At 71.5% G+C, this 57671-nt stretch carries 44 protein-coding genes and 1 pseudogene (2 of these 45 running past the window's edge); 33 read left to right on the top strand and 12 right to left on the bottom strand.

The window, feature by feature from the left end; genetic code table 11:
• Both QMK24_RS08750 and QMK24_RS08745 read right to left on the bottom strand, forming a co-directional pair.
• On the bottom strand, positions 1-779 hold the 5' portion of the coding sequence (locus QMK24_RS08750; protein WP_283464732.1) for a glutamate ABC transporter substrate-binding protein. Its footprint begins 145 nt before the window's first position; the window shows 779 of its 924 coding nt (coding positions 1-779); its start codon is at positions 777-779; its stop codon lies beyond the left edge, outside the window.
• A gap of 140 nt (positions 780-919) precedes the next feature.
• Positions 920-1696 carry an amino acid ABC transporter ATP-binding protein gene (locus tag QMK24_RS08745; RefSeq protein ID WP_283464731.1) on the bottom strand — a complete coding sequence of 259 codons (777 nt, stop codon included), beginning with the start codon at positions 1694-1696 and terminating at the stop codon, positions 920-922.
• 349 nt (positions 1697-2045) lie between these two features.
• On the opposite strand from QMK24_RS08745, the gene QMK24_RS08740 reads away from it, so the two are divergent.
• Entirely contained in the window at positions 2046-2780 is a 735-nt protein-coding gene (locus QMK24_RS08740) for a response regulator transcription factor (RefSeq protein ID WP_283464730.1), read from the top strand.
• Between the two features lie 13 nt (positions 2781-2793).
• On the top strand, positions 2794-4218 hold the full coding sequence (locus QMK24_RS08735) for a sensor histidine kinase (protein WP_283464729.1): 1425 nt from the start codon (positions 2794-2796) through the stop codon (positions 4216-4218).
• 22 nt (positions 4219-4240) lie between these two features.
• On the opposite strand, the gene QMK24_RS08730 is transcribed toward QMK24_RS08735, so the two are convergent.
• Positions 4241-6298 (bottom strand): bifunctional serine/threonine-protein kinase/glutamate ABC transporter substrate-binding protein, encoded by a 2058-nt coding sequence (locus QMK24_RS08730; protein WP_283464728.1) that lies wholly within the window; start codon positions 6296-6298, stop codon positions 4241-4243.
• 93 nt (positions 6299-6391) lie between these two features.
• On the bottom strand, positions 6392-7375 hold the full coding sequence (locus tag QMK24_RS08725; protein WP_283464727.1) for a TAXI family TRAP transporter solute-binding subunit: 984 nt from the start codon (positions 7373-7375) through the stop codon (positions 6392-6394).
• Between the two features lie 207 nt (positions 7376-7582).
• On the opposite strand from QMK24_RS08725, the gene miaB reads away from it, so the two are divergent.
• On the top strand, positions 7583-9070 hold the full coding sequence (miaB, locus tag QMK24_RS08720; protein ID WP_283464775.1) for a tRNA (N6-isopentenyl adenosine(37)-C2)-methylthiotransferase MiaB: 1488 nt from the start codon (positions 7583-7585) through the stop codon (positions 9068-9070).
• Positions 9071-9203: 133 nt separating this feature from the next.
• Complete coding sequence (locus QMK24_RS08715) at positions 9204-9929, top strand: class III extradiol ring-cleavage dioxygenase family protein (RefSeq protein WP_283464726.1); 726 nt, start codon at positions 9204-9206, stop codon at positions 9927-9929.
• 93 nt (positions 9930-10022) lie between these two features.
• Here the strand turns inward: QMK24_RS08715 and QMK24_RS08710 are convergent, their stop codons facing one another.
• Together QMK24_RS08710 and QMK24_RS08705 are read right to left on the bottom strand one after the other, a co-directional pair.
• Positions 10023-10280 (bottom strand): antitoxin, encoded by a 258-nt coding sequence (locus tag QMK24_RS08710; protein WP_283464725.1) that lies wholly within the window; start codon positions 10278-10280, stop codon positions 10023-10025.
• Between the two features lie 22 nt (positions 10281-10302).
• Positions 10303-10566: a hypothetical protein gene (locus tag QMK24_RS08705; RefSeq protein WP_283464724.1), complete on the bottom strand. Its 264-nt coding sequence runs from the start codon at positions 10564-10566 to the stop codon at positions 10303-10305.
• Positions 10567-10794: 228 nt separating this feature from the next.
• On the opposite strand from QMK24_RS08705, the gene miaA reads away from it, so the two are divergent.
• From miaA to hflX, 6 genes are all read left to right on the top strand, one after another.
• Positions 10795-11712 (top strand): tRNA (adenosine(37)-N6)-dimethylallyltransferase MiaA, encoded by a 918-nt coding sequence (gene miaA / locus QMK24_RS08700; RefSeq protein WP_283464774.1) that lies wholly within the window; start codon positions 10795-10797, stop codon positions 11710-11712.
• A 105-nt stretch (positions 11713-11817) separates the two neighbouring features.
• Positions 11818-12240, top strand: coding sequence for a hypothetical protein (locus QMK24_RS08695; protein WP_283464772.1), 423 nt, complete (start codon positions 11818-11820; stop codon positions 12238-12240).
• Between the two features lie 34 nt (positions 12241-12274).
• Complete coding sequence (dapF, locus tag QMK24_RS08690) at positions 12275-13180, top strand: diaminopimelate epimerase (protein WP_283464723.1); 906 nt, start codon at positions 12275-12277, stop codon at positions 13178-13180.
• 207 nt (positions 13181-13387) lie between these two features.
• Complete coding sequence (locus tag QMK24_RS08685) at positions 13388-15565, top strand: RelA/SpoT family protein (RefSeq protein WP_283464722.1); 2178 nt, start codon at positions 13388-13390, stop codon at positions 15563-15565.
• Between the two features lie 168 nt (positions 15566-15733).
• The gene (locus QMK24_RS08680) at positions 15734-17263 is read left to right on the top strand and encodes a M1 family metallopeptidase (RefSeq protein WP_283464720.1); all 1530 of its coding nucleotides are present in this window, start codon (positions 15734-15736) and stop codon (positions 17261-17263) included.
• 81 nt (positions 17264-17344) lie between these two features.
• Positions 17345-18850 (top strand): GTPase HflX, encoded by a 1506-nt coding sequence (hflX, locus tag QMK24_RS08675; RefSeq protein WP_283464719.1) that lies wholly within the window; start codon positions 17345-17347, stop codon positions 18848-18850.
• 97 nt (positions 18851-18947) lie between these two features.
• Here the strand turns inward: hflX and QMK24_RS08670 are convergent, their stop codons facing one another.
• Positions 18948-20105 (bottom strand): trypsin-like serine peptidase, encoded by a 1158-nt coding sequence (locus QMK24_RS08670; RefSeq protein WP_283464718.1) that lies wholly within the window; start codon positions 20103-20105, stop codon positions 18948-18950.
• Between the two features lie 202 nt (positions 20106-20307).
• On the opposite strand from QMK24_RS08670, the gene QMK24_RS08665 reads away from it, so the two are divergent.
• The 5 genes from QMK24_RS08665 (at position 20308) to QMK24_RS08645 (ending at position 28809) form a co-directional block, all read left to right on the top strand.
• Positions 20308-21804 (top strand): diaminobutyrate--2-oxoglutarate transaminase, encoded by a 1497-nt coding sequence (locus tag QMK24_RS08665; protein WP_283464770.1) that lies wholly within the window; start codon positions 20308-20310, stop codon positions 21802-21804.
• Complete coding sequence (locus tag QMK24_RS08660; RefSeq protein WP_283464717.1) at positions 21801-23705, top strand: IucA/IucC family protein; 1905 nt, start codon at positions 21801-21803, stop codon at positions 23703-23705. Before QMK24_RS08665 ends, QMK24_RS08660 begins: the two co-directional genes overlap by 4 nt.
• On the top strand, positions 23702-24421 hold the full coding sequence (locus tag QMK24_RS08655; RefSeq protein ID WP_283464769.1) for a GNAT family N-acetyltransferase: 720 nt from the start codon (positions 23702-23704) through the stop codon (positions 24419-24421). The genes QMK24_RS08660 and QMK24_RS08655 overlap by 4 nt, the downstream gene beginning before the upstream one ends.
• Positions 24422-24579: 158 nt before the next feature.
• The gene (locus QMK24_RS08650) at positions 24580-26400 is read left to right on the top strand and encodes an IucA/IucC family protein (protein WP_283464716.1); all 1821 of its coding nucleotides are present in this window, start codon (positions 24580-24582) and stop codon (positions 26398-26400) included.
• A gap of 294 nt (positions 26401-26694) precedes the next feature.
• Positions 26695-28809, top strand: a complete 2115-nt coding sequence (locus QMK24_RS08645) for an ATP-dependent DNA helicase (protein WP_283464715.1) — start codon at positions 26695-26697, stop codon at positions 28807-28809.
• 61 nt (positions 28810-28870) lie between these two features.
• Here QMK24_RS08645 and lexA read toward each other — a convergent pair whose 3' ends face one another.
• On the bottom strand, positions 28871-29641 hold the full coding sequence (gene lexA / locus QMK24_RS08640; protein ID WP_283464714.1) for a transcriptional repressor LexA: 771 nt from the start codon (positions 29639-29641) through the stop codon (positions 28871-28873).
• 564 nt (positions 29642-30205) lie between these two features.
• On the opposite strand from lexA, the gene nrdR reads away from it, so the two are divergent.
• The 5 genes from nrdR (at position 30206) to QMK24_RS08615 (ending at position 37797) form a co-directional block, all read left to right on the top strand.
• Positions 30206-30718 (top strand): transcriptional regulator NrdR, encoded by a 513-nt coding sequence (nrdR, locus tag QMK24_RS08635; protein WP_138357303.1) that lies wholly within the window; start codon positions 30206-30208, stop codon positions 30716-30718.
• Positions 30719-30869: 151 nt separating this feature from the next.
• Positions 30870-33797 (top strand): vitamin B12-dependent ribonucleotide reductase, encoded by a 2928-nt coding sequence (locus QMK24_RS08630; RefSeq protein WP_283464713.1) that lies wholly within the window; start codon positions 30870-30872, stop codon positions 33795-33797.
• Between the two features lie 1531 nt (positions 33798-35328).
• Positions 35329-36111 carry an MBL fold metallo-hydrolase gene (locus tag QMK24_RS08625; RefSeq protein WP_283464711.1) on the top strand — a complete coding sequence of 261 codons (783 nt, stop codon included), beginning with the start codon at positions 35329-35331 and terminating at the stop codon, positions 36109-36111.
• Positions 36108-36986 carry an arylamine N-acetyltransferase family protein gene (locus tag QMK24_RS08620; RefSeq protein ID WP_283464709.1) on the top strand — a complete coding sequence of 293 codons (879 nt, stop codon included), beginning with the start codon at positions 36108-36110 and terminating at the stop codon, positions 36984-36986. The genes QMK24_RS08625 and QMK24_RS08620 overlap by 4 nt, the downstream gene beginning before the upstream one ends.
• Before the next feature lie 205 nt (positions 36987-37191).
• On the top strand, positions 37192-37797 hold the full coding sequence (locus QMK24_RS08615; RefSeq protein ID WP_283464708.1) for a YdbC family protein: 606 nt from the start codon (positions 37192-37194) through the stop codon (positions 37795-37797).
• Positions 37798-37981: 184 nt separating this feature from the next.
• Here QMK24_RS08615 and QMK24_RS08610 read toward each other — a convergent pair whose 3' ends face one another.
• The gene (locus QMK24_RS08610) at positions 37982-38578 is read right to left on the bottom strand and encodes a TetR/AcrR family transcriptional regulator (protein ID WP_283464707.1); all 597 of its coding nucleotides are present in this window, start codon (positions 38576-38578) and stop codon (positions 37982-37984) included.
• Between the two features lie 72 nt (positions 38579-38650).
• Between QMK24_RS08610 and QMK24_RS08605 the strand changes: the two genes are divergently transcribed.
• The 7 genes and pseudogenes from QMK24_RS08605 to QMK24_RS08575 all read left to right on the top strand — a co-directional run bounded on the left by QMK24_RS08605 (position 38651) and on the right by QMK24_RS08575 (position 45179).
• Positions 38651-39373 carry an SDR family oxidoreductase gene (locus QMK24_RS08605; RefSeq protein ID WP_283464705.1) on the top strand — a complete coding sequence of 241 codons (723 nt, stop codon included), beginning with the start codon at positions 38651-38653 and terminating at the stop codon, positions 39371-39373.
• A 57-nt stretch (positions 39374-39430) separates the two neighbouring features.
• Complete coding sequence (locus QMK24_RS08600) at positions 39431-40099, top strand: histidine phosphatase family protein (RefSeq protein ID WP_283464704.1); 669 nt, start codon at positions 39431-39433, stop codon at positions 40097-40099.
• Between the two features lie 56 nt (positions 40100-40155).
• Positions 40156-41079, top strand: coding sequence for an ADP-ribosylglycohydrolase family protein (locus QMK24_RS08595; protein ID WP_283464703.1), 924 nt, complete (start codon positions 40156-40158; stop codon positions 41077-41079).
• Positions 41080-41267: 188 nt separating this feature from the next.
• Complete coding sequence (locus QMK24_RS08590; protein ID WP_349307858.1) at positions 41268-42947, top strand: DUF4153 domain-containing protein; 1680 nt, start codon at positions 41268-41270, stop codon at positions 42945-42947.
• Positions 42948-43154: 207 nt separating this feature from the next.
• Positions 43155-43761, top strand: a pseudogene (locus QMK24_RS08585) (TetR/AcrR family transcriptional regulator).
• Positions 43762-43785: 24 nt separating this feature from the next.
• A complete protein-coding gene (rnhB, locus tag QMK24_RS08580) occupies positions 43786-44472 on the top strand; it encodes a ribonuclease HII (RefSeq protein ID WP_283464702.1) in 687 nt (228 codons plus the stop codon).
• Between the two features lie 47 nt (positions 44473-44519).
• The gene (locus tag QMK24_RS08575) at positions 44520-45179 is read left to right on the top strand and encodes a hypothetical protein (protein ID WP_283464701.1); all 660 of its coding nucleotides are present in this window, start codon (positions 44520-44522) and stop codon (positions 45177-45179) included.
• On the opposite strand, the gene QMK24_RS08570 is transcribed toward QMK24_RS08575, so the two are convergent.
• Both QMK24_RS08570 and QMK24_RS08565 read right to left on the bottom strand, forming a co-directional pair.
• The gene (locus QMK24_RS08570) at positions 45180-45770 is read right to left on the bottom strand and encodes a hypothetical protein (protein WP_283464700.1); all 591 of its coding nucleotides are present in this window, start codon (positions 45768-45770) and stop codon (positions 45180-45182) included.
• A 194-nt stretch (positions 45771-45964) separates the two neighbouring features.
• Positions 45965-48145 (bottom strand): RecQ family ATP-dependent DNA helicase, encoded by a 2181-nt coding sequence (locus QMK24_RS08565; protein WP_283464698.1) that lies wholly within the window; start codon positions 48143-48145, stop codon positions 45965-45967.
• Positions 48146-48278: 133 nt separating this feature from the next.
• Between QMK24_RS08565 and QMK24_RS08560 the strand changes: the two genes are divergently transcribed.
• Positions 48279-49508, top strand: a complete 1230-nt coding sequence (locus tag QMK24_RS08560) for a DUF4192 domain-containing protein (protein ID WP_283464697.1) — start codon at positions 48279-48281, stop codon at positions 49506-49508.
• Here QMK24_RS08560 and QMK24_RS08555 read toward each other — a convergent pair.
• Entirely contained in the window at positions 49420-50730 is a 1311-nt protein-coding gene (locus tag QMK24_RS08555; RefSeq protein ID WP_283464695.1) for an alpha/beta fold hydrolase, read from the bottom strand. The two genes, QMK24_RS08560 and QMK24_RS08555, sit on opposite strands and share 89 nt — an antisense overlap.
• Before the next feature lie 249 nt (positions 50731-50979).
• Here QMK24_RS08555 and QMK24_RS08550 point away from each other — a divergent pair, with 249 nt between their 5' ends.
• The 5 genes from QMK24_RS08550 to QMK24_RS08530 form a co-directional block, all read left to right on the top strand.
• Positions 50980-52854, top strand: a complete 1875-nt coding sequence (locus QMK24_RS08550) for a glycogen debranching N-terminal domain-containing protein (RefSeq protein ID WP_283464767.1) — start codon at positions 50980-50982, stop codon at positions 52852-52854.
• A 118-nt stretch (positions 52855-52972) separates the two neighbouring features.
• Positions 52973-53707 carry an NUDIX hydrolase gene (locus QMK24_RS08545; RefSeq protein ID WP_283464694.1) on the top strand — a complete coding sequence of 245 codons (735 nt, stop codon included), beginning with the start codon at positions 52973-52975 and terminating at the stop codon, positions 53705-53707.
• Between the two features lie 22 nt (positions 53708-53729).
• On the top strand, positions 53730-55475 hold the full coding sequence (locus QMK24_RS08540; RefSeq protein WP_283464693.1) for an ABC transporter ATP-binding protein: 1746 nt from the start codon (positions 53730-53732) through the stop codon (positions 55473-55475).
• 111 nt (positions 55476-55586) lie between these two features.
• Positions 55587-56537 (top strand): FadR/GntR family transcriptional regulator, encoded by a 951-nt coding sequence (locus tag QMK24_RS08535; RefSeq protein ID WP_283464692.1) that lies wholly within the window; start codon positions 55587-55589, stop codon positions 56535-56537.
• A gap of 274 nt (positions 56538-56811) precedes the next feature.
• Positions 56812-57671 carry the 5' portion of an RNA polymerase sigma factor gene (locus QMK24_RS08530; RefSeq protein ID WP_283464691.1) on the top strand. Its footprint extends 694 nt past the window's final position, so 860 of the gene's 1554 nt are visible here — the first part of the coding sequence; its start codon is at positions 56812-56814; the stop codon falls past the right edge of the window.

Here is a 57671-nt window from a genome sequence, read left to right as displayed (position 1 = left end):
TTGAGGCCGACGCCGTAGGGCTCCGAGGAGAAGGTCTTGCCGACGACCTTGAACTTGCCCGGTGCCTGGGCCGCGTAGCCCTTGAGGATCGCGTCGTCGGTGGTGACCGCGTCCACCTGGCCGGTCTGCAGCTGCTGCACGCAGTCGGAGTACTTGCCGAGCGCGTTGACGATGGCTCCGTACTTCGGGTCCTTGATCCGCTCCAGCGGCGTGGAACCCGTGATGCTGCAGACCTTCTTGCCCTTGAGGCTGTCCGGGCCGGTGATGTCGGTGTTGTCCTTGGCCACCAGCAGGTCCTGGCCGGCGATGTAGTACGGGCCGGCGAAGGAGATGTCCTTCTTGCGGGCGTCGTTGATCGTGAAGGTGCCGACGTAGTAGTCCGCGTCGCCCTTCTTGATCGCCGGGACGCGCAGGCTGGAGTCGAAGGTCTTCCACTCGATCTTGTCCGGGCCGAAGCCGAGATCGGCGGCGACCATCTTGGCGATCTCGATGTCGAAGCCGTTGCGGTCGTTGGTGCCGGGCGGCTGGAAGCCCAGGAACGGCTGGTCGGCCTTGACGCCGATGATCAGCTTGCCGCGCTGCTGCGCGCGCTTCAGGACGGCGGAGTCGATCGTGACGCCGGTCTTCGTCGTGTACGTCGGCAGCTTGGGGGCGTTGGTGCCGCTGGTGGGCGTGGCGCCGGGTGCGGACGGCGTGCCCGACTTGCCGCCGCAGGCGGTCGCGGTGAGGGTCAGCGCCAGTACGACGAGCCCGGCCGCGGCGGAGTTACGGAACTTCATGGGGACATCCCTTGGGTCGTCTGTCGTCAGTCGTCGGTGGTGCGAAGTCGTGGTGAAAAGTCATGGTGAGTCGTAGTGCGAAGCGGGCCGGCCGTCGTCAGGCGTCGGCCATTCGTCGGGCGTTGGGCGCCCGGACGCCGTCAGTGGTGAAGGATCTTCGACAGGAAGTCCTTGGCCCGGTCGCTCCGGGGATTGCTGAAGAACTGCTCCGGCGTCGCCTCTTCCACGATCCGTCCGTCGGCCATGAAGACCACCCGGTTGGCGGCTGAGCGGGCGAAGCCCATCTCGTGGGTGACGACGATCATCGTCATGCCGTCCCGGGCGAGCTGCTGCATGACCTCCAGCACCTCGTTGATCATCTCCGGGTCGAGCGCGGAGGTGGGCTCGTCGAAGAGCATGACCTTCGGATCCATGGCGAGGGCGCGGGCGATGGCCACGCGCTGCTGCTGGCCGCCGGAGAGCTGTGCCGGGTACTTGTCCGCCTGCTCGCCCACGCCCACCCGGTCGAGCAGCTGGCGGGCCCGTGCCTCGGCGTCCTTCTTGTCGGTCTTGCGGACCTTGACCTGTCCGAGCATGACGTTCTGGAGAACGGTCTTGTGCGCGAAGAGGTTGAACGACTGGAAGACCATGCCGACATCGGCGCGCAGCCGTGCCAGTTCCCGGCCCTCCTGGGGCAGCGGCTTGCCGTCCAGCGTGATGGAGCCCGAGTCGATCGTCTCCAGCCGGTTGATGGCACGGCACAGCGTGGACTTTCCGGACCCCGAGGGACCGATGACGACCACCACCTCGCCGCGGGTGATCGTCAGGTTGATGTCCTGGAGCACGTGCAGGGCGCCGAAGTGCTTGTTCACGCCTCCCAGCACGACCAGGTCGTCGGTCGCCGGCACGGCGTCCTTGGTCACTGAGACTTCGGTCATCGGCCTGTGCTCCATCTCGTCGGTTCGCCAGACCTTAGTGATGCATGATGGCGAGCGCCATTACATCTGAGCTGAACTTGAGGATCACGATTCGGATACTGTCCGCCACGGATGATAAGCCCTGTGTGGTCGTGCGTACCGGCTGCATAACAGTCCGCGGCAGGTACCGGTGCTCCCTTGACGCGCCCCTCGTCGATCAGCCTGTATTCCGGGTAAGCAACCGATTGCACACGGATGGTCGACGGGCAGACGACCGACAGACGAAAGACGGACGATAGACGCACGGACGACAGCCGGCCGATGCAGACCGATGCGGACCGATCGCCGACGCGGGAAGGAGGGTGAACCGATGCGGTTGCTACTGGTGGAGGACGACGACCGGGTCGCCGCCGCGCTGTCCGCGGTGCTCGCGAAGCACGGCTTCGACGTCACCCACGCCCGCAGCGGCGAGGAGGCGCTGCGCGCGCTGCTGCCCGCCCAGGGCCCGTCCTACGGGTGTGTGCTGCTCGACCTCGGCCTGCCCGACCAGGACGGCTTCGAGGTGTGCAGCCGGATACGCCGCCGCACCTCCACCCCCGTCATCATGGTCACCGCCCGTTCCGATGTGCGGTCCCGGATCCACGGCCTCAACCTCGGCGCCGACGACTATGTCGTCAAGCCGTACGACACCGGTGAGCTGCTCGCCCGGATCCATGCGGTCGGCCGCCGGCCCCCGCTGCGGCCCGCCACGGACCCCGCCGCCGCGCCCGCGTCCGCCGTGGCCGGCGCTCCTGAGCGGCCGCCGTCCGGCCGGCTGCGGCTCGGTCCCGTCGAGATCGAACTGCCCACCCGGCGGGTCATGGTGAGCGGCGAGCCGATCGCGCTCACCCGCAAGGAGTTCGACCTGCTGGCCCTGCTTGCCCAGCGGCCCGGCGTGGTCTTCCGACGTGAGCAGATCATCAGCGAGGTCTGGCGCACCAGCTGGGAGGGGACGGGGCGCACCCTGGAGGTGCACGTCGCCTCGCTGCGGTCCAAGCTGCGGCTGCCGTCCGTGATCGAGACGGTGCGCGGAGTCGGTTACCGGCTCGTCGTTCCCGCCGTCTGAGAGCCGGCACCCGTTGAGTTCACGCCTTCTCCCCCTGCTCCTCGCGCTGATGGCGGGCGTCCTGCTGGCCCTGGGCTTTCCGCTGGCCGCGAGCATGGCCGCCGCCCAGCAGCAGCGCGTCGTCGTCGACCGCATCGACGACGCCGCGCGCTTCGCGTCGCTCGCCCAGTTCGTCACCGCGCGCACCCCGCAGTCCGCGAGCGTCGTCGGCGACGCCGAGCGGCTGCACGCGCTGCGTTCGGAGCTGAGCCGGTACGAGGAGCTCTACGGCATCCGCGTCGGCGTCTTCTACCGCGATCTCACCGCGATGGGCGTGGCGCCCGAGGACTGGGCGGTCCCCGCCCAGGGTGAGGCGTACGACGCCTTCAGCGCGGCGCTGGCCGGCCGCCGCAGCCACGACCCGGCGCAGGTGTGGCCCTGGCAGCGCCGTACCCTGGCCGTCGCCTCGCCCATCATCCGCGACGGTGACGTCGTCGCCGTCGTCCTCACCGAATCGCCCACCGGGGCACTGCGTTCGCGCATCCTGCACGGCTGGCTACTGCTCGGCGCGGGCGAGCTGGCGGCGATGGCCATCGCCGTGCTGTTCGCCTTCCGGCTCACCGGCTGGGTGCTGCGTCCGGTCGCGATTCTCGACCGGGTCACCCACGACATCGCCACCGGGCGCATGAAATCCCGGGTCGCGGCGGCCGGCGGGCCGCCGGAACTGCGCCGGCTGTCCCGCTCGTTCAACGAGATGGCCGACAACGTGGAGCAGGTGCTCGACCAGCAGCGTGCCTTCGTCGCCGACGCCTCCCACCAGCTGCGCAATCCGCTGGCCGCGCTCATGCTGCGGATCGAGCTGCTCGGCTTCGAACTTCCCGAGGGCAACAGGGAAGTGGCCTCCGTCCAGGAGGAGGGCAAACGGCTCGCCCAGGTCCTCGACGACCTGCTCGGCCTGGCGCTGGCGGAGCACGCGGACGCGGACCTGGCCGCCATCGACATCGCCGCGCTCGTCGCCGGGCGCATCGGCGCGTGGCGGCCGGTCGGCGAGCGGGAGGGCGTCGCCCTGGAGTACACGGGCAAGGCCGCCGTCACCGGCTGGTCCGATCCGGTGGCGCTGTCCAGCGCCCTGGACGCGGTCATCGACAACGCGCTGAAGTTCACTCCGCGCGGCGGAAGCGTCCGGGTGCTGGTCGCGGGGGGGAGCGACGAGGTCACCGTCACCGTCGCGGACGGCGGCCCCGGGCTGACCGAGGAGGAGCTCGACCGGGTCGGCGACCGCTTCTGGCGCAGCCCCCGCCACCAGAACATCGACGGCTCCGGGCTCGGCCTCTCCATCGCCCGGATCCTCCTGACCCAGGGCGGCGGCCGCCTCTCCTTCGCGGCGAACGAGCCCACCGGCCTCGCGGTGACCCTCACCATCCCGCGCACGGCTCAGCAGGACCGGCCCAGGGCCTGAACGGCCCGCCCGGACAGGCGCTCTAGCCGCACTCCGTCTGGTCCGGGGGCAGCTGGTCCGCCAGCTCCTTCGGGGCGAGCGGCTTGAGGTAGGTGTCGTACGAGTCCTTCCAGCGGCCCGAGGAGATCTCGTCGCGGATGGCATCGCACACCGCGCCGCGCAGGGCGGGCTCGCCCCTGTGCAGTCCCACGCCGTACTGCTCGCTGCCGAACGGGGCGCCGAGCAGCCGCAGTTCCGCGGGGTGCTGGGCCCGGTAGCCGGCCAGGATGACGTCGTCGGTGGACACCGCGTCCACCGTGCCGGCGAGCAGGTCGGTGACGCACATCCCGTACGAGGCGCGCGGTTCGAGCAGTATGCGCGGGTATCCGGTGCGCAACCGCGCCTCCGGCGTGGAGCCCTGCACGGTGCAGACCTTGCGGCCGTCCAGGTCGGCGACCCCGCTCACGCCGGTCGCGCGGGCCGGCACCAGGAAGTCCTGCCCGGCCACGTAGTACGGGCCGGCGAAGTCCACCGACTGCTTGCGCTCCTGGGTGATGGAGTAGCTGGCCACTATCAGGTCGACCTGCCCGGTGCTGAGCCGGTACTCGCGGCTCTGGGTGTTCACCACCTCGAAACGCACCGTGTCGAAGCCCAGATGCGCGGCCACCGATCGCGCGATGTCGATGTCGAACCCCCGGAAGCCGCCCTCGGACCCCGGCGACCGCTCGCTGAGCCCCGGCTGGTCGCCCTTCACCCCGACCAGCAGGAAGCCGCGCTCCCTGGCCGCCCGGATGGTGGCGGAGCTGTCGAGGGACGGGCCGGCGGACGCGGTGAGGCGGTCCACCGTGAACCAGCCGGCCGTCACGAGCACGACCAGCGCCAGCGCCGCGGCCGGCCACCTGAGCGGACCACGCAGCCGGGCGGTGAGGCCGCGGGACGGACCGTCCGCGGGCCGCCGGGCGGGCGGCAGGGAGACCGGCGGCGGGTGCGCGCCGGAGCCGCCGCCGAGGCCGTCGGAACCGCCCGGGCCCGACCGCGGATCACTCAACGATTCACTCGACGAATCACTCACCACGGAAGCGTCCGGGTCCGAGCCTCCCGAGCCGATGGCGTCCGTGCCCGTAGTGCCCGTAGCGCCCGTGTCGGCGGTGTCCGTGCCGCCGTAGCCGCCGGTACGGCGGGCCCAGGAGGACTCCGCCTCCGGGGGCCGGCCGTCCGCCGGGTAGAAGGACATCGGATGCTGCGGTGTCTCCTGAGCCACATGCTGGAGCAACTGCTCGGCCCGCCGCGCCGTCAGCCGCGCCGCCGGGTCCTTCACCAACAGGCCCTCGATCAGCGGCCGCAGGGGTCCGCAGTGCTCCATCGGCGGCGGCTCGGCCTCGCGTACCGCCTCCAGCACCTCGTACGGTGTCGGCCCGCGGAAGGGCGCCCGGCCCTCGACCGTCTCGTACAGCGCCACCCCGAGCGACCACAGATCGGCGGCGGGCGTCGCCTCGTGCGGCGACCGGCCCTGCGGGGTGCACAGCTCCGGCGCCAGGTACCGCGGGGTGCCGACGAGTTCGTGCATCCGCGTCACCTGGGCCGCGCCTTCGAACGTCGCGATGCCGAAGTCCATCAGCACCGCGCGCCCGTCCCGCCGGAAGAGGATGTTGTGCGGCTTCACGTCCCGGTGCAGCACTCCCGCCGCGTGCACCGCCCGCAGCCCGCGCAGCACCTCGAGGCCGACCCGGGCCACCTGCAGCGCGGGCAGCCGGCCGTGCTCCTGCAACTGGTCCGCCAGCGAGCGCGGATTGACCTGCTCCATCACGATCCAGACCTGGCCGTCGGCCTCGATCACATCGTGCACCGCCACCACGTGCTCATGCCCGATCCGGGCGATGGCCCGCGCCTCCCGCCGCGCCCGCTCCACCCACTGGGCCTGCGTATCGGGATCCACCGCGCCCCGGAACAGCAGTTCCTTCACCGCGACCTGGCGTCCCAGCCGGTTGTCGTACGCCTCCCACACCACGCCCATGCCGCCACGGCCCAGCGGGCGCTGCAGCTCGTACCGGCCGTCGACAAGGGTGTGGGGCCCGCCGCCTGGTGTGCCCCCGTTACGCATGCGTAGAGATTAGGGCCTGGCCGGCCGATCGCGAGAGGCCGCCCGGACCCTGACGCGCGAGCGGAAGGATCACGTCCGGCAGCCGGACAGGCCCTAAGACTTCACCGAGCGGTAGTAGCGGCGCGCGCCCTCGTGCAGGGGCAGCGGGTCGGTGAAGACCGCGGTGCGCAGGTCCACGAGCTGGGCGGCGTGGACCTTGCTGCCGATCCTGTCGCGGCTGTCGATCACCGCGCGGGTGAGCCGTTCGACGAGTCCGGTGTCCGCCCGGTCGGTCGTCACGAGCAGATTGGCGACGGCGATGGTCTTCACCGACAGGCCGTGCTGCATCGTGGGATACGCGTCCGCGGGCATCACCGCCTCGCGGTAGTAGCCCATCGGGTCGCCCATGGCGTGCAGTTTGTCCACCAGGTCGCCGAGCTGGACTAGTTTGACGTTGCTCGAATTGGCGAGATCGGTGACGGTCGTGGTCGGCAGGCCGCCGGACCAGAAGAACGCGTCCAGTTTCCCGGCCTTGAGCAGGGCGGGCGCCGTGTCTATACCTACCGGCACGGCGGTGAGGTCCTTGGCCATGTCGACCCCGGCGGCGGCCAGCAGCCGCCGGGTGATGAGGTTGACGCCGGAATCCGCCTGGCCGACCCCGACGCGCTTGCCGCGCAGGTCGCGGGCGGAAGCGATCGCCGAGTTCTTGGGGACGATGAGCTGCATGTAGTCGTCGTACAGCCGCGCGCAGGCGCGCAGCCGGTCCTTGCCCGGTCCCTGGTAGTTCGCGACGGCGTCGGCGGCGGCGATGGTGAAGTCGGCCCGCCCCGAGGCGACCCGTTTCACGTTGTCCACCGAGCCGTGCGACTGGACGAGGTTGACCGTCACCCCGGGCAGCTGCTCCCGCAGATCGCTCTTCAGCATCTTCCCGTAGGTCTCGTACACCCCGGCGGCCACGCCCGTGGAGAACGAGACCGGTTCGTGTGGATACGAGGGCCCCCGGGACGGCAGGAGCCACCACAGCAGCAGCGCGAGTGCGGCGGCGGCCGCGAGGACCGACTGCAGCGCGCGGCGTCTGCCGAGGTGGGGGAGGTTCATGGTGCGGATCCTGCCAGGCCGGAGCCGTCGTGGATAGCGCCGGCCGAGCCGGAGGGGGCGGGGCGCGGGGACGGGCAAGCGGTACGGGAAGGGCGGGGCGAGCGGTAAGGGCGGGGCGGGGCGAGCGGTACGGGGTGGCGCGGGCGGGGCGGTCCGCGGCTCTTCGTACCCCCGCACCCCCCGTACCCTGGTCGGGTGAGCGGTGAGGTGGCTGGTTTGAGGACATACGAGGTCCGCACCTACGGGTGCCAGATGAACGTGCACGATTCGGAACGGCTGTCCGGCCTTCTGGAGGGCGCGGGCTATGTCCGCGCGCCCAAGGGGGCCGACGGGGCGGACGTCGTCGTCTTCAACACCTGCGCGGTGCGGGAGAACGCCGACAACCGGCTCTACGGCAACCTCGGCCAGCTCGCCCCGCAGAAGGCGGCCCGGCCCGGCATGCAGATCGCGGTCGGCGGCTGCCTCGCCCAGAAGGACCGCGACACCATCGTGAAGCGGGCCCCCTGGGTCGATGTGGTCTTCGGCACCCACAACATCGGCCGGCTGCCGGTGCTGCTGGAGCGGGCCAGGATCGCCGAAGAGGCGCAGGTCGAGATCGCCGAGTCGCTGGAGGCGTTCCCCTCCACGCTGCCGTCCCGCCGTGAGTCCGCCTATGCCGCGTGGGTCTCGGTCTCGGTGGGCTGCAACAACACCTGCACCTTCTGCATCGTGCCCGCGCTGCGCGGCAAGGAGGAGGACCGGCGGCCCGGCGACATCCTCGCCGAGGTCGAGGCACTGGTCGCCGAGGGCGTCGTCGAGATCACCCTGCTCGGGCAGAACGTCAACGCGTACGGCTCGGGCATGGGCGACCGCGAGGCGTTCTCCAAGCTGCTGCGCGCCACCGGGCAGATCGAGGACCTGGAGCGGGTGCGCTTCACCTCCCCGCACCCGCGCGATTTCACCGACGACGTGATCGCGGCCATGGCCGAGACGCCGAACGTGATGCACCAGCTGCACATGCCGATGCAGTCCGGTTCCGACGCCATCCTCAAGGCGATGCGCCGCTCGTACCGGCAGGACCGTTACCTCAACATCATCGAGAAAGTGCGCGCGGCCATGCCGGACGCCGCCATCTCCACCGACATCATCGTGGGCTTCCCCGGCGAGACCGAGGAGGACTTCGAGCAGACGATGCACGTGGTGCGCGAGGCGCGCTTCGCGCAGGCGTTCACCTTCCAGTACTCCAAGCGCCCCGGGACCCCGGCGGCCGACATGGACGGGCAGATCCCCAAGCAAGTCGTTCAGGAGCGCTACATGCGGCTGTCCGCCCTCCAGGAGCAGATCTCCTGGGAGGAGAACAAGACGCAGGTCGGCCGCACGCTGGAGGTGCTGGTCGCCGAGGGCGAGGGCCGCAAGGACAACGCCACCCACCGGCTGTCCGGCCGCGCTCCCGACAGCCGTCTCGTGCACTTCGAGAAGCCGGCGGGCGCCGCCCCCCGCCCCGGTGACATGGCCACGGTGGAGATCACCTACGCCGCCCCGCACCACCTGCTCGCCGAGCGGCCCGCGCTCGCCGTGCGGCGTACGCGGGCCGGTGACGCGTGGGAGCAGCGCAACGCCGCTCCCCAGGCGCCGGCCGGCGTGATGCTGGGGCTGCCGACGATCGGCGCCCCGGCGCCCCTGCCGGTAGTGGAGAGCGGCTGCGGCCGCGACTGACGTCGCCCTGGACGGGCTGGATTTCCAGCCGTCCAGGGGCACCTCCCAGCGTTAGCTGGGGGAGATTGAGGGCAGCGCGGCCGAGGGACGCGTAACCCGGGGAACCTGCCGGTCCCGGCACTAGGCTGCGGTCATGCTCGTAGCCGCCGCAGTCTGTCCGTCCGCCCCGCTGCTCGTACCCGAGGTGGCGGCCGGTGCCGCGCCCGAGCTGGACGCGCTGCGCGCCGCGTGCGCCGATGCGATCGGGGTGCTCGCGGCGTCCCGGCCGGACCGGCTGGTGGTGATCGGCCCGGCGGAGCAGTCCGTCCGGGGGCCGCACCCCGAGGGCTCGCGCGGTTCGTTCCGCGAGTTCGGAGTGGAGCTCGACGTGCGCCTTGGCACCCACGGCGCCGAGCCCGGCACCGAGCCCGGGGCCGCCGGCCGTCTGCTGCCGCCCTCGCTGGCCGTCGCCGCCTGGCTGCTGGGGGGCTGGGCCGCCGCTCCGGTGGAGGGCCTGGGCGTGGGAGAGCCGCTCGAACAGGACCGCTGCGCCGCCACCGGCGCCATGATCGCGGCAGCGGCGGAACGGGTCGCGCTGCTGGTGATGGGCGATGGCAGCGCCTGCCGCACCGTCAAGGCGCCCGGCTATCTGGACGAGCGCGCGGAACCCTTCGACGCCTCGGTCGCCGCCGCGCTGGCCGCGGCCGACACGGCGGCCCTGGCCGCGCTGGACGCGGAACTCGCGGATACGCTCAAGGCGGCGGGACGCGCCCCCTGGCAGGTCCTGGCGGGGGCCGCGCAGGGCGCGGGGCTGGCCGGACAGCTGCTCTACGAGGACGCGCCGTACGGCGTCGGCTACTTTGTCGCCACCTGGACGTAAGGTGCCCCGGCGGGTGGCGGCGGACGGCTGAGGGCGGGCGTCGAAGGCCGCAGGGCCGAAGCGCCCGCGGCCTTCCCGCGCCGGTGCTGAGGGTCAGGCCGGGGTGTTCGGACCGCTCTCCTCGGTGTCCGGACCGCCTTCCTCCTTGCCCTTCAGGTGGTCCAAGGCACCCTTCGCCTTGTGCACGCCCGTCTCGATCTTGTCGGTGTACTTTCCGCCGGTCTTGGAATCCACCGTGTGGGCTGCCTTGTCGATTCCGGACTCGATCTTGTCTCCGTGCTGCTGAGCGAAGTCGCCCGCCTTGTGCTTGGCGAGTCCCAGCTTGTCCTTGAGCGTGTCCTTGAGGCTCATCCGGCACCTTCCCTCGGGACGGCTATGTACGGGCGCCCTCACCGGCCTCGCTGTCGGCGGCCTCCGCGGTGGACTGCTGCTTCGGGATGCCGACGGGATCGGCCGCTTCGGCGGACTCCGCCGCTCCGGCCTGCTCCGCGGGCCCGTCCGGCTCCGTCCGGTCCTCCGCCTCGGCGGGCTCCGCGACCGCCTCGACGTCCTCCGGATCCGCCGTCAGAGTGATGGCTTCCGCCGTCTCGGTTGACGGGTCGGCCGACTGACGCCGAAACCATCCGAAAACGCCCATTTCTACTCCAGACCATACTCGTGAGGTCGAAATTCCGCGTTGCCCGGGGCGCCTCGTTGCGCTGTGGGGGTCCGGCCGGTCCGTAAAACCCGGAAACCGGCCAGCGGAATCTCTCCAGAGGCAACGAGTCCGGCCGCGCTCCGTCACGTCCCTCGATCGTGAGCGGGCTCAGAGGTTTGGGAGACTGGACAGGTGCTGCACACTCCCGGGGAGCGACCCCCCGTACTCCTGACCAAAGATGTTGTCATCGCCGTCGTCGGCCCCACCGCGGCCGGCAAGTCCGATCTGGGCGTAGCCCTCGCCCAGGCCCTGAACGGTGAGGTCGTCAATGCCGACTCCATGCAGCTCTACCGGGGCATGGACATCGGCACCGCCAAGCTGACCACCGGCGAGCGCCACGGCGTGCCGCACCATCTGCTGGACATCTGGGACGTCACCGAGGCCGCGAGCGTGGCCGAGTACCAGCGTCTCGCCCGCGCCGAGATCGACCGGCTGCACGCCGCCGGGCGAACGCCGGTGCTGGTCGGCGGATCCGGGCTGTACGTCCGCGGGGCCATCGACGCGCTGGAGTTCCCCGGCACCGACGCCGCCGTCCGGGCCCGGCTGGAGGTGGAGCTCGACGAGCACGGCTCCGCCGCGCTGCACGCCCGGCTCGCCGCCGTCGACCCCGAGGCGGGGCGCGCCATCCTGCCGAGCAACGGCCGCCGGATCGTCCGGGCGCTGGAGGTGGTGGAGATCACCGGCCGCCCGTTCACCGCGAATCTGCCGGGCCCCGACTCGGTCTACGACACCGTGCAGATCGGCGTCGACGTGCCGCGGCCCGAACTCGACGAGCGCATCGCGCTGCGGGTGGACCGGATGTGGGAGGCCGGTCTGATGGAGGAGGTACGGGCGCTGGACGCCGTGGGACTGCGCGACGGACGCACCGCCTCGCGGGCGCTCGGCTACCAGCAGGTGCTCTCGGCCCTCGCGGGGGAGTGCACCGACGAGGAGGCGCGCACCGAGACCGTACGGGCCACCAAGCGCTTCGCGCGGCGCCAGGATTCGTGGTTCCGCCGTGATCAGCGGGTGCACTGGCTCACCGCGCGCGGCACGGAACTCACCGATCAGGCGCTGACGTTGGTCGCGGCTGCGGTTACAGCCTGATCACGTGATGGCATCGGGACGCCTCAGCGTGATGAGGCGCCCACGCGGCCGTGCCATCATCGAGCATCGAGTTTCGGCGTCGGAGATTGGGGAGGGCGCGTGGCGATGGAAGCCGGTCCCCGCGACACGTCACCCGACCACGACGCCGAGACGGATTCCCTGCTCGGGACGGATTCCCTGCCCGAGCCGGAAACCGTTCCGGTCGAGCTGCGGCCCCAGCGGCGGCTGCGGATCTGGCAGCTCGCCCCGATCGTCGCCCTCGGCGTCGGCGGATCACTGATGTTCGCCTTCCCGCTCGCCTTCGAGTTCGGTGACGGCGGCGCGGTCGTCGCGATGCTCGGCCTGCTGCTCAGCTGCTGCTCCGCGGGCTGGGGCATCATGGCCGCCCGCCGGGTCGGCTACACCTGGCCCGGGCTGCCCGCCCGCGGCTCCGGCCGCCGCGCGGACTGGCGCTACATCGTCGCCTACACGCTGATCAGCGGGCTGCTGGCGTTCCTCGCCATCGTGCGCGTGGCCCGCCTGCGCTGAATCGCGCCGGCGCCGTGGCACTACCCTTGTCCGTGTGACCAACGTGACCACCGCGCAGCAGAGCCTGCCCTTCCTCAAGGGCCACGGCACCGAGAATGACTTCGTGATCGTCCCCGACGTGGACGGCCGCATCGAGCTGTCCGCGGCGGCCGTTGCCCGGCTGTGCGACCGCCGGGCGGGCATCGGCGGCGACGGGCTGCTGCGGGTGGTGCGCTCCGCGGCCCATCCGGAGGCCGTCGGCATGGCCGGCGAGGCCGAGTGGTTCATGGACTACCGCAACAGCGACGGAAGCATCGCCGAGATGTGCGGCAACGGGGTCCGGGTCTTCGCCCGCTACCTGCAGCGCGCCGGGCTCACCGGGGCCGGTGAGCTGGCCGTGGCCACCCGCGCCGGCGTCCGCCGGGTGCACATCGCCAAGACGGGCCCGGACGGCGTCCCGGGCGACATCACCGTCGACATGGGCCGCGCCGTGCTGCCCGAGGGGGAAGTGACCGTCGCCGTGGGCGACCGCCGCTGGCCCGCGCGCAACGTCAACATGGGCAATCCGCACGCCGTCGCCTTCGTCGACAGCCTCGACGACGCGGGAAACCTGCTGGCCGCGCCCGCCGTCACACCCGCCGCGGCGTACCCGACCGGTGTGAACGCGGAATTCGTCGTCGACCGCGGCGAACGCCATGTGGCGATGCGTGTCCATGAGCGGGGCTCGGGTGAGACCCGCTCCTGCGGCACCGGCGCCTGCGCCGTGATGGTCGCCGCCGCCCGCCGCGACGGCGCCGACCCGGCCGTCACCGGACGCCCCGTCACGTACACCGTGGATGTGCCCGGCGGCCGGCTGGTGATCACCGAATCCACCGACGGCCGTATCGAGATGGCCGGCCCGGCCGTGATCGTCGCCGAGGGCACCATCGCCCCGGAGTGGCTGGACGCACCGAACGCCTGACGTCCGGCACACATTTGCGGTACCGGCTTCCCGAACCGGCCTTCCGTACCGACTTCCCGCACACGTTCCCTCGAACGGGTGATGGGGATCACTCTGGGCGAGAGCGCCCCTGCCGCACGTGATGGGCTCGATAGCATCAAGCACCGGCGCGGCCCCCACTCTCCGTGGAGTGCGCCTGCCGCCGGTTGACGCTGCCGGAGGTGCCCGATGAGCGCGGACAACGCAGTGGATGCCGCCCCCGCCCCCGACGATGAGGGCCGCAGGCGCGGACTGCGCCGGATCGATCTGCGCCGGCTCGGCAGGGCGGCGCTGCTCGGCCCCGGCGGACGCGAATGGGGCCTCCCCGCCGGCGGCAGGGGCCAACGCGTGCCGGACGCCATCGAGCACCTCGCCAAAGTGCACCGCACCCGCCATCCCGGGGTCGGCGCGGCCGGTATCGAGACCCTGCGGCGCGCCTATCTGCTTGCCGAGACCTCGCACCGCGGCCAGATGCGCAAGAGCGGCGAGCCGTACATCACCCATCCGCTCGCGGTCACCCTGATCCTCGCCGAACTCGGCGCGGAGACAACAACATTGACGGCCTCTCTGCTGCACGACACCGTCGAGGACACGGAAGTGACACTCGATCAGGTGCGGGAGGAGTTCGGCGAGGAGGTCTGCTATCTCGTCGACGGCGTCACCAAGCTGGAACGGGTCGACTACGGGGCGGCCGCCGAGCCCGAGACCTTCCGCAAGATGCTCGTCGCCACCGGCAGCGACGTACGCGTCATGTCCATCAAACTCGCCGACCGGCTGCACAACATGCGCACCCTCGGGGTGATGCGCCCCGACAAGCAGGCGCGGATCGCCAAGGTCACCCGCGATGTGCTCATCCCGCTCGCCGAACGGCTGGGCGTACAGGCCCTCAAGAGCGAGCTGGAGGACCTGGTCTTCGCGATCCTCCACCCGGAGGAGTACGCCCGCACCCGCGCCATGATCCTCGCCAACGCCGCAGGCCAGGACCCGCTGACGGCCGTCGCCGTCTCCGTGCGGGCCGTTCTGCGTGAGGCCGGGATCGCCGCCGAGGTCGCCATCCGGCCGCGGCACGCGGTCTCCGTCCACCGGGTCCTGCTCAAACGCCGCGCCACAGAACTCGGCGGCTGCGACTTCGGACGCCTGCTGGTGCTCGTCGGCGAGGACGCCGACTGCTACGCCGTCCTCGGTGAGCTGCACACCTGCTTCACCCCGGTGATCGCGGAGTTCAAGGACTTCATCGCGGCCCCCAAGTTCAACCTGTACCAGTCACTGCACACCGCCGTCGCCGACGAGGAGGGCCGGATCGCCGAAGTCCTGGTCCGCACCCGGCAGATGCACCGGGTCGCCGAGGCCGGTGTCATCGCGCTCGGCAATCCGCACACCGTCGCCGAGACACCCCAGGCAGCCGACGGCGAACGTGTCGACCCCACCCAGCCGGGCTGGCTGTCGCGCCTGCTCGACTGGCAGCGCGACGCCCCCGACCCCGACACGTTCTGGACCGCCCTGCGGGCCGACCTCGCCCAGGACCGTGAGGTCACCGTCTTCTCCAGCCACGGCGGCGACACCTCCGGCACGATCCGGCTGCCCGCCGGAGCCAGCTGTGTGGACGCCGCTTACGCCCTGCACGGCGAAGGGGGCCACTCCTGCGTCGGCGCCCGGGTCAACGGACGCCTCGCGCCGCTGCGCACCAAGCTGCGGGACGGCGACATCGTGCAGCTCCTGCTGGACGAGACCGGCGCCTCCGGTCCGTCCCCCGACTGGCTGGAGCACGTCCGCACCCCCGCGGCCCGTATCGCCGTCACCCGCTGGCTGGAACGCCACCCGCTGCCCCCGGCCGACGAGGAGCCCGCCGCGCGGGCGGAGCGCCCCGCCTACAGCGCGGACACCGCCGCCGAGGGCGAGCCGGTCGCCGTCACCGACCTGGTGGGCGCCGCCGTGCGCCTGGCGCGCTGTTGTACGCCGGTGCCGCCCGACGAGGTGACCGGATTCGTCATCCGCGGCGGCACCGTCGCGGTGCACCGCGACGAATGCCCGACCGCGCTGCGGATGACCGGGGCCGGCCGCGCCCCCGTCCGCGTACGGTGGCGCGGCGGCAGCCCCGCGGGGGCCGGCTACCGCGCCACCCTGCTCGCCGAGGCGCTCGGCCGGCCCCGGCTGCTCGCGGATCTCACCGAGGCCATCGCGGGCCAGGGCGTGGGCATCGTCTCCGCCTCCGTCGAACCACCGCAGGAGCACCGGGTGCGCCATACGTACACCGTGGAGCTGCCCGACGCGGAGGCGCTGCCGGGCCTGATGCGCGCCATGCGGTCCGTCCCGGGCGTGTACGACGTCTACCGGGCCCAGCGGGCGATGGCCGCCGCACGCCGGTAACGGCGGCGCCCAGGACCCGGCGAGGGGTCCGGCAAGGGGGGCGAGAGGCCGGCGAGGGTCCCGGCATGAGACGGCGGGCGACACGGCCAGGGGAACCGTCCGGGGCCGATCGGGCGTGGTGCTGCGCGTCGCGCGTCCGCGCCCGCCGCCCCCTGATAGCCGTAGCGCATGATCCCCATCACGCCGCGCAGCGGCGCCGTGCTGGCGGCCCTTGCCGCCACGCTGACCCTGACCGGAGCGGAGCTGCCCGGCGGTCCGCCGTCCACCGGCACACCGGCAGGGCTCGGTGACCGGCTCTACCCCGACCTCGGCAACCCCGGCTACGACGTGGCCTCCTACGACATCGCCTTCGATTACCACGGCCAGGACCGGCCACTGGACGCCGTCACCCGCATCGAGGCCCGCGCCCTGGCGCCCCTGACCGGCTTCCATCTGGACTTCGCCAACGGCACGGTTCAATCGGTGCAGGTCAACGGGCGGCCGGCGACGTACACCAGAGAGCGCGAGGAGCTTGTCGTCACCCCCGCGGAGCCGGTACCGGCCGGCGGCACGCTCCGGATCACCGTCACCCACACCAGTGATCCGCGGGCCGCGGACTCCGGCTGGGTGCGGACCGCCGACGGGCTCGCCATGGCCAACCAGGCCGACGCCGCCCACCGGGTCTTCCCGTGCAACGACCACCCGTCGGACAAGGCCGCCTTCACCTTCCATGTCACGGCGCCCGGGGACCTCACCGTCGTCGCGAACGGCGTTCCCGACGCCGTGCCCACCGCCGTCCCTGCCGTTGCCGCCCCCGCGGGGAAGGCCGCCCCCGCGGGGAAGGCCGCGCGCGTCCCCGCCCTCACCTGGACGTACCGCCCCGCGAACCCCATGGCCACCGAACTCGCCCAGGTCTCCATCGGCCGCTCCGCCGTACTGCGCCGATCCGGTCCGCACGGGCTGCCGCTGCGCGATGTGGTCGGCGCCGCCGACCGCGACCGGCTGGAGGCCCGGCTCGCGATGACCCCGGGCCAGGTCCGCTGGATGGAGGGCCAGGTCGGCCGCTACCCGTTCGAGACGTACGGGATTCTCAGCGTCGACACCACGACCGGCTTCGAGCTGGAGACCCAGACCCTCTCGCTCTTCGAGCGCCGCGTCCTGCTCGCGCCCGAGCACCTGGCCGCCCCGCTGATGGTCCACGAGCTCGCCCACCAGTGGTTCGGCGACAGCGTCACCCCCGCGACCTGGTCGGATGTCTGGCTCAACGAAGGCCACGCCACCTGGTACGAGTGGCTGTACAGCGCGGAGAAGTACGGCGTGAACCTCGACGAGCAGGTCCGCGCCGCCTACGCCGTCGACACCCAGGTGCGGAAGGCGGACGGCCCGCCCGCCGCCCCGCTGCCGCCCGACCAGGGCAAGCTCGGCATCTTCCGGAGCAATGTCTACGGCGGCGGGGCGCTCGCCCTGTACGCGCTGCGCCAGGAGATCGGCGCCCCCGCCTTCCAGCGGCTGGAGCGGGCCTGGGTGGCCGGCCACCGCGACGGGATCGTGTCCACCGCCGATTTCACCGCCCTCGCCTCCCAGGTCGCGGGCCGTGACCTGGGAGGCTTCCTGCAGGCCTGGCTGTACGGGGCCGTCACCCCGCCGATGCCCGGCCACCGCGACTGGGTGGCCGGCCCGGCCAGGACCCGCGCGTCAGTGGCGGTGAAACCCGCGTGACCCGCGGCGGCGGGCGTGCGACCATCGTTATGACGGACAACACGCCCGTCACCCATTCCAGCCGATCGACCAAAGGATCCAATGACCTCCTCTTCCTCCTCTTCGAATGACCGACAGCGCCTCCCCGAGAGCCTTCGGGCCGACGCCCTTATGGAAGAGGACGTCGCCTGGAGCCAAGAGATCGACGAAGAGCGGGACGGCGCTCAGCTCGAACGCTCCGAGCGCGCCTCTCTGCGGCGCGTCATCGGTCTGTCCACCGAGCTGGAGGACGTCACCGAGGTCGAGTACCGGCAGCTCCGTCTGGAGCGCGTCGTCCTCGTCGGTGTGTGGACGTCCGGCACGGTGCACGACGCGGAGAACTCCCTCGCGGAGCTCGCCGCCCTCGCGGAGACCGCGGGCGCCCTGGTGCTCGACGGCGTGATCCAGCGCCGCGACAAGCCGGACCCGGCCACGTACATCGGCTCGGGCAAGGCCCAGGAGCTGCGGGACATCGTGCACGAGACGGGCGCCGACACGGTCGTCTGCGACGGTGAACTCAGTCCCGGCCAGCTCATCCATCTCGAAGACGTCGTCAAGGTCAAGGTGGTCGACCGCACCGCCCTGATCCTCGACATCTTCGCCCAGCACGCCAAGTCCCGTGAGGGCAAGGCCCAGGTCTCGCTCGCGCAGATGCAGTACATGCTGCCGCGGCTGCGCGGCTGGGGTGCGTCGCTGTCCCGTCAGATGGGCGGCGGCGGGTCCAGCGGTGGCGGAGCCGGCGGCGGTGGCGGTATGGCCACCCGCGGTCCCGGTGAGACCAAGATCGAGACCGACCGGCGCCGTATCCGCGAGAAGATGGCGAAGATGCGCCGGGAGATCGCGGAGATGAAGACCGGCCGCGACCTCAAGCGGCAGGAGCGCAAGCGGCACAAGGTGCCGTCGGTCGCGATCGCCGGCTACACCAACGCGGGCAAGTCCTCGCTGCTCAACCGGCTCACCGGCGCGGGCGTCCTGGTGGAGAACACCCTGTTCGCCACCCTCGACCCGACCGTGCGCCGGGCCGAGACGCCCAGCGGGCGGCTGTACACCCTGACCGACACCGTCGGTTTCGTACGGCACCTGCCGCACCACCTGGTCGAGGCGTTCCGCTCCACCATGGAGGAGGTCGCGGAAGCCGACCTCATCCTGCACGTGGTGGACGGCTCGCACCCGGTCCCGGAGGAGCAGCTCGCCGCCGTGCGGGATGTCTTCCGCGAGGTCGAGGCGCTCAAGGTGCGTGAGATCGTAGTGATCAACAAGGCGGACCTGGCCGACCCGCTCGTCCTGCAGCGCATGCTGCGGAACGAGAAGCACGCCATCGCGGTGTCCGCGCGCACCGGCCAGGGCATGGACGAGCTCCTCGCCCTGCTCGACGAGGAACTGCCGCGGCCCGAGGTCGAGATCGACGTCCTCGTGCCGTACACCCAGGGCGCGCTGGTCGCCCGGGCGCACGCCGACGGCGAGGTGCTCTCCGAGGAGCACACCGGCGAGGGCACACTCCTCAAGGCGCGGGTGCACGAGGAACTGGCCGCCGAGTTCGAGTCGTTCGCGCTCGTCACCAAGCACTGACCGGTCACAGACCGGTTCACCGCCGGCAGGCGTACGGAAGGGCCCGTCCCCGGTGGGGGCGGGCCCTTCCGTACGTGCCTCGTGTGAACTCAGGGTGTTACGTGAACTGCTTGCTCACCTTGTCGTACACGGCCTTGGCCTCGGCGCCAAGGTGCGGGCCCGCCAGCCAGGTCGCCGTGATCGGGCCGATCGAGGTGTTGCTGACCAGCGCCACCTGACCGTCCGGGTTCTTGGCATACCAGCCGCCGCCGGACGAACCGCCGGTCATGGTGCAGCCGATGCGGTACTCGGTCGGCTGGTCGGCGAAGAGCGACAGCCGGCCCGGCTTGCCCGTGCAGTTGAACAGCCGCTGCCCGTCGAACGGCGGCGCGGCCGGGTAGCCCCAGGCGCCGATCTTGGTGATCTTCGTCGCGGACGGAGCGTCGAACCAGACGGGGAGGGCGGAACCCACCGTCTCCTCGAGCGACTTGGTGCCGCTCTGCTTGTCCGGGGCCACGTGCAGCACCGCGAAGTCGTACGCGGAGCCCTTGCCCCCGGTCTCCGCGCCCGTGGAGATCCACTGGTCCGAAGTGGCGGCGCCGTCGGCCCAGAAGACGCCGAGCGGGGCGAGCGTGTCGCGCTTGGCGCCCTGCAGCTGCGCCTCGGTCTTCCCGCCGTCGTTGTACGACGGGACGAAGATGACGTTGCGGTACCAGCCGCCCTCACCGCCGGCGTGCACGCAGTGACCCGCCGTCCACACCAGGTTGGACTTGCCGGGGTGGGCCGGGTCCTTCACCACGGTGCCGGAGCAGACCATCGAGCCCTTCGGGCCGTCGAAGAAGATCTTTCCGTCGCCGGCCCCGTTCTCGTGATAGGGCGCAGCCACGGCCTGGGCCTTGTTGACCGCGGGCACCGGATCGGTCTTGCCCTTGTCGGCTGCGACGTCGTCGGGCACCTTCTTGTCGTTCTGCTCCGCGCCCTTCATCCGGTCGTTGTCCCACAGACCGTCGATGACCGGGTTGATGAAGTCCGAGGCCTCACGCAGCCACTTGGCCTTGTCCCAGTTCTTCCAGGCCCCGTCCTTGTAGGCCTTCTTCAGCTTCTCGAGGTCACCGAGACTGGTGGGCAGGGCGGGGAGCTTCGAGCCGTCCGCGCTCGTCACCGAGGGGCTCGGCTTGGGATCCGCCTTGTCGTTGGACGGCCCGCAGGCGGTGACCGAGGCCGCGAGCAGGGCCGCGACCGCGGCGGCGGCCAGTGGCCGGCTTATGGATGGCATGGGTTGGGTCCCCCTGGTTGGTTAACGGCAATGCAGCCCCGGCGAAGGGGCGGTCCCCCACTATGCCGGGTGCTGAGGAGGACGGTCCGCGGAGGGTCGCCGGTTCCGGTGTGAAAGATCTCCCAACCGACCGTGATCGGACCATCGGCGCGTCGTTAGTGCGGATGGGGACGTCAACCGGAGGAGTGAGCACGTGGCCGCCATCTCGAGCGTGCCGGACCGACTGACCGCGCCGGCAGACGACTTCGTGGCGGGGGAGGGCATCCTGCGACGGCAGTCGCTGCGCGAATCCGCGGCCCGTACCTACGCCCGTTCGCTGCCGGTCGTACCGGTCAGAGCCCGCGGGATGACGGTCGAGGGCGCCGACGGCCGCCGCTACCTGGACTGCCTGTCCGGCGCGGGGACGCTGGCGCTCGGGCACAATCACCCGGTCGTGCTGGAGGCCATCCGCGCGGTGCTGGACTCCGAGGCCCCGCTGCACGTCCTCGATCTGGCCACCCCGGTCAAGGACGCCTTCACCACGGCCCTGTTCGAGACCCTGCCGCCCGAACTGGCCGACCACGGACGGGTGCAGTTCTGCGGACCGGCCGGCACGGACGCGGTCGAGGCGGCCATCAAACTCGTCCGCAACGCCACCGGGCGCGGCGGCCTGCTGGCGTTCACCGGCGCCTACCACGGCATGACCGCTGCCGCACTGGCCGCGACCGGGGACACGGCGGCGCGCGCCACCGTCGGCGAGGCCGACGCGCGGGTGACGCGGCTCCCGTATCCGTACGACTACCGCTGCCCGTTCGGCACCGGCGGCGACCGCGGGGCGGAGCTGTCCGCCCGGTGGACCGCCAGCGTGCTGGACGACCCCAAGGGCGGCGTTCAGCCGCCCGCCGGAATGCTGCTCGAAGTGGTGCAGGGCGAGGGCGGTGTGATCCCCGCCCCCGAGGCGTGGCTGCGCCGGATGCGGGAGATCACCACCCGGCGCGGAATCCCGCTGATCGTCGACGAGGTGCAGACGGGCGTCGGGCGCACCGGCACTTTCTGGGCCGTCGAGCAGAGCGGGATCGTGCCCGATGTGATGGTGCTGTCGAAGGCCATCGGCGGCAGCCTCCCGCTCGCCGTCATCGTCTACCGGGAGGAGCTGGACACCTGGCGGCCCGGCGCCCACGCGGGCACCTTCCGGGGCAACCAGCTCGCCATGGCGGCGGGCACCGCCACCCTGCGGTACGTCCGCGAGCACGGCCTCGACCTGCGCGCGGCCGCCCTCGGCGCCCGGATGCTCGCCCGGCTGCGCGGACTGGCCGCCCACCACCGCTGCATCGGCGATGTGCGCGGCCGCGGCCTGATGATCGGCGTCGAACTCGTCGACACCGAGGCCGAACCCGACGACTACGGGTCCCTGCCCGCCGCGCCCCGGCTCGCCGCCGCCGTGCAGCAGGAGGCACTGAGCCGCGGTCTCATCATCGAACTCGGCGGCCGGCACAGCAGCGTGGTCCGGCTGCTGCCCCCGCTCACCATCACCGATGAGCAGGCCGAGGCGGTGCTCGACCGCCTCGCGGACTCCATCGCGGCGGCCGAACGGGCGACGACGACGGGCGGTTCGGGAACCACCGGGGGCTCGGGAGTTCCCGGCGGTTCCGGCGCTCCTGTCGGTCCGGGCGCTTCCGGTGTCCCCGCGGGTTCCGGAGCAGTGGAGGAGCGCGCATGACGAGTCCGCAGGTCACAGCCGAGGGCACCCCGACCTCCGGGCCGAGCGGCCCCACCGAAGCACGGAGCACCGGCATGAGCGCACGTCCCGGCACGAACGCCGATCCTGCCGCCGACAGCGCGACGGTGGTACCTCCGCAGACGCGGCGGGCGCTGCCGCTGCCGGGCGGGCCCGATCCCCTCGAACGGTCCGACGCCTACGCGGCGGCCGACGCGGCGGCGACCGAGAACCTGCTTCGCTGCTGGGTGCGCGAGACGGCCGTCACCGAACCCCGGGACGGCGTCCTGCGCGTGCCGCTCCCCGCCAGCGGCACCGGTTTCGACGTCCAGATCCGGCACTGGTCAGCCACCGGTCACCACCGGTTCGGCACCGCCCGGCTCGCCATCGCCGACGAGATCCCGCTGACCGCGGTCTCCCTGGCCGCGCTGCTGGCGCGCGAGGGCGGCACGGACCCGGCCGAGGGCGCCGATCTGGTCGGCCGGGTCGTCGACTCGGCCCGCCGCACCGCCCTGTTCATCGCCGACCGCCGGGCGCACCCCGCCGCGCCCGCCGCCACCGAACCGTTCCTCGAAGCCGAGCAGGCGCTCATCCTGGGCCACCCGCTGCACCCCACGCCCAAGGGCCGGGAGGGGCTCTCCGAGGCCGAGGCGCGCGCCTACTCACCCGAACTGCGCGGCTCCTTCCCGCTCCACTGGTTCGCCGTCGACCGCTCCCTCCTCGCCACCGACTCCGCCTGGACCGAGCGCGGCCGCACCATCCCCGCCGAGCAGCTCCTCACCGATCTCGCGGGCCCCGGCCTCGAACTCCCCGACGGCGCCGCCGCGCTGCCCCTGCACCCCTGGCAGGCCCGTGAGGTCCAGCACCGGCCCGACGTACGGGAGCTCCTCGACTCGGGACGGCTGCGCGACCTCGGCCCGCTCGGCGGCCCCTGGCATCCCACCTCCTCCGTACGGACCGTTTACCGGTCCGGCGCCCCCGCGATGCTCAAGCTCTCGCTCGCCCTGCGCATCACCAACTCCCGCCGCGAGAACCTCCGCAAGGAACTCCAGCGCGGCACCGAGGTGCACCGGCTGCTGCGCAGCGGGCTCGCCGAGCAGTGGCGCGCCGCGCACCCCGGCTTCGACATCGTCCGCGACCCCGCCTGGCTCGCGGTGAACGCTCCCGGCGGCGCGCCTCTCCAGGGCCTCGACGTCGTGCTGCGGCACAACCCGTTCGGCCCCGGCGACCAGGCTCACTGCGTGGCGGGGCTCACCTCGCCGCGCCCCTGGCCCGGGCCGGGCGCGCCCGCCCTGCGCTCGCGGCTGGCCGACCTCACCGGCCGCCTCGCGGCCCGTACCGGCCGGTCGGCCGCCGCCGTGGCCGCCGAGTGGTTCCTGCGCTATCTCGACGCCGTCGTCCGTCCCGTCCTGTGGCTGGACGGGGAGGCGGGGATCGCCCTCGAGGCCCACCAGCAGAACACCCTCGTCCTGCTGGACGCGGACGGCTGGCCGTCGGGCGGCCGCTACCGGGACAACCAGGGCTACTACTTCCGAGAGTCCCACCGGGCCGCACTGGAGCGCCGGCTGCCCGGGATCGGTTCCGGGAGCGACACCTTCGTCGCGGACGAGGTCGCCGACGAGCGCTTCGCCTACTACCTCGGCATCAACAACGTCTTCGGCCTCATCGGCGCGTTCGGCTCCCAGGGGCTGGCCGACGAGCACCTGCTTCTCGCCGCCTTCCGCCGATTCCTCGACCGGGCGGCGGCCACCGGCAGCTCACGCCTCCCGGCCCAGCTGCTCGGGAACCCGACCCTGCGCTGCAAAGCCAATCTGCTGACCCGGCTGCACGGTATGGATGAACTCGTCGGCCCCGTCGACACCCAGTCCGTCTATGTGACGATCCGCAACCCACTGGCCGCCTGAGCGGCCCGACCGCAGGAGAGGAGGGAGCCGTGTTGCCGCCCGCCGACTCCAACGCCGAGGACACCCTGGACCTGACTCTGACGCCCGAGGTCCTCGCCCTCTTCGCCGTGACGCCCCCGGCCGCCGGGTCCCCGTCCGCGGAGGGGGGTCTGCTCGGCGAGGTCGGGGAATGGGGCCCGGCCACCACCCGGGCGGGCACCTTCCACCTCGTGCCCGCGCTCGTCGAGCGCGATCTGCCAATGATCACCGGCTGGATGAACGACCCTGCCGTGGCCGAGTTCTGGGAACTCGACGGACCGCCGCAGATCACCGAGCAGCATCTGCGCGGACAACTCGACGGTGACGGCCGCAGCGTCCCGTGCCTGGGCGTTCTCGACGGCACACCCATGAGCTACTGGGAGATCTACCGGGCCGATCTCGACCTCGTCTCCCGCTACTACCCCTCCCGCCCTCACGACACCGGACTGCATCTGCTCATCGCGGGCGTCACCGACCGGGCCCGCGGCCTGGGCACCACCCTGCTGCGAGCCGTCGCCGACCATGTGCTCGACCACCGGCCCGCCTGCGCGCGCGTCATCGCCGAACCCGACCTGCGCAACACCCCCTCTGTCGCCGCGTTCCTCGCCGCGGGCTTCCGCTTCTCCGCCGAGGTGGAGCTGCCCGGCAAACGAGCCGCACTGATGATTCGCGACCGCGCTGTGCGACACCTCCTCTGAGCCCTCGCTGAATCGCGCTGAACCCCGCTGAACCCCTGTCGAGCCGTCCTTCTCCGGTCCCCCGTCCCGGTCCCGCACTCTTTGCCGAGCCCTCCCGATTCCCGCCGACCCCTCCTCCAGCCAACCGTCCCACCGTCCCCAGCAGAGGAGCACCGACCTTGCCCATCCCGCCGCCGCTCCATGGCGCCGACTGGCAGCGTGCCGCCCGACGGCTGCTGGCCAAGATGCTCGCCGAGTACGCGTACGAAGCCGTCATCTCACCGGAGCCCGACCCCGACCCCGGCCCTGTCTCCGGCCCTGTCTCCGATCCTGGCGCCGGCCCCGGCCTCGGCCCCGAAGCGGGCTCTTCGGCCTACCGGCTGCCGCTCGGCGACGGCGTCACCTACCGTTTCCGCGCCCGCCGGGGCGCCTACGGCAGCTGGTACGTGGATGCCGGCTCCATCACGCCCACCGGCGACCCGCTGCACTTCCTCACCCACGGACACGACACCGTCCTGGCCCTGGCGGGCGACACCACCGGGCACCTGATCCGGGAGCTCCTGGCGACCCTGTCGGCCGATGTCCGGCTCGACGCGACCGCGATCACCGCCGCCGAACTCGCCGACCTGGACTACGCCGACCTCGAAGGCCACCAGACAGGCCACCCCTGGCTCGTCGCCAACAAGGGCCGGCTCGGTTTCTCCGCCGCCGACACCGCCCAATGGGCCCCCGAAGCCCGTCAGCACCACCGCCTCCCCTGGATCGCCGTCCACCGCGACCTCGCCCAGTACCGGGGCGTCGCCGCCCTGGCCACCCCCGACCGGCTCTACGCCGAGGAACTCCCCCCGGACGTACTCGACGCCTTCGCCGGCACCATCACCGGCCACGGGCGCGACCCCGCCGACTACCTCCTGCTGCCCGTCCACCCCTGGCAGTGGGACGAGACGATCGCCCCCCTCTTCGCCGCCGCCCTCGCCGATGGATCCATCCTCCCCCTCGCCACTGACAACGACCTGCGGCTGCCCCAGCAGTCCATCAGAACCTTCCTCAACACCAGCCGCCCGGACCGCCGCACCGTCAAGCTTCCGCTGTCCGTCCTCAACACCCTCGTCTGGCGCGGGCTGCCCACCGAGCGCACGCTCGCCGCGCCGGCCGTCACCGCCTGGGTGCACGGACTGTGGGACGCGGACCCGTTCCTGCGGGACGAGACCCGGGTGATCCTGCTCGGCGAGGTCGCCTCCATCACCGTCGAACACCCGCTGTACGACCGGATCCCGGGCGTGCCGTACCAGTACCGCGAACTCCTCGGCTGTATCTGGCGCGAGCCGCTCAACGGTCACCTCGACCCCGGCGAGCGGGCCCGTACGCTCGCGGCACTCCTCCACACCGACCCGGACGGGCGCTCCTTCACCGCCGAGCTGGTCGAGCGTTCCGGGCTCGCGCCGCATGTCTGGCTGCGGCATCTGTTCGCGGCCCTGCTGCCCCCGCTGCTGCACTTCCTCTATCAGTACGGAACGGTCTTCTCCCCGCACGGGGAGAACGCCATCGTCGTCTTCGACGAGCACGACATTCCCGTCCGCCTCGCCGTCAAGGACTTCGTCGACGATGTCAACATCTCCGCGGAACCGCTGCCGGAACACGCGGCGATGCCCGACGACGTGCGCGCGGTGCTGCTCACCGAACCCCCCGCCTTCCTCACCCAGTTCATCCACTCCGGGCTGTTCATCGGTGTTTTCCGCTACCTCGCGCCGCTGTGCGAGGAGCAGCTGGGAGTCCCGGAAGGCGAGTTCTGGGCGATGGTCCGCGACGGAATCCTCCGTCACCAGGACCGTTTCCCGGAGCTCAAGGAGAGGTTCGCGACCTTCGATCTGCTCACCCCGCGGATCGAGCGGCTGTGTCTCAACCGCAACCGGCTGCATCTCGACGGCTACCGCGACCGCCCCGACCGTCCGCACGCCGCCGTGCACGGCACCGTCCGCAATCCGCTGAGCGGGCCCTGAGAGCGGCGTCGGCGGTGTCGGCCGGCCGTGCCACGGCGGGAGGCCGGGAGGACGAGTTCACCCGCATCATCCACCCGGTCCGGGGCGGCGGGCTCCGGCCGGGTGTCACCCGCCGCGACGCGCCCGGCCGCGCGCTGCGGCTCCTCTTCCCCGACGGCCCCGGCCGTCTCGAACGACATGCGCCAGAAGTTGGCACCGGAGTGGGCACGAGGTGCCGGATTCCGGGCGGCGAACGATCACACCATCCGGGGACTGGAGCGCGTTGTCAGTGGACCCCCTTAGGCTGGTTGCCCTATGACGAAGCCCGCCCTCACCGAACTCCTCCACGCAGCCGTCACCGCCGTCGGCGGTGTGGAGCGCCACGGCCAGGTCACGATGGCCCAGGCCGTCGAGACCGCAGTGGACGACAATGCCCATCTGCTCGTCCAGGCCGGCACCGGCACCGGAAAGTCCCTCGGCTATCTGGTCCCGGCCCTCGCCCATGGCGAGCGGGTGGTCGTCGCGACCGCCACCCTCGCCCTGCAGCGGCAGCTCGTCGAGCGCGACCTGCCGCGCACCGTCGAGGCGCTGAAGCCGCTGCTGCGCCGCGAGCCGCAGTACGCCATGCTCAAGGGCCGGTCGAATTATCTCTGCCTCCACCGCCTGCACGAAGGGGTGCCGCAGGACGAGGAGGACGGCCTCTTCAATCCCTTCGAGGCCGCCGCGCCCACCAGCAAGCTCGGCAAGGACCTGCTCCGGCTGCGCGACTGGGCGGACGAGACCGAGACCGGTGACCGGGACGGACTCACGCCGGGTGTCTCGGACAAGGCGTGGTCGCAGGTGTCCGTCACCTCGCGCGAGTGTCTCGGCGCCACGAAGTGCGCCTATGGCGCGGAGTGCTTCGCCGAGGCGGCCCGCGAGCGCGCCAAGCTCGCGGATGTCGTCGTCACCAACCACGCCCTGCTGGCCATCGACGCCATCGAGGGCGCGCCGGTACTGCCCAGTCATGAGGTCCTCATCGTCGACGAGGCCCATGAGCTGGTCTCCCGCGTCACCGGTGTCGCGACCGGCGAGATCAGCCCCGGCAGCGTCAACCGCGCCGTCCGGCGGGCCGCCAAGCTGGTCAACGAGAAGGCCGCCGATGCGCTGCTCAGCGCCTCCGAGGGCTTCGAGCGGCTGATGGAACTGGCGCTGCCCGGGCGTCTGGAGGAGATCCCGGAGGATCTCGGCTACGCGCTGGCCGCGCTGCGGGACGCCTGCCGTCAGGTGATCACCGCGATCGGCGAGACCCGCGACAAGTCCGTCCAGGACGAGAACGCGGTGCGCAAGCAGGCGCTGGCCTCGGTCGAACATGTCTATGAGGTCGCGGAGCGCATCGTGCAGGGCTCGGAGTACGACGTGGTCTGGTGCGAGCGCCACGACCGCTTCGGCGCGTCCCTGCGCGTCGCCCCGCTCAGCGTCTCAGGACTGCTGCGCGAGAAGCTCTTCGCCGAGCGTTCCGTGGTGCTCACCTCTGCCACCCTCAAGCTCGGCGGCGATTTCAACGGGGTCGCGGCATCGCTCGGGCTGGCTCCCGAGGGGATCGAGGGCGAGGACGTGCCGCCGTGGAAGGGCATCGATGTCGGCTCGCCCTTCGACTATCCCAAGCAGGGCATTCTCTATGTGGCCAAGCACCTCGCCCAGCCGGGCCGGGACAGCCAGCGCGAGGACATGCTCGATGAACTCGCCGAGCTGATCGAGGCCGCGGGCGGCCGCACGCTGGGGCTGTTCTCCTCGATGCGCGGCGCACAGGCGGCGGCGGAGGCCATGCGGGCCCGGCTGGAGAACCCCGTCCTTCTGCAGGGCGAGGAGACGCTCGGCGAGCTGATCCGCACTTTCTCCGAGGACGCCGCCACCTGTCTGTTCGGCACGCTGTCGCTCTGGCAGGGCGTGGACGTTCCGGGGGTGAACTGCCAGCTGGTGGTGATGGACCGGATCCCGTTCCCCCGTCCCGACGACCCCTTGATGAGCGACCGGCAGAAGGCCGTGGAGGAACGCGGGGGGAACGGCTTCATGGCGGTGGCCGCCACGCATGCGGCGCTGCTGATGGCGCAGGGCGCCGGGCGGCTGATCCGCGCGTCCGGCGACCGCGGCGTCGTCGCCGTCCTGGACCCGCGGCTCGCCACCGCGCGGTACGGCAGCTTCCTGCGGGCCTCGATGCCCGACCTCTGGTACACCACCGACCGCAACCAGGTCCGCCGCTCGCTGGCGGCCATCGACGCGGCGGCCACGGCCAAGGCCGCCGAACCCGTCACGGCTGCGGCGGATCCGGAGACTTCGGATATGTCGGATGTGGATACCGCGGATGCGGCTACGGCGGATGCGGATGTGGTGACCACTGATCCGGCAGCCGCGGATGAGGTCACGGACGGTGTGCCCGCCGCAGGCTGAGGACATGGCAGGGCCCCGGAACCGGCGCAGAGGTTCCGGGGCCCGGTCGTGAGGGGTCCGTTCAGACCCGGCGCAGCACCGCCACCACCTTGCCGAGGATCGTTGCCTCGTCACCGGGGATGGGCTGGTATGCGGCATTGTGGGGGAGCAGCCAGACATGGCCGTCCTCGCGCTTGAAGCGCTTGACGGTCGCCTCGCCGTCGAGCATGGCGGCGACGATGTCGCCGTTCTCCGCGACGGGCTGGCGCCGCACGGTGACCCAGTCGCCGTCGACGATGGCGGCTTCGGTCATCGAGTCGCCGACCACCTTGAGGACGAACAGCTCGCCGTCACCCACCAGCTGGCGGGGGAGTGGGAAGACGTCCTCGACCGATTCCTCGGCGAGGATCGGACCGCCGGCGGCGATCCGGCCGATGAGCGGCACATACGACGCGGAGGGCTTGCCGGTGGTGTCGGTCGGCTGCGAGTGGGTGGTGTCGGAGCCGCGGACCTCGTAGGCACGGGGACGGTGGGGGTCGCGGCGCAGGAATCCCTTGCGCTCCAGAGCCATCAGCTGATGGGCGACCGATGAGGTGCTGGACAGGCCGACGGCCTGGCCGATCTCGCGCATGGACGGCGGGTAGCCGCGACGCTGGACCGAGTCCCGGATCACTTCGATGACCCGGCGCTGGCGGTCGGTGAGTCCTGAGCTGTCCGCACGGATACCGGGCGGCCGGCCGGGGAGGGAGCGGGCGGGCTTGGGCGTTTCGTCGTTCATCGCGTCCATCGGGCTGAGCCGATCCTGGGAGCGGTCCTGGGCGGTCAATGCTGCGGTGTCTGCGGTGGTGGTCACGGCGGCCCCTCTCGAGATGTTCTCCCTGTGACAGACGCTTCGCAGACTGCCCGGCGGCAAGGTCTCCACGTCCTACGACCGCATGAACTGCGTGCGGTCGGCCCGCTCAGCTGTCGCGGACAGTTAGTACAACGGTAGTTGGTTTCGAAAGGTTGCGCCAAACACACGTTCGAGTGAAATTTTGTAAATCACCTGACGCGATCAAGGTATCGGGTGTATTGATCGAACGATCATTCGATTCACTGAGGGGAGCCGGGGTCCCCGGCGGTCTGCGGCACCAGTGTCGCATCACCGGCCTCCCCCACGCCGAGGCGACACGTCGCGTAGGCTCCGACCCGCCGCGGCGACACGACACGCGGATTGACGCGGTTGGGCCTCTGGCACCAGATCTAGTGGTTACATAAGTGCCAGCCGCCCACCAGTAGTGGTCCCCCGGGCTTCAACAACCCAGGGCATCGCCTATGCTTGGGGCTGTTCCCGGGGGTCGTGACAAGGCCCGGGGGGCGTCATTTTCGTGCGCTCGGCCCCGCCGGTACGGGCTGGATGAAGGAGGGGATGGAGAACATGCACTGCCCCTTCTGCAGACACCCCGACAGCCGCGTGGTCGACAGCCGCACCACGGACGACGGCACCTCGATCCGCCGCCGGCGCCAGTGCCCTGACTGCGGCCGCCGTTTCACCACGGTGGAGACGGCCTCCCTGATGGTGATCAAGCGCAGCGGCGTCACGGAACCGTTCAGCAGGAACAAGGTCATCGCCGGCGTACGCAAGGCGTGCCAGGGCCGCCCCGTCACCGAGGACGCGCTCGCCCAGCTCGGGCAGCGCGTCGAGGAGGCGGTCAGGGCGACCGGCAGCGCCGAGCTCTCGACCCATGACGTGGGTCTGGCCATACTCGGCCCCCTGCAGGATCTCGACCTGGTCGCGTACCTGCGCTTCGCCTCGGTCTACCGGGCCTTCGACTCGCTCGAGGACTTCGAGGCCGCCATCGTGGAACTGCGCGAGCAGCTCCCACCCACGAACCTCCGCGGGCTCGACGAGGACCTCGGGGTCCCCGCGCCCGCGCCCGCCGCTGACTGAGCGGCGACCGACGAGCAACCGAAGAGCAACCGAAGAGCGGCAGTACCCACAGATTTGCCGAGGCGCGCTGCGCCGAGGCGTAGGACAACGAACCGTGCGGCGGGATGATCCGCGCACTTCTAGGCGTTTTGCCTGTATTGGGAGGCGGCACATGACTGAGACGACGAACGGCGCGGCACGGGGTTCCCGTACCAAGGGACCCAAGGCCGGCAAGGGCCTGCGGATCGAGCGCATCCACACCACGCCTGGCGTGCATCCTTACGACGAGGTGGTCTGGGAGCACCGTGACGTCGTCATGACCAACTGGCGCGACGGCTCGATCAACTTCGAGCAGCGTGGCGTCGAGTTCCCCGACTCCTGGTCGGTGAACGCGGTCAACATCGTTACCAGCAAGTACTTCCGCGGCGCGGTCGGCAGCCCGACCCGCGAGTCGAGCCTGCGGCAGCTCATCGACCGTGTGGTGAAGTCCTACCGCAAGGGCGGCGAGGACAACGGGTACTTCGCCTCCCCGGCCGAAGCCGAGATCTTCGACCACGAGCTGACCTACGCCCTGCTGCACCAGGTGTTCAGCTTCAACTCGCCGGTCTGGTTCAACGTCGGAACCGCTCAGCCGCAGCAGGTCTCCGCCTGCTTCATCCTCTCCGTCGACGACTCGATGGACTCGATCCTCGACTGGTACAAGGAAGAGGGGATGATCTTCAAGGGCGGTTCGGGCGCCGGCCTGAACCTCTCCCGCATCCGCTCCTCCAAGGAGCTGCTCTCCTCCGGCGGCAACGCGTCGGGACCTGTCTCCTTCATGCGCGGCGCCGACGCCTCCGCGGGCACCATCAAGTCGGGCGGCGCCACCCGCCGCGCGGCCAAGATGGTCGTCCTGGACGTAGACCACCCGGACGTCGAGGCCTTCATCGAGACCAAGGTGAAGGAGGAGGAGAAGATCCGCGCCCTGCGCGACGCGGGCTTCGACATGGACCTGGGCGGCGACGACATCACGTCCGTCCAGTACCAGAACGCCAACAACAGCGTCCGCGTGAACGATGAGTTCATGAACGCCGTCGAGACCGGCGCCTCGTTCGGCCTGCGGGCCCGGATGACCGGCGAGGTCATCGAAGAGGTCGACGCCAAGTCGCTCTTCCGCAAGATGGCCGAGGCCGCCTGGGCCTGCGCCGACCCCGGCATCCAGTACGACGACACCATCAACCACTGGCACACCTCGCCGGAGACGGGCCGGATCACCGCCTCCAACCCGTGCAGCGAGTACATGCACCTGGACAACTCGTCCTGCAACCTCGCCTCCCTGAACCTCATGAAGTTCCTGCGTGACGACGACAAGGGCAACCAGTCGTTCGACGCGGACCGCTTCGCGAAGGTCGTCGAGCTGGTCATCACCGCGATGGACATCTCCATCTGCTTCGCCGACTTCCCCACCGAGAAGATCGGCGAGACCACTCGCGCCTTCCGCCAGCTCGGCATCGGCTACGCCAACCTCGGCGCCCTGCTGATGGCCACCGGCCACGCGTACGACAGCGACGGCGGCCGCGCCCTCGCCGGAGCCATCACCTCGCTGATGACCGGAACCTCCTACAAGCGGTCGGCCGAGCTCGCCGCGATGGTGGGCCCGTACGACGGCTACGCCCGCAACGCGGACGCCCACAAGCGCGTCATGAAGCAGCACTCCGACGCCAACGCCGTGGCCCTGCGCAGCGACGACCTGGACGTACCGGTCTGGGCGGCGGCCACCGAGGCATGGCAGGACGTACTCCGCCTCGGCGAGAAGAACGGCTTCCGTAACGCGCAGGCCTCCGTGCTCGCGCCGACCGGCACCATCGGCCTGATGATGGACTGCGACACCACGGGCGTCGAGCCCGACCTGGCGCTCGTCAAGTTCAAGAAGCTCGTCGGCGGCGGCTCCATGCAGATCGTCAACGGCACGGTCCCGCAGGCGCTGCGGCGGCTCGGCTACCAGCCGGAGCAGGTCGACGCGATCATCGCCCACATCGCCGAGCACGGAAACGTGATCGACGCCCCGGCGCTGAAGACCGAGCACTATTCGGTCTTCGACTGTGCCATGGGCGAGCGGGCGATCTCCGCCATGGGCCACGTGCGCATGATGGCGGCGGCCCAGCCGTTCCTGTCCGGTGCGATCAGCAAGACCGTCAACGTGCCCGAGACGGCCACCGTCGAGCAGATCGAAGAGGTCTACTTCGAGGGCTGGAAGCTCGGTCTGAAGGCGCTCGCGATCTACCGCGACAACTGCAAGGTCGGCCAGCCGCTCTCCGCGAAGAAGAAGGAGCCGGCGGCCGTGGCCGCCGTCCCGGCCGCGGTGGAGAAGATCGTCGAGTACCGCCCGGTCCGCAAGCGCCTCCCGAAGGGCCGCCCGGGGATCACCACCTCGTTCACCGTCGGTGGCGCCGAGGGCTACATGACCGCCAACTCCTACCCGGACGACGGTCTCGGTGAGGTCTTCCTCAAGATGTCCAAGCAGGGTTCGACCCTCGCGGGCATGATGGACGCCTTCTCCATCGCGGTGTCGGTGGGCATGCAGTACGGCGTGCCGCTGGAGACCTACGTCTCCAAGTTCACGAACATGCGTTTCGAACCGGCAGGTCTGACCGACGACCCGGACGTACGGCTGGCGCAGTCGATCGTCGACTACATCTTCCGCCGTCTGGCGCTGGACTTCCTGCCGTTCGAGACGCGCTCCGCGCTCGGCATCCACTCGGCCGGCGAACGTCAGCGCCACCTCGACACCGGCTCCTACGAGCCGGGCGACGACGAGGTCGACGTGGAGGGCCTGGCGCAGTCCGCGCCGCGCCATGTGGAGGCCCTGGCTCCCGCCCCGGCCCCGAAGCCCGCCCCGGCCGCACCGGCCCCGGTCTCGAAGCCGGTGGCCGTCGCCGCGCCGGAGACCCTGGCCGCCGTCCCGGCACCCAAGCAGGCGCACAACTCCACGGAGCTGCTGGAGATCCAGCTCGGCATGAACGCCGACGCCCCGCTGTGCTTCTCCTGCGGTACGAAGATGCGCCGTGCGGGCAGCTGCTACCTCTGCGAGGGCTGCGGTTCGACCAGCGGCTGCAGCTGACTCCCCGAAGTCATCCGGTCTAACCGGAACTCGGCGCATCGGCTGAGTTCTTGGTCATGCTGGGTTTGTGAGGAGGTCCGGCCTTTTGGCCGGACCTCCTTGCTATTGACGCAGAGCCCTCACATGCCAGTCTCCGGTTTAACCGGTATTTCACCGGTTAAACCGGAAGAGGTCTTGTAGCGGATAGTCGCCTTCGTCTCGTGCAGGGAAGCCCTCAACAGGGGGAGCAGGCGGAGTTCTTCGCCGACATGCTGCGGGGCTACGGCACCATGCTTCTGGCGGCCGGCAGGGATCGGCAATCAGTCGGCAAGCTCCTGCAGATGCTTCGCGGATTCGTCGTGTGGTCGGACGCCTGGCCTTGGAAGTGCACTGCTCAGGACGTCGACGAATGGTCGGCTGACATGCGCGAACGTGAGATCGCACTGTCTATGCTGGGCAGCCGCCAAGGGGTGGTTCGCCGGTTCTGCGAGTACGGCGTCAACCCGCAGTACCCGTGGATCGAGCGGTGTCAGGCGGCGTTCGGCCAGGTGCCGAAACCCGGAGCGCTGATCCCAGCAGATCGATGTGCCCGGCAGGACTCCACAGGATCAGACCCCTGTGGAGCAGTGTCGTGGTTGTCTACGGCACCGTCCTGTCTCCGCCCGGACCGATGACGGACCGCTCTGCAAGTCCTGCGCCCGACTCCCCTTGGAGACCTGCGCCAATTGCGGACAAGAGCGGCTGATCCCTCGACTGAGGACCCATGGCCGTTCCGGCTGGTGCTTCGGCTGCATCGCGCAGGCCACAGCGACGTTCGCCACGGTGGGCGAAAACCCTGTGGAGGCCGCAGACGTCGACAGCGTGCGATTGGCGGTATGCGTCACTTGCGGAAGAGACCACGGCATCAACTTCCTCCCAGACGGCCCGAGATGCTCCAGCTGCCGAGATCGGGCAATGCGTCGATGGGAGGAGTGCAGCCGCTGCGGGAAGACCGGGCGCGTCCTCTTCACCCCCGGAGTCTGCAGCGAATGCCTCGGCGTCGATGTCGGTGGCACCTGCACCCGATGCGGACTCGAGGACCGGCTCCACTCGGGCGGTCGTTGCGAAAGATGCGTGCTGACCGAGCACATTGGCAAAGTCTTCAACGATTGCGGAGACGCAGGCCGCGCGGTCGCCCAGCGGTTGGCCGCCAGCCCCAGCCCCAACCCAAGATCCAGCCTGAACTGGCTCGAGCAGAGCCCCACGGCCGCTGGGAGATGAGTCGAACTCGGCGTACCTATGGCTCCCAGCAGGTCCCAGTATCCCTGGCGTGCGCCCGGTGTTGAAGTAGCTGTTCGAGAGTGATGAGAGGCCTGGTGCCGGCGAGAGCGGCACCAGGCCTCTTCTCGCGCCCGGTCCGGGGAAACGGTGGCGGCGGATGCGGCAGATGCGGGCTCGGGAATACGCGTGATCTTGAGTGGCTTGTCCCCGTTGAAAGGGACGCGGGCGAGATGATGCGCGAAGCCGCACGGTGCGCCGCTACAGCTACCGCTGACGACAGAGGGCAGTTGCCATGACCGAGTTGAACATCCATTACGTGGGCGGGCCGACCGCGGTGATCGGGATCGGGGGACTGCGACTGCTCACCGACCCGACGTTCGACGCGCCGGGGGAGTACCCGGTGGGCACGCGTTCGCTGGTGAAGACCGCAGGACCGGCGATCGACGCGGACGCGGTGGGGGACGTCGACGCCGTGCTGCTGTCGCACGACCAGCACCCGGACAATCTCGACACGGCGGGCCGGGACTACCTGGCACGCGTGCCGCTGACGCTGTCCACCGGTTCCGCGCTGGAGCGAATCGGCGGAAACGTCACCGCACTTGCGAACTGGGAACACACCGAGCTGACCCGCCCGGACGGCGGCACCCTCCGTATCACCGGCGTGCCGGCGCAGCACGGGCCGGACGGCAGTGAGCCCGTTGTGGGTGAGGTCACCGGATTCGTTCTGTCGGGCGAGAGCCTGCCCACGGTGTACGTGAGCGGGGACAACGCCTCGCTGAAGGTCGTGCGGGACATCGCGGAGCGGTTCGGACCGTTCGACGTCGCCGTGCTGTTCGCAGGCGCCGCGCAGACCCCGCTGTTTCCGGGCGCCGACCTGACGCTCGGCAGCGTGCACGCCGCCGAGGCGGCGGAGATCCTTGGCGCGCGGCAGGTCGTACCGCTGCACTTCGAGCACTGGGGGCACTTCACGCAGGGTGGCGACACCCTCGTGTACGCCTTCCAGCAGGCGGGGTTGAGTGACCGGCTGCACCTGCTGAAGCCCGGTGAGCGCTTCGAATCCGGGGCCGCGCTGTGACGGCTTCGCCGGCGGGCCCCCCGGACGAACCCGGTTGGGGCGGTGAGCTGATCGACCTGGACGCCTATCTGGCGCGGACCGGATACGCGGGCGGGCTGGAACCGACGCTGGAGACGCTGCGGGGACTGCACCGCGCGCACGTCGCGGCAATCCCTTTCGAGAACCTGGAGGTGGTGCTGGGTCGGGAGGTCTCCATCGACCTGGAGAGCGTGCAGCGCAAGCTCGTTCAGGAACGGCGCGGCGGCTACTGCTACGAGCAGAACTCCCTCTTCGCGGCGGTGCTCGAACGCCTCGGCTTCGTCTTCACGGCGCACGGCGCCCGGGTCCGTACGGCGGAGCCGACGCTGCGGCCCATCACGCATGTACTGCTGCGGGTCGTCGTGGACGGCGGGGAATGGCTCGCCGACACCGGCTTCGGCGGCCCGGGGATGCTTGAGCCGATCGAGCTGCGGACCGGCACCCGGATGCGGCAGGGCGGCTGGTGCTTCGCGATCGCCGAGGAGCCGGGCGGTGTACGTGTGCTGCGCTCGCGGGGGCCGCAGGGGTGGTCCGACCTGTACGCGTTCGCGCCGACCCCGTTGTATCCGGTGGATTTCGTGATCATGAACCACTACACCTCGACGCATCCGCTGTCACGGTTCACCGGGCAGATCGTGGTGCAGCGGCTCACCCCGCAGGTGAGGTACTCCCTGGTGCGGGACGAGCTGACGACAACGCACGCGGACGGACCGGGCGGACCGGGCGTCGGCGGTGGACCGGGCGTCGGCGGTGCGGATGAGCGGCGCAAGGTGTCGGCCGAGGAGCTGTCGGAGATCCTGGAACGGATCTTCGGCATCGTCCTGGACGCGGCCGACACCGCGCGCCTGACTCAGTAGGACCGCAACTCGACGAGGGTGTCGTCCATGGCGGTGTCCTGTCCGGCGGCCCGGGCCGGCAGGGCCTCGCTGCCGGTTGTGGAGTCCTCCACGAGGAGGCGGGGGCAGAGAGCATCGACGGGCCGATCGTATTCGCCATCCCGGAAGGGGAATTGACGGGGTGAGCGGGCGCTGGAGGGGCACCGCGCGGACTTAGGATGGCGCGGTGCTGGTGAAGTGGATTCGCTGTGGGGTCGTGGACCGGGCGGGGTTCGAACGGGGGCAGCGGAAGTGGGCGGGGCTGCGGGGAGAGCCGGGATTCCGGGGTCAGGGCGGCGGCTGGAGCCGTGCGCAACCGGGTGTGGCGCACCTGTTCGCGTTCTGGGACAGCAGGGCCGCCTACGACGCCTTCATGGACGGGTCGCACGACCGGCTCGCGGGATCGCAGGCCGCTTCGTACGAGAACCTCGGGGTGCTGCTCTTCGAGCATGTGCTCGATGTGCGGGTGGGCTTCCTGGCGCGGTTCTCGGACGCCGACCTGCTGCGCGTCGCGCATTCGCGGGTGCGGCCGGAACGGGGCGAGCACTTCACGCAGATGCAGCAGAAGGTGTGGAACCCGGCGATGGCCGGCTCTCCCGGACTGCTGCGCGGTGTCTTCGCCCAGGGTTCGGAGAGCGACTTCCTGGTGCTGTCGATGTGGGATTCGGCGAATGAGCGCGGCAAGTACCGGCCCGCCTCGGTGGCGAGGCTGGCGGAGCGCGTCGAGCTGGACACGGATGTGATCTCGGTGGCGGGCGACCTTGTGGACATCGTGCAGGCGTGGACGGTGTGACGGAGCGGTAGGCGGTCCTCGGTGACCCGTTCAGTCTTGCGCGCGGCACTGACATCAGTCCGGGGCCGCACCGTTCGGTGCGGGTGCGGGTGCGGGTGCGGGTGCTGGCGCGGGTGCTGCTGCCTCCGCCGCCCGCCCGGTGCGGCGCCACGGCTCAGGGCGCCGCGACTCAGAGCTCTGCAACTCAGGGCGCCGCGCGGAGCATCCTGCCCAGGGCCCCGGCGAGCTCCTGGGCCAGCCGGGTGTCCACGGGGGCGTGGTGGCTCAGCAGCCGGTACCACATGGTCCCGAACGCGAAGTCGACGGCGAGGTCGAGCGAGAGGCCCCCGTCGCCGAGCTCGCCGCGCGCGACACCACGGGCGAGGACGGCGCGCAACGCCTCCCGGCGCGGCCCGATGACGGTGCCCTGCAGCTTGGCCGACAGCGCGGGGTCGTGCTGCGCCTCGGCCATCAGGCCCACGAGGGCCTTGCCGGTCAGCCGCTGGGTGAGGCTGAACGTCGCGTCGAGCAGGGTCTCGATGTCGCGCAGGGTGTCACCGCTGTCGGGGTCGAGCTGCTCGCTGCTGCGCAGACCGAGGTCGCGCAGCGCGTCCAGCAGGACGGCCTCCTTCGTGGGCCACCAGCGATAGACGGTCTGCCGCCCGACGCCGGCGGTTTCGGCGATCCCTTTGATCGTCAACGCCTGGTAGCCATCGCGCTGGCACAGCTCCAGGGCCGCGTCCAGCACGGCGCGCCGCGCGGTCTCACTGCGGGGTCTGCCGCGTGCTGAAGTTCCTGTCATGCCGCCACTTTACAAGACATGATGTCTCGCATATCTTTAACGAGTCACCGTGTCTTGTAAATGGAGTGGGTAATGAGCGAACGGATCGTGATCGTCGGCGGTACCTCGGGCATCGGGCTCGCAACCGCCGAAAGGCAGCTGCTGGAAGGGCGCGAGGTGGTCGTCACCGGGCGTGACCCGGTGCGGCTGGATGCCGCCCTGGAACGGCTCGGCAAGGGGGCCACGGGCGCGTCGGTCGATGCCCGGGACGAAGAGGCGATGCGTGCCTTCTTCGGTGGCCTGGAGCGGATCGACCATGCGGTGATCGCGGTCACCGGAGCTACGGCGGCCGGGCCGTTCAGCTCCATACCGGCTGCGGCGTTGCGGGAGGCGGCGGAGGGCAAGCTCATCGCCCAGACGATCGCTGCCCAAGCGGCTATGGAGGTGCTGCGTTCCGATGGCTCGCTGACCTTCGTCACGGCGGGCTCGGCCGGCGCGGCGATACCGGGCACGGCCGGTCTCGCGGCCGTCAATGCGGCGGTCGAGGCCATGGTCCCGGTGCTGGCGGTCGAGCTCGCCCCGGCCCGGGTCAATGCCGTCTCGCCAGGGATCATCGACACTCCCTGGTGGGACTGGCTGGACCCCTCCGCCCGACAGCAGACCTTCGACGCCTACGCCAAGGCGGCGCCTGTTGGCCGGGTCGGCCGGGCACAGTACCTGGCCGATGCCATCGCCTACCTCGTCGATGCCACGTTCACCTCGGGCGTCGTGCTCGCCGTGGACGGAGGTTCCCGGCTCGTTCCGTCCGCGCTCTGAGCCGGTTGTCGTCGCACCGGCGCGCCCGGGATCCGGCCTGGGAATAGGGTGATCAGCATGGGCCGACCTCGCCACATCGTGCTGATCCGGCACGGAGAGTCTCAAGGCAATGCCGACGACACCATCTACGAGAGGGTGCCGGACCATGCCCTTGAGCTCACCGCGACCGGCTGGCAGCAGGCCGCCGTGACGGGGGAGCGCTTGCGAGAACTGTTCGGTGACGAGCCGGTGCAGGCATTCGTGTCGCCCTACCGCCGCACCTGGCAGACCTTCCGCGGACTCGGCCTCGACCCGGCGCTGACGCACGCGATGGAGGAGCCCCGGCTCCGTGAGCAGGACTGGGGCAACTGGCAGGATGTCGAGGACGTCCAGCGGCAGCGCAAGGCCCGGGACACCTATGGGCACTTCTTCTACCGGTTCGCACAGGGCGAGTCAGGCGCCGATGTGTACGACCGGGTGGGTGCGTTCCTGGAAACCCTCTACCGGGCTTTCGACAAGGCGGACTTCCCACCGAACGTCCTGCTGGTCACTCATGGCCTGACCATGCGGCTGTTCTGCATGCGATGGTTCCACTGGACGGTGGAGGAGTTCGAGTCGCTGTCCAACCCGGGCAACGCCGAGACCCGCGCGCTGCTCATCGGTCCCTCGGGCCGCTACACGCTCGACCGGCCCTTCGAGCGGTGGCGGCTCCCCGACCCGATGACGGATGACGGATTTCGCAGGTGAGTTTGCGCACAGGGTGATTGACCCGGATCAGGCACGATGTCAGAGTTTCCGACGCGATGACCGCTCACCCAGTTGACACCGAAAGCACCTCCCGCGCCCTGGCAAGTCTGCGCGGGCTGGCCGTTGGCGACGCCCTCGGCTCCCAGTTCTTTGTCCCTTCCAACTACAGCGCCCTTCAGAGCGGCGGGCTGCCGCCCGGCGTCTGGCAGTGGACCGACGACACCGAGATGGCCTGCTCCGTGCTGGCCGTGCTGGCCGGACACGGCCGCATCGACCAGGACGCCCTGGCGCTGTCCTTCGCGGAGCACCATGACTTCGACCGTGGCTACGGCCCGGCCGTCAACCGCATGCTGCGGCTGATCCGGCAGGAGGGCGCCGACTGGCGCGAACTGGCCGCAGGCCTGTTCAACGGCCAGGGCTCGTGGGGCAACGGGGCCGCCATGCGGGTCGCTCCGCTGGGCGCCTGGTACGCCGGCGATGCCGAGCAGGCGACACACCAGGCCGAGATCTCGGCGTACACCACCCACCAGCACCGCGAGGCCGTGGTCGGCGCGATGGCCGTCGCGGCCATGGCGGCGCTGGTCGCCGATCCGGACGGTCCGAAGGACCCCTCGGCACTGTTGGGCGCGGTGCTGGACCTGGTGCCGACCAGCGCGGTGAAGGCCGGGATACGGCGTGCGCGCGATCTGCTCGACTACGCGGACGTGGCGACGGTGGCGGCGGTGCTCGGCTGCGGAAGGCGCACCAGTGCGCATGACACCGTGCCGTTCGCGCTGTGGGCGGCGGCGCGGCATCTGGACGACTACCAACAGGCGTTCTGGACCACGGCCAAGGCGGGTGGTGATGTGGACACCACCTGTGCGATCGTCGGCGGCATCGTCGCTTCCCGGCCGACCGGGCAGCCGCCGCGCGAATGGCTGGAGCGCACCGAACCGCTCCCGACGTGGGCCGCGGAGCCCGCGGCGGCCGGAGACCCGTAGGCCTGAGACCCTCGCCGCCCCCTCCCACGTCACAGAACTGCTGCAACGGCGGCACCGATCGCTGTACCGCTTGAGCAGGGCATAACGTGGGCCACGCCGCCGCGTTGATCATGGACACGGCACGCGCTGACACTACGCCGGGCCGCCCGTTCCCTACTCCGCGGCGGCGCCGGCTGGGAGGGGGTCCCATGTCCGATACACCGTCCGATGCCGTTTCCGACCGGCCTGTTTCCGACCGGCCGAACGCGCCGGTTCTGCGTAGCGACCCGTACGCGGTCCCACGGCCGACGGGGCCGTCGCGGGGACTGCCGCAGCACCCGTCGCATTCTCAGGGGTCCTGGAACCCGTACCGCCCGCCCGCGCCGCTGCCACCGCCCAAGTGGTTGTTCGACAGCCGGCCGAAGGACCCGGGATCCATCCGTCCTCCGGTGATCTGGGCGGCGCTCGCCACCGCTGTGCTGTGCGCGATGCTGTTGGGCGATGGCCTCGGTCTGAACCTGCTGATCATCGCGGTACCGGCCACCGCCGGTGCCGCGGTGGCGGCCCGGGCCGTCGGCCGCCGGATCCGCCCCTGGACGCTGCTCTGGGCCGTCGGCGGCATCGGCCTGCTGGCTGTTCCCGCGCTGCGTGACGCCGGATGGCCGACGTTCCTGGCCATCGCCACGGCATTCGCCCTCGGCTCGCTCGCCCTGCACGGCGGCCGCAGCTGGCTCGGTGTGGCACTCGGCGCGGTCGGCATGTGGGGCAACGCGCTCCGACCCGGAGTGGGCTGGGCGGTGCGCGAGATCCGGGCCCGTGCGGCGGGCAAGCAGAGCCGGGAACGCTGGGCGCCGGTACTGCGCACGACCGCGGTGGCCGTGGGGCTCCTGGTGGTCTTCGGCGCGCTCTTCGCGGGAGCCGACGCGGCCTTCGCCAGTCTCCTCGGCGATCTGACGCCCGATGTGTCCGTCAGCGGCAACCCGCTGAGTTTCCTGTACTTCGCCTTCGGCCTGGCGGGCGCGCTGGCCGCCGCCCGCACCGCTGCCGCGCCCCGCCGCTGGGACCGGATCGAGACGTCGCCGGGCCGCGCGCGGGGCCGCACGGAATGGGCGCTGCCGCTCATCGTCCTCGTGGCGCTCTTCGCCGTGTTCAACGCGGTACAGCTCACCGTGCTCTTCGGCGGGTATGACAAGGTGCTCAGCGAGACCGGTCAGACCTATGCCGAGTACGCCCGGCAGGGCTTCTGGCAGCTGCTGTGGGCCACGGTCCTGACCCTCGTGGTGATCGCGCTCGCGCTGCGCTGGGCGCCGCGCGGCGGCACGCGCGACCGGCTCCTCGTGCGGTCCGTGCTCGGCACGCTGTGCGCGCTCGCACTGGTCGTCGTCGTCTCCGCGTTGCGCAGGATGCAGCTGTACGTCGACGCGTACGGGCTCACCCGGCTGCGGATCTCGGTGGCCGGGATCGAGCTGTGGCTCGGCGTCGTGATCTTCATGATCATGGTCGCCGGGGTGTTCGGGGCACGCTGGCTGCCGCGCGCGGTGGCCGCGAGTGTCGCGGTCGGCGTGCTCGCCTTCGGCCTCGTCTCGCCCGACGGACTCATCGCGGACCAGCAGGTGAACCACTACCGGAGCACGCAGGGGATCGACCTGGCGTATGTGCGGACCCTGTCCGCCGACGCGGTGCCGGCCCTGGACCGGCTCCCCGAGCCGATGCGTTCCTGTGCGCTGTCGGCGATCGAGCAGGAACTCGACAACGGCGAGCCCTGGTATGCCACGAGTCTCAGCGAGGCCCGGGCCCGTTCGATCCTGGCGGACCGGCCGCTGGTGAGCGCCACCCCGTGTTGGGACGCCCGGCGGGCCCTGCACATCGACACCGACGGCCTGGACTGATCGCACACTGCGGTATGGGCCGTCAGGACAGCCGGAGACGGCGGCCCGGATGAACCCGTACACGAGTGAGGCCGTACCGCCGGTCGCTGTGATGGCGCCGAACATGGCGAAGCGCCCGGTCCTCCGGCCGGACTCGTCGCAGACGATCCCCTATCGGTGATGTAGTGAACGACGCCGTTCGCTACGGGCTTCAACGGAGGTTTGCCGATGGGTACTTCGCGGGAAATCGTGTCCGGAGCGCGGCCGGTCCTGCCGCGCCGCCGCGGGCCGGTCCTCGAACGCGCGATCCTCGACGCGGCTCTGGAACAGCTGGGGGCGGTCGGCTGGGGCGGGCTGACCATGGAGGGGGTCGCGGCGCGCGCGCAGACGGGCAAGGCGGCCGTCTACCGCCGCTGGCCGTCCAAGGGGGCGCTGGTCGCCGACGCGCTACGGCTCGGGCTGCCGCAGATCGGTGATCCGCCGGACCTCGGAGCCCTCCGCGAGGATCTGCCGTGCCTGGTCATGCGGATGCGGGAGGCGATGTACTCGCAGGGCGGCATCGCACTGCGGGCCCGTTCTGGACGAATGCGACCACGCCGCCGCCCAGCCCTTCGTCGACCTGATCATCCAGGGTGTGATCGAGCCCGGCAAGGAACTCATCCTCGCCGTCGTACGGCGCGGGATCACCCGGGGCACGGTGCGTGCCGAGGCCATCGTCGCGGATGTGGCGCCCGCGCTGATGATGTACCGCGCCAAGATGGGGGACCGCCGGATCGGCGAGCAGGACATGGCCGATGTGGTGGATCATGTGATGCTCCCGCTGCTTCGCCCCTGACAGGGGAGTAACCTGGTGGGCGCCATGCCGTATGAACCTCCCACTCACAGCGTCGAACGCTCCCTGCGCGCCACCCTCGGCGTGAAAATCGTCGCAGGCGTCGACGAGGTGGGACGTGGTGCCTGGGCCGGCCCGGTCACGGTGTGCGCGGCCGTCACCGGTCTGCGCCGCGCGCCCGAAGGACTCACCGACTCCAAGCTGATCTCCGTCCGGCGCCGGACGGAGATGGCCGCGCTGCTGGCCGACTGGGTGACCTCCTACGCCCTCGGCCACGCGAGCGTGGAGGAAGTGGACACCCTCGGCATGACCGCCGCCCTGCGGCTGGCGGCAGTACGCGCGCTGGAGGGACTGCCGGAGCGCCCGGACGCGGTGATCCTCGACGGCAAGCACGACTACCTCGGCGGGCCATGGCGGGTGCGCACGGTCATCAAGGGTGACCAGTCGTGTGTCGCGGTGGCCGCCGCCTCGGTGATCGCCAAGGTGCACCGCGACGCCGCGATGGCCGAACTGGGCGCGGACCACGTCCCGTTCTGCTTCGCCGACAACGCCGGATACCCCTCGCCCGTACACCGCGCGGCCCTGGAGGAACTCGGTCCCACGCCGCACCACCGGCTGTCCTGGGCGTACCTCGACGCGCTGCCGCGCTGGCGGCACCTGAAGAAGGTCCGGGCCCCCGCGGACGCTGGGGAGCAGCTCGGTTTCAATTTCTGACCACCCCACCGCTGCGCAACCGCGGCGTATTTGATAGACATCAGCCCATGCCTCTCATCCCCGAGGAGCCTCAGATTCACGAGAGTGTCCCGGGTCCCCGCTCAACTCCGGCCGCAGGCCGCAGCGCGTCGACCCCCCGTCCGGTCCCCGGTCCCCGTCCTACACCCCGCCCCGCGCCTCCGCGCGGCGGCTATGCGCCCAACGCCGGTCCCGGCCGGCCCGGCCCGGCCCGCGGGCCCGCCACGACGGCTTCTGCCACGGTCACGGCTGCGCCGCCGCCGGCTCCGCGTTCGCCGGGCGAGACCGGGGCCGCAGTCGCCACAGCGCAGATCCAGCTCATCCCGGCCTCGGCCGGCGGTGCGATCGACGCCGCCGACGAGGCGGTCGACCTGCTGTTGGACACCGGCCGCGCCCCCGGCGAGATCCTGGTGCTCACCACCGGTGATCACCATCCCTGGGCCGCACACGAGTTGTCCTTCGGCGACGCGTCCTACTGGTCGCAGCACGACGCGGGTGACGACGTCTTCTATGCCGGCATCACGGCCGAACGCGCCGCCGGCCGTCCGGTCGTGGTCGTCGCGGTCAACGGCGGAACCGACGGGACCACCGCGCTGGGGCTGCCCACCGCGCTGGCCCGCGCCGGGACGCTGCTGATCGTGTGCGGCGACCACGGGCTGATCGATGGGCCGCTCGCCGAGAAGGCCTGATCAACGAGCCGTCGTGCGGCGCAGCGCCTCCGGTGCCCCCCGTGGGCGCAGGGCCGCTGCGCCGCCCGGCCGCTGTGACCACGGCGTGGAGTTCGGGGTGCGGCCGGCGCGGTTCTCACCCAGCACATGCCAGCCGTCCTGGGTGAGCGTGACGTACGCGCCACAGCGCAGGCCGTGCAGCGTGCAGGCGTCGCGCAGGCCCCACATCCAGGCGCCGTCCCGCTCGGTCCAGCCGGGGGCGCCGTCGCGGCACACCAGCAGCACCGCGGTCCGCACCGGTGTGCGCCGCCGCAGATCGTGCGGGAGCACGCGGCGCAGGTTGGCAAGGATCGCGTTGCGGTGTTCCCATCCGTCGACGACTCCGGCCCTGCCGGTGAACGAGGCGCTGGCGGTGAGCCGCCCTTGCGGATCGAAGACCGCGACTACGGCGGTGGTCGGGGCCGGGAGATGCCGGGAGTGCAGGTCCTTGACGACATCACGCGGATTGGCGAGCAAGGGGATTCCCGCCGCCGTCCATTCGGCTGGTTCCAGACTGCGGGAGAGTCGGGAGGAGGCACGGGTGGTGGTCTCCGGAGCGAAACCGAGGCTCACGTTCCTCCCTTCGTGGATGCACCCGGCGACCGGGCGCAGGCGCACGACGGTCAGGGGCTCGATGAGCCGGAAGGGGATCCGCCGCCAATTCTTCCCCCCGCGACTGCGAGCGGCAACGGGCGCCCGAAGCTTCTGGCCGGTATATACCTGTCCGTCGGATAGATCCCACCCGTCGTCTCAAACGTCGATACTCGTCACCCCTGCGCGGCCAGGACCAGCGGGAACACCGCCGTGGCGCCCGCCTTGCGCAGCAACCGGGCGGCGACGGCCAGCGTCCAGCCGGTGTCGGCGAGATCATCCACCAGCAGGACGGGGCCCGGTGTCGCGGCCAGGGCGGCGGCCAGTTCCGCGGGGACGGTGAACGCGCCGTGCAGCGCCCGCAGCCGCTGCGCGCTGTTGCTGCGCGGCACCCGGCCGGGTCCGCCGTCCATCACGTAGGCGATCTGGCCGAGAAGCGGCATCCGGCCCACCTCGGCGATGCGCGCGCCGAGGGTGCCGATGAGCTGCGGTCGGGTGTGGGACGCGATGGTGACGACCCCGACGGGCCGTTGCGGGGCGTCGGCCTCGCCGCTCGCCCAGCCTCCGTGCCCCTTGGCCCAGTCGGCGAGCACCCGCACCACTGCGTCCGCCGCGTCGCCGGGGACCGGCTGGTCCGGTGCGCCTTCGGCCAGCAGCGGACGCAGCCGGTTGCCCCATCCGATGTCCGAGAGCCGGCCGAGCGCCCGTCCGGACCTGGCCTGCTCACCGGCCGGGATACGGCCCTTGAGGTCGACCCCGATCGCCTGCAGCCCGGTCGGCCACATCTTGCGTGGTTCCACCTCGATGCCGGGCCGGCCCAGCGCCGCCCGTGCGGCGTCCAGCGCCGCGGGGGAGACCTCGATGCCGAACCGGGCACCGGCGCAGTTGTCGCAGCGGCCGCACGGCGCGGCCTCTTCGTCGTCCAGCTGGAGCCGCAGGAACTCCATCCGGCAGCTGGTGGCCGTCGCGTAGTCGCGCATCGCCTGCTGTTCTGTCTCACGCTGCCGCGCGACCCAGGCGTACCGCTCGGTGTCGTACGCCCACGGCTGTCCGGTGGCGGTCCAGCCGCCGCGCACGCGGTGCACCGCCCCGTCCACATCCAGGACCTTGAGCATGATCTCCAGCCGGGAGCGGCGCAGATCCACGCGCGCCTCCAGCGCCGGGACCGACACCGGGCGGTCGGAGGCGGCCAGCACCTCCAGGGTGCGGCGCACCTGCTCCTCGCTGGGGAACGCGAGAGAGGCGAAGTAGCGCCAGATCGCCTCGTCCTCACGCCCGGGCAGCAGCAGCACCTCCGCATGATCCACACCGCGCCCGGCGCGGCCGACCTGCTGGTAGTAGGCGATGGGGGAGGACGGCGACCCGACGTGCACGACGAATCCGAGGTCCGGCTTGTCGAAGCCCATGCCCAGCGCGGACGTCGCGACCAGGGCCTTCACCCGGTTCGCCAGCAGGTCCCCCTCGGCGGCCATCCGGTCGGCGTTCTCCGTCTTGCCCGAGTACGAGGCCACCGGGTATCCACGCTGGCGCAGGAACGCGGTGATCTCGTCGGCGGCGGCGACCGTGAGCGTGTAGATGATGCCGGAGCCCGGCAGGGTCTCGAGATGATCGGCGAGCCAGGCCAGCCGGTGTGCGGCGTCCGGCAGCCGGAGCACCCCGAGCGAGAGACTCTCGCGCTCCAGCGGCCCGCGGAGCACCAGCGCGCCCTCGTCACCCGTCCCCGCCGTGCCGGTGCCCAGCTGGTCGGCGACATCGGCGGTCACCCGGGCATTGGCGGTGGCGGTGGTGGCCAGCACCGGGACTCCCGGCGGCAGGTCCGCCAGCATCGTGCGCAGCCGGCGGTAGTCCGGCCGGAAGTCATGGCCCCAGTCGGAGATGCAGTGCGCCTCGTCGACGACCAGCAGTCCGGTCGTCGCGGCGAGCTTGGGCAGTACCTGGTCGCGGAAATCGGGATTGTTGAGCCGCTCCGGGCTCACCAGCAGCACATCCACCTCGCCCGCCGCGACCTCGGCCTCGATGGTGTCCCACTCCTCGGTGTTGGCCGAGTTGATCGTGCGGGCACGGATGCCGGCCCGCTCGGCGGCCTCGACCTGGTTGCGCATCAGCGCCAGCAGCGGCGAGACGATCACTGTCGGCCCGTCGCCGCGCCGGCGCAGCAGGGCGGTGGCCACGAAGTACACCGCGGACTTCCCCCACCCGGTGCGCTGCACGACCAGCGTCCGGCGGCCGTGCGCCACCAGCGACTCGACCGCCAGCCACTGGTCCTCGCGCAGCCGGGCGGTGCCGGTGGGGTCACCGACGAGGCGGCTCAGAACGGTGTCGGCCGCGGAACGCAGCGCGGAGGGGGAGTCAGTCATGCCCCCATGCAACCCGATGCCCCCGACAACAAGCGAACCGTGCCCCGGACCTGTGGATAACTCGGGCCGAAAGTTATCCACAGGTTTTCGGGGGGGCCTGGCGGAGATCGTCGGCCTGCGGGACCGTCGGGCTATGACACAGCACAGCGAATCGCCCCGCTCCGACAACGATCCCAAGGTCACCCTGCGCAGCCCGGCCGACCTGGCGGACGCCCTGCCATACCTCATGGGCTTCCATCCGAGTGACTCCATCGTCATGGTCGCCCTGCACGGCGACCACGGCCGGTTCGGTGGCCGGCTGCGCCTCGGGATCCCCGAGGATCCCGAGGAATGGCCCGAGGTCGCCTCTCAGCTCGCGGACTGCCTGGTGCGGGGCAGCGAGCAGCGCGGCGACCGGGCCGGCTCGATCGTGCTGTTCCTGTGCCAAGACCCGGCCGAGGGCGAGCGGCCGTCCCAGGCCATGGAGCGCCTGCGGCCGCTGGCCCAGCGGCTGCGCACGGCCTGCGGCGCCCTGGACGTGCCGGTGGTCGAGGCGCTGTGCGTCTCAGCGGGCCGCTGGTGGTCGTACTGCTGTCCCGGCACCGGATGCTGTCCGGTCGACGGATTCACCATCACGACCTCGGGGGACTCCGTGATGGCCGCGGCCGCCGCGTACGCCGGGATCCATGTACGCGGTTCGCTGCGGGAGATGGAAGCCCGGCTCGTCCCGCCGCCCTCGGAGCGGACCTCCGCGCAGGCGCGCGCTATCGACATGGCCTGCGCCGAACTCGTGCCGCGGATCCTTGACGTGGGCGACTGCGAGGCCGTCCGGCACCGGACCCTGACCCTCGTCGGCGCGGCACTCGAACGCTTCCGGGCCACACCGGCGGACGGGGACGCGACGCGCAGCGACAAGCGCGATGACGCGCTGCTCGGCGACGAGGAGGCCGCCGAGATCATCCTGGGCCTGCAGGACCGCACCGCGCGGGACCGGGCAGCGGAGTGGATGGAGCCTCCGCACACCGATCCCGCCCTGCGTCTGTGGCGGGCCCTGGCCCGGCGCTGCGTCGGACCGTACGAGGACCACGCCGCCGCTCCGCTGACGCTGGCCGGCTGGGTCGCCTGGGCGTCGGGGGACGAGCCGGAGGCGCGCGTCGCGCTCGGCCGCGCGCTCGATCTCGACCCCGGATACACCTTCGCCCGGCTGCTCCATCATTCGGTGAACGAGGGGCTGGACCCCGAGCCGCTGCGCCGGTGCCTGCGCCAGGAGCGGCGGCAGCGCGTGATCGAGGCGTCTAAAGCTCGCCGCGGACCAGTCGGATCAGCCGGTCGAGGACCCGGCCGCCGCTCACCCGGAGACCGTCGTGCTCGTACTCGTCGGTGACCCAGGTGCGCAGCCCCCGCACCGAGCGTGCCGTGGCCAGCGAATCCGCGGTGTCGACGTACATGTCGTCGTGGTAGACGGCCGCCGCCACCGGCACTTCATTGCGGGCCAGTTGAGCCGCGTCATAGAGGTCCGGCCAGTCCTCGCGCAGCGCCAGATGCCGCGCCGCCTCCTGGAGGGGGATGAGCGCGGGGTCGCCGGCGAACATCCAGGGGTAGATCATCTCTCCGGTGAACAGCACCGGCCCGTGGCCCGCCAGCGCCTTGTCCACGTCGAACTGCGGGAACTCCAGGTGCGTGGCCTGCGCCGCCCAGCCGGTGCACCCCGGGGACACCGAGCGCTGTCCGTAGATCGACTCGTGGAGCACGGCGTACAGCGGATTGGCCGCGAACGAGAGGTTGCTGTGCGCCTCGGCGAGGAAGCTGTCCGAGAGTGCCGGGCCGGCGGGGCCGGGGATGAAGGCGTCCTCCAGCAGATAGTGCAGGGTGTGGGACCCGGTGCCCGTGCCGAGCAGGATGCCCAGCGCCTGGAATGCCTCCGCGGTGAACAGGCCGCCGTCCGGCAGTGTCACCTCATGGTCGCGCAGGTGACGGGCGACGGCCCGCGCGGTGTCGGCATCCTCGGGATAGCGCGCGTAGTGCGCGGTGTTCTTGCGCTCCACCCGGGGGAACGCCGACCGGTATACGTCGCCGACTTCGCTGCGCAGCCCCGGCAGCCCGCCGGTGATGAACGCCTCCCGCACACCCCCGGGAGCCAGCGACAGGTAGGTCAGGGCGCAGAAGCCGCCGAAGCTCTGCCCCAGCAGGCTCCACTGGCCGTCCCCGCCGAGCAGTTCACGACGGATCAGTTCGCAGTCCCGGACGATCGAGTCGGCCCGGAAGCGCGCGAGATACTCCGCCTGCGCGGCGCCGTCGCCACGCGCGGGCACGGTCTGCCGGTTGGCGGGAGTGGACCGGCCGGTGCCGCGCTGGTCGAGGAGCAGTACCCGGTAGTCGTCCAGAGCCCGTGTCAGCCAGGTGTCCCGGCCGAGCGGGCGTGGCGAGCGGCCGCCGGGTCCGCCCTGCAGGAACAGCAGCCATGGCAGCGGCTCACGCTCCCGGCTCGCGGCCACCACCTCGCGGGCGTACACCTGGATCCGCTCCCCGCCGGGGGCCGCGTGGTCGAGCGGTACGTCGAAGGTGTGGTCGGTCAGTACGGTGCCGGGTTGGCGGTACACGGCCATGGCGTCTCTTTCCGGTGGTGCGGGCTGATACCTGGGGATGCGATCCCTGTCCAGGAACGGTAGACGGGCCGTGACCCGCGTGCCCACACGGCCGTTCACCGGGATGTGAACCCGCCCCCGACCGCCCCGCCCCTGACCGGCCTGTCTTCGACCGCTCTGCCGCGGACCGCTTCCGGCCCGCAGCCCGTGCACGCCTCGGTGATCTGTGTCGCGGCTCCCTCGCTCGCCGTCTCCGCAGAGCACGGCCAGATGCGCGGGCAGGGTCTCGAGGGTTTCTACCAGGAGGGGCGGCGGGTGCTGGCCCGCTGCGAACTGCGGCTCGCCGGAGCCGAGCCGGTTCCCGTACAGGGCACGCTGCTGAGTGCTGGCCGGGCGCGGTTCGTGGCGGTGGCGCGGAGCCCGGCCGATGCCGGCCCCGATCCGGCGGTCATGGTGGAGCGGCTGCGGGACGCCGACGGTTCCGAGCGCATCACCGTGCTCAACACCGGGCCGATCGCGCTCCGGATTCCTCTCGAAGTCGCGCTGAGCACCGATCTCGCGGAACTCGGCGCGGTCGCCGCAGGACGGGCGGGACCAGATCTGCCCGCCAGTGTCTGTGGTTCGGGGCTGCGCTGGTCGCACGCGGGGGTCGGGGTCAGGGTCACCGCGCACCCGGCTCCCGCCAGCGTGCTGGCTTCGGCGGGACTGCTGCGCTGGGATCTCTCCGTGCCCCCCGGAGCCAGCAGGACGTTCGAGCTGAGGGTGTCGCGGGAATCCACGGCGAACGGGGCCGCCACGTCAGCGCCCGTGCGCGCCGACCGGGCGCCCACGCCCTGGTCCGCGGCGGAGCTGTCCTGCGACGACGCCAGGGGCGATGTCCTGCTGCGGGGCAGCCTGGACGGGCTGCGGGCACTGCTGCTGCGTGACCCGGCGCGGACCGTCGATGTGCATGTGGCGGCGGGAGCCCCCTGGCGGATGGGACTGGCACCCGCCGAGGCCCTGTGGGCCGCCCGGATACTGCTGCCGCTCGGCACCCGGCTCGCCGCCGGCACCCTGCGCACCCTCGCGCGTCTCCAGGACCCGGACAGCGGCAGGATCCCTGGCGTGCTCCGGCACGCCGGGCCCCAGCTGCCTCCCAGCTGCTCCGGCGTCGAAGCCACGCTCCTGTTCGTGACCGTCCTGGCCGAGGCCCGGCGCTGGGGGCTGCCGCAGCGCGAGGCCGAGCTGTTGCTGCCCGCGGCGGAGCGCTGCCTCGGCTGGCTGCGCACCGTCACGGACGCGGCGGGCTATGTGCCGGATCCCGCCCCCGGCGGCCCGCTCCGCTGCGAGGTGCAGGCGCATGCCCATCGGGCGGCGCTGCACGGCGCCGACCTTCTGGACGCCTTCGGCCGTCCCGGAGCCGCCGCCTGGCGCGAGCACGCCGCCCGCCTGCGGGGCCGGTTCCGGGAGGACTTCTGGGTCGACGACCGCGGCGGCGGATGGCCCGCCGCCGCGCTCACCCCGGACGGCACCAGGCAGCTGACCCACCTCGGCTCGGCCGCGGCGCACCTCCTCGACACGGGGCTGCTCGGCGGCGGCGCCCTGGCCCCCGGTCTGCTCGACAAGGTCCGCACCGAGCAACTCGCCCGGCTCCTCGGGGCACCCGACCTCGACTCCGGCTGGGGCCTGCGGACGCTGTCGGCCAGGGCGCCCGGGCACAATCCGTTCGGCCACCGCGGCGGCGCGGTGCGGGTGCACGAGACCGCGCTCGCCGTGTCGGGTCTGGCCGCCGCCGGATACGAGAAGGAGGCGGCCGCGCTGCTGCGCGGCGTCATCGACGCGGCCGGGACCTTCGGACGGCAGCTCCCCGAGATGTACGCGGGCGAACAGCGTGCCGCCGACCGGGCGCCGCTGCCCCACCCCACCGCCTGCCGCCCGGCCGCCGTCGCCGCCGCGGGCGCCGTCCATCTGCTGGCGGCACTCGCGGGGGTACGCCCCGACGCGCCCGGAGGTGTCGTGGCGGTACGTCCCATGAGCAGCGCTCCGCTCGGCGCGGTGCGCTTCTCGGGCCTGCGGGTGGACGAGCAGCCGTTCGCGGTGCGGGTCAGCAGGCTCGGCATGGCCATGGTCGAGGAAGCCGCACCGGCCCTCCAGCTCGGGGCGTGACCGACGGCGTGACCGACGCGCGGGCGGCGTGACGGCGTACGGGCGACGGGGTGAACAACGGCACGAGCAGGGGAGCCAACCTGCTGTTTATCGTCAGGCAGACGACTATGATCGCGCCATGTCGCCCTACGACCCGTCGGCCTTCCCGCCGTTTGCCGTCACCGTCGACCTGGTCGTGCTCACGGTGCGCCATCACGCCTTGTGCGCCTTGGCGGTCCGCCGCGGTGAACCCCCCTATCAGGGGCGGTGGGCGCTGCCCGGCGGGTTCGTCCGCGCCGACGAGGACCTGTCTCAGGCCGCGGCTCGCGAACTCGCGGAGGAGACCGGCCTGCGCGCCCAGAGCGGGGCCCATCTGGAACAGCTGGCCACCTACGGCGATCCCCACCGGGATCCCCGGATGCGGGTGGTCAGCGTCGCTCATCTCGTCCTGGCACCCGACCTGCCCGCGCCCCGGGCAGGCGGCGACGCGCGCAGCGCCCGCTGGGCCCCGGTCGGTTCGCTGCTGGAACAGGACGGCCTGGACATGGCGGGCGAGGCCGCTCCGCTGGCCTTCGACCACGCGCGGATCCTGGCCGACGGCGTCGAGCGCGCCAGGTCGAAGATCGAGTACTCCTCGCTGGCCACCGCGTTCTGCCCGCCCGAGTTCACCGTCGGTGAGCTGCGGCGGGTGTACGAGGCGGTGTGGGGCGTGGCTCTCGATCCCCGCAACTTCCACCGCAAGGTAACGGGCACCGTCGGCTTCCTCGTGCCGACCGGTGGTACGACGACCCGTCAGGGCGGCCGCCCCGCCCAGTTGTTCCAGGCCGGAGGAGCTGCTCTTCTCAATCCGCCCATGTTGCGACCAGAGGTCTGATTTATAGCGTTATGGTGCAGGGGTGATCCAGGCCATCGGATTGACCAGCATGCCCCGCCGTAACGGTCCGCCCGCGGTCGACGACCTCACCTTCGAGGTCCGTCCCGGGCAGGTCACCGGCCTGCTCGGAGCGCCGGGCGCGGGCAAATCGACCACCCTTCGCCTGATGCTCGAACTCGAGGCGGGCCGCGGGGTCACCCTCTTCGACGGTTCTCCCCTGCACCGCGTCCCGTACCCCTCCCGCGAGGTCGGTGTCCTCCTCGGCGATGTGCCAGGACATCCCGGCCGTGCCGCGCGGAGCCATCTGCGCATGCTCACCGCCGCGCTCGGCGTGCCCGCGGCGCGCGCCGACGAGGTGCTCGACGTGGTCGGCCTCACCGGCCTCGCCGACCAGCGCCTGAGCACGTACTCGCTGGGCATGTACCGACGGCTCGGCATCGGGGCGGCCCTCCTCGCCGACCCGCGGACCCTCTTCCTCGACGAGCCGTCGTTCGGCCTGTCCCCCCGGGAAGCCGCCTGGGTGCACGCGCTGTTGCGCGCCTACGCGGCGGACGGCGGGGCCGTGCTGGTCACCGGACGCGATGCCAAGGCGATGGCCAGGACGGCCGACCGGGTGGTCACCATCGACGGCGGCCGGCTGGTGGCGGACCAGTCCGCCGAGGAGTTCACCCGCACCCGGCTGCGCCCGCACGTGGCCGTCCATTCCCCGCACGCCCAGCGGCTCGCCGGCGTCCTGACCGAGGGCGGGACCGAGATCGCCGAGGCCGCCGGCAGCCGTCTGGTCATCTACGGCACCACCTCCGCGCACATCGGGGAGATCGCCTACCGGAACGGAATCCTGCTGCACCGGCTGGCGGACGAGGTCGCCGACCTCGGTCCGGTCGCCCCGCTGTGCCGCGCCGACGGGCGCGAGCCCGCCGCCGCGCCCACCGCACCGGCAGCTGCTTCCGCCGCTCCCCCCGCACCCCGGTCCCCCGCGCGGGCCCGGCGAGCCGTCCAGCCGGCCACCCCCGCCCAGGCGCTGCGGTACGAACTGCACCGGCTCGGCGGCGTCCGGACGCCGTGGTGGATCGCGGCCGTCTCGCTCCTCGCCTCGGTGGCCGGCGCGCTGGTTCTCGCACGTACCGGGGAATCGTCGGCCCTGTCGATGATGTCCGGCTGGGTGGACCGGCTGCCGCTGCCTCCGGCCGCGATGGGCGCGGGTCTGCTGGGCGCACTCGCCTACGGGCAGGAGTTCCGGTATCCGGCGCTGGCGCCCGCCCAGGTGCCGGTGCCCAGGCGGCTGCGCCTGCTCGCCGCCAAACTCGTGGTGAGCGGCGTGATCGCCCTGCTGCTTGCGGCCGCCGCCGCGGTGTTCGATACCGCCGTGCTCCGCGTGGTCCTCGATCCGGGCCAGGTGCCGCTGCCCACCGACCGGCCCGCGCAGGCGGCCGGCTGGGCGGGACTCGCCGTCGGCTGCGCCTGGGCCGGGCTGCTGGCCGCCGGAGTCTTCCGTACCACCGCGCTGGGAATGGCGGCGGTCCTGACCATCCCGCTGCTCGTGGCCCCGGCCGTCGGGATGTTCGTGCACAGCCGCGAGGGCGGGCGGCTGATCGACGCGGCCGGAGCCCTGGGCAGCGTCGTCGGAGGCTGGCCGGGGGGTGCCGGCAGCACCGCCGCCGGTGTCGCCGCGGTGGCCGTGCAACCGGTCGGCTGCGCCTTCGTGTTGTCGCTGGCCGTACTTCTCTGCGCGCACCTCGCAACGGTGTTGCGCGGCCGCAGCCGTTGACGCCGCCCAACTCGCGGTCGGATAAACGGAACTGTGTTCCTGGCCTGTCATGCAGGGCGTTTCATTCCGATAAAGCGTCAATTATCAGGTGATGAGCGCTCACCCTTTCGTGTGCTTTTCAGCAAAGCCCTCAAGGCCCGCCGTGGCATCGCCGACAAAGGATGCGTGAGTACCCTTGCGCACACCCTGATGACCACGGCTCGTTCCGCCGACACCAGCATCGTTGGCCCGGCCGAGCTCGACCGCTACTCGTACGCCGACGCCTCAGGTGTCGACCGCCCCGGCCTTCCCTCCTGGGACGGTTCGGACTCGGACATGGGCCGGGTCGGCCGCCGGGCCGGCGGCAGCCGTGGCCGCGGGCTGCACGGCCAACTCGTCCAGCAGCTCGGACAGATGATCGTCTCCGGGGATCTGGGCGCCGACCGGCCGCTCGTCCCCGAGGAGATCGGCCAGCGCTTCGAGGTCTCCCGCACCGTGGTGCGCGAGTCCCTGCGCGTCCTTGAGGCCAAGGGCCTGGTCAGTGCCAGGCCGAACGTCGGGACCCGGGTCCGTCCGGTCGCCGACTGGAACCTGCTGGACCCCGACATCATCGAATGGCGGGCCTTCGGACCGCAGCGCGACGACCAGCGCCGCGAACTGTTCGAACTGCGTTGGACCATCGAGCCGCTCGCCGCGCGGCTCGCCGCCGGACACGGCCGCGAAGACGTGCAGCAGCGCCTCGCGGACATGGTGGAGATCATGGGGCACGCCGCCGCCCAGGGTGATTCCCTGACCTTCTCCAGGGCGGACTCCGAGTTCCACTCCCTGCTGCTGCAGGTGGCCGGGAACCGGATGCTCGAGCACCTGGCGGGCATCGTGTCCTCCGCCCTGCATGTGTCGGGCGGCCCGGTCACCGGCTGCGAGCGCCCGGGCGAGCCCGCCGTGACCCTCCACCGGCGGATCGTCGAGGCGCTCGCGTCGGGCGACGGGGCATCCGCCGAGGCCGCGATGCGGCAGCTGCTCGCCGTCCACACCGAGGCCCCCGCCGCCGATCACGTCGTCCCGTCACCGCGCGAGCACTGACCGCCGCGAGCACTGACCGTACAGCCGAGCCGCCGCCGGCCCCGGACCATCGGCCAGGGGCCGACGGCGTCCCATGCGCGAAGAGTGTCCCGCTATCAGATGTTTACAGGCGGTATGGGGTGTGACTCGGGCCACGTGGGCCGGGCGTAACGCTTGGCGAGGCAGCGCGATGACTTAAGAGGTGGTGGCCGCACAAGGAATAGCAGCGACAGTTCTGACGCTGTGTTTCTGAGCGGTTCCACCGAGTCGTTCCCATCGTTCCGAGAGGTTGTTCGTGTCGGCCAGCACATCCCGTACGCTCCCGCCGGAGATCGCCGAGTCCGAGTCTCTGATGGCGCTCATCGAGCGGGGTAAGGCTCAGGGGCAGATCGCCGGCGACGACGTGCGTCGGGCCTTCGAAGCGGACCAGATTCCGGCAACCCAGTGGAAGAACGTTCTGCGCAGCCTCAACCAGGTCCTCGATGAGGAAGGTGTGACGCTGATGGTCAGTGCCGCTGAGGAGCCCAAGCGCACTCGCAAGAGCGTCGCAGCCAAGAGCCCGGCAAAGCGCACCGCCACCAAGACGGTCGTCACCAAGGCAACCGTCGCCAAGAAGACCGTCGCCGCCAAGGCCGCCACCGCTCCCGCGGGGGCTGTCGAGGCCGAGACGGTGGATTCGATCGAAGAATCCGACGCCACCGCCGCGAAGCCGGCGGCCAAGAAGGCTGCGGTCAAGAAGACCGCCGCCAAGAAGGCCGCGGTCAAGAAGACCGCCGCCAAGAAGTCCTCGGACGATGACGACGCCGACGGCGAAGAGGTCGACGAGGCGGCCAAGCCCGGCAAGGGTGACGAGGAGTCGGATAAGCCCGAGTCCGAGAGCTTCGTGCTCTCCGACGACGACGAGGACGACGCTCCCGCTCAGCAGGTCGCGGTGGCCGGGGCCACCGCCGACCCGGTCAAGGACTATCTGAAGCAGATCGGCAAGGTCCCGCTGCTCAACGCCGAGCAGGAGGTCGAGCTCGCCAAGCGCATCGAGGCCGGCCTGTTCGCGGAGGACAAGCTGGCGGCGGCCGACAAGCTCGCTCCCAAGCTCAAGCGCGAGCTGGAGATCATCGCCGAGGACGGCCGCTGGGCCAAGAACCACCTGCTGGAGGC

Origin of the sequence: Streptomyces sp. PH10-H1 (assembly GCF_030063355.1) — a bacterium.
GTDB lineage: Bacteria > Actinomycetota > Actinomycetes > Streptomycetales > Streptomycetaceae > Actinacidiphila.
This window is presented reverse-complemented; position numbering and strand designations above follow the sequence as displayed.

Coding starts and splice junctions, on each gene's coding strand:
- QMK24_RS08660 (WP_283464717.1), top strand. CDS start 21,801: ATGACGAGTCCGCAGGTCACAGCCGAGGGCACCCCGACCTCCGGGCCG.
- QMK24_RS08610 (WP_283464707.1), bottom strand. CDS start 38,578: ATGACAGGAACTTCAGCACGCGGCAGACCCCGCAGTGAGACCGCGCGG.
- QMK24_RS08560 (WP_283464697.1), top strand. CDS start 48,279: ATGACACAGCACAGCGAATCGCCCCGCTCCGACAACGATCCCAAGGTC.
- QMK24_RS08715 (WP_283464726.1), top strand. CDS start 9,204: ATGCTCGTAGCCGCCGCAGTCTGTCCGTCCGCCCCGCTGCTCGTACCC.
- QMK24_RS08565 (WP_283464698.1), bottom strand. CDS start 48,145: ATGACTGACTCCCCCTCCGCGCTGCGTTCCGCGGCCGACACCGTTCTG.
- QMK24_RS08550 (WP_283464767.1), top strand. CDS start 50,980: ATGCGCGGGCAGGGTCTCGAGGGTTTCTACCAGGAGGGGCGGCGGGTG.
- QMK24_RS08645 (WP_283464715.1), top strand. CDS start 26,695: ATGACGAAGCCCGCCCTCACCGAACTCCTCCACGCAGCCGTCACCGCC.
- QMK24_RS08590 (WP_349307858.1), top strand. CDS start 41,268: ATGTCCGATACACCGTCCGATGCCGTTTCCGACCGGCCTGTTTCCGAC.
- rnhB (WP_283464702.1), top strand. CDS start 43,786: ATGCCGTATGAACCTCCCACTCACAGCGTCGAACGCTCCCTGCGCGCC.
- QMK24_RS08725 (WP_283464727.1), bottom strand. CDS start 7,375: ATGAACCTCCCCCACCTCGGCAGACGCCGCGCGCTGCAGTCGGTCCTC.
- QMK24_RS08730 (WP_283464728.1), bottom strand. CDS start 6,298: ATGCGTAACGGGGGCACACCAGGCGGCGGGCCCCACACCCTTGTCGAC.
- QMK24_RS08745 (WP_283464731.1), bottom strand. CDS start 1,696: ATGACCGAAGTCTCAGTGACCAAGGACGCCGTGCCGGCGACCGACGAC.
- QMK24_RS08555 (WP_283464695.1), bottom strand. CDS start 50,730: ATGGCCGTGTACCGCCAACCCGGCACCGTACTGACCGACCACACCTTC.
- QMK24_RS08710 (WP_283464725.1), bottom strand. CDS start 10,280: ATGAGCCTCAAGGACACGCTCAAGGACAAGCTGGGACTCGCCAAGCAC.
- QMK24_RS08685 (WP_283464722.1), top strand. CDS start 13,388: ATGAGCGCGGACAACGCAGTGGATGCCGCCCCCGCCCCCGACGATGAG.
- QMK24_RS08705 (WP_283464724.1), bottom strand. CDS start 10,566: ATGGGCGTTTTCGGATGGTTTCGGCGTCAGTCGGCCGACCCGTCAACC.
- QMK24_RS08575 (WP_283464701.1), top strand. CDS start 44,520: ATGCCTCTCATCCCCGAGGAGCCTCAGATTCACGAGAGTGTCCCGGGT.
- QMK24_RS08605 (WP_283464705.1), top strand. CDS start 38,651: ATGAGCGAACGGATCGTGATCGTCGGCGGTACCTCGGGCATCGGGCTC.
- QMK24_RS08630 (WP_283464713.1), top strand. CDS start 30,870: ATGACTGAGACGACGAACGGCGCGGCACGGGGTTCCCGTACCAAGGGA.
- QMK24_RS08600 (WP_283464704.1), top strand. CDS start 39,431: ATGGGCCGACCTCGCCACATCGTGCTGATCCGGCACGGAGAGTCTCAA.
- QMK24_RS08680 (WP_283464720.1), top strand. CDS start 15,734: ATGATCCCCATCACGCCGCGCAGCGGCGCCGTGCTGGCGGCCCTTGCC.
- QMK24_RS08625 (WP_283464711.1), top strand. CDS start 35,329: ATGACCGAGTTGAACATCCATTACGTGGGCGGGCCGACCGCGGTGATC.
- QMK24_RS08670 (WP_283464718.1), bottom strand. CDS start 20,105: ATGCCATCCATAAGCCGGCCACTGGCCGCCGCCGCGGTCGCGGCCCTG.
- QMK24_RS08595 (WP_283464703.1), top strand. CDS start 40,156: ATGACCGCTCACCCAGTTGACACCGAAAGCACCTCCCGCGCCCTGGCA.
- QMK24_RS08695 (WP_283464772.1), top strand. CDS start 11,818: ATGGAAGCCGGTCCCCGCGACACGTCACCCGACCACGACGCCGAGACG.
- QMK24_RS08545 (WP_283464694.1), top strand. CDS start 52,973: ATGTCGCCCTACGACCCGTCGGCCTTCCCGCCGTTTGCCGTCACCGTC.
- hflX (WP_283464719.1), top strand. CDS start 17,345: ATGACCTCCTCTTCCTCCTCTTCGAATGACCGACAGCGCCTCCCCGAG.
- QMK24_RS08740 (WP_283464730.1), top strand. CDS start 2,046: ATGCGGTTGCTACTGGTGGAGGACGACGACCGGGTCGCCGCCGCGCTG.
- nrdR (WP_138357303.1), top strand. CDS start 30,206: ATGCACTGCCCCTTCTGCAGACACCCCGACAGCCGCGTGGTCGACAGC.